Here is a 57,551-nt window from a genome sequence, read left to right on the forward strand (position 1 = left end):
GCGGACGTGACGACGAACACCGACTACCCGTGCGACCACGACCCGACCCCGTGCCCGGGACCGATCATGCGGTGGACGATCCACGTCACGGTGACGGCCTGACGCGTCGGGACGGCAGGGCCGTCGACGTTGGCCCTGAACGGCCGACCGGCTCCGGCGATCCGCTCGGGCCATGGGCTGACGCGCACACATACGGGCAGATCAGCTGCCGAGGCTGCTGACGAGCGACACCGGCGGTGCGGGCGGACGTGTTGCGGCGCGGGCGGAGGCGATGGGTACGGGGCCGCAACGCCGATGGCGATCGTGGATCGGATCAGTCTGGCGGCACTGCGACGGGTGGCCGTCGGTGAGCTGGTCAGGGTAGGCGTCGGCGCACGGCCGTAAGTGTGACAATCGACCCCTGAACAGCGTGAATACGGTTCGGGTTCTGCCACATCCGGTCCACACCGAGACGGATACCCAAACGGAGGGGCAGACGCACCCCCGACGGACCAGCATCGTCTCTAGGTATGACCCGGTGCCGGCGATGTCAGAGGACGTGGTTGGGTGGTCGCCGACTACAGCGCCCTTGACGGGCGGATCTCTTGCGACGGGGCCGAGGATTCGTTTTCAGTATGGCTGGCGCCGAGGCCCGGCCGGCGCAGCGCGCGGTTGAGGCGACGGCGCCGCTCGGCTGCGCTCGGCTGAGGCTGCCCGGTCGCTATGGGCGACAGCATTGCTTGTACCGGCGCCCTGATCCGCATCAGCAACCTGGGCAGTAACGTGCGGCCAGCGGGTTACAAGCGCGTGGTACTACGGCTCGGGCCAGAAGACAGACGTCACAGCCGTCGTGTGGTCGTACTGATCGTCCGATCCGGCGGGCGACCACGTGTGTGTGTGTTCATGATCGATCAGGCGAGGAGGTAGGTGGAGTCGTCGAACTCGGCGGTCACGTTGAGTCGCACGCCGAGGGCTTCGACGTTGGCGCGGAGGACGGAGATCGAGACGGTGTCGAGGTTGCCGCGCTCGACGCGGGGCTCGGTCGCAGTCTGCGAGGCGCGCCCTCATGTTTCGGCGCCTGCGGTACTCACCTGGCCATCGTGGTCGACACCGCCCCGGCCATCGGCATACGTGTGCCGTTCTGTCCTTCGGTGGACTCGCCGGAACGCCGCCAGCAGCCCCTTTACGCTGGCCTGATCGAAATCATGCAAACTGATCGACAGAAGCCATTGATTTGATCTTCAGTCTCCAGATAATAAGAACGATCAATCAAGGTCGCTTCCTTTCGCCAGAGCCGGATCGATGTCACCCGGCCGCAAGGCCAAAGATCAAGTCCGCCAACGGCTCGACGCATTGTCGACATTCACCCGTTTGGGTGAGTGTGCTCCCATGGACGATGCTTGGCGCGAACGGGTGTGTCCGGTTGCGGCGCTATAAGACCATCGTAGGCACCGGAGTGACGGCTTGCTATTCCCGGAAGTGTTTTTGGCGGCGGGCAAGGCAGCGATAACTGCTGCGGCTAAGGCTCTGGCCGGACCCATGGCTCGCAATGCATCCACTCTGCGGCAACGAATGCGCATCGCTGACGAGGCCATGACCATGTTGACCTCAGGCGTCGCCGTTGCTAACCAGCCCTTGCGCCGGCTGTCGGAGGCGCCGTTCGTCGACAGCCTTTCGCCAGAGCAGGTCAAGAGTTTTCTCGACTTCGTCGAGTCCGCTCAATTCGAGAATGTCGTGCGGCAGGCGACTATCGCCTATCGCGACTACGAAACTCGATTCGCCCTGCGTGCACAGTTGCACCATGGGCTGCGGCATCGGGGTGGCTTCAAAGAATCCGAACTGTACATGGCCACCGACACCCTCGAAGAACTGATGAACACCGCGGTGGACACCGTGCGCAGGCTATCGCCCACGGGCTCTGCCTTCGAGACCGGACGGGATGTAGCGGCTGCGGCGAGCGTCGCTGCGGCTGCTGTACGGAACGGCGAGCTCCTTGCGCGCATCGCCACGATCGCCGGCATCAACGAATTCGGCAACCGTCTGCGGAGCGCAGCACGGTTCGGACACGAAAAGCTTGAGGTTGCCGCGAGTAGCGCGCGCCGACGGGTCGACTACTCACAACTCTATGTCGATCCTCGTCTGCGGCCTTCCGCGTCGCTACCTCCGCTGATCACCGCGGATCCGTCATTCACCGTCACGCTCGCGGATTTGCTTGATGGTGACCGTCGATGCGTCGTGCTCGGTGATCCGGGCGCCGGTAAGTCGACGCTATCAGCGAAACTGACGCATGACCTGGCGGCCGACCGCTTGGACGGACTAGAAGGCCAGATACCTGTTCTGCTCCGGGTTCGCGAACACACGCGTTCGCTGCGAGCCGAGCATCATCCACTCCTGCACTATCTGGAGGCGTCGTGCCGTCGGCCACACAACACCATTCCACCCCCCGATGCCCTCGAATACTTCCTGCTCAATGGGCAGGCAACAGTGATCATCGACGGGATCGACGAACTCGGCGACACCGCTGACCGGCGGTCCTTTCTAGACCTCGTCGAGGGATTCATTCACCTATTCCCGCTGGCCCGCGTCGTTGTCACCTCGCGCACAGTCGGCTACACCGACGCCGCGCTCGATATCGAGCTGTTCCCTATCTTCCAGTTGCAGCCATTCGATCAAGACCAAGTCCGTCAGTACGCGGACAACTGGTTCAAGATCGACGAGGCTGAGGGGTCGGACGGCCGCGGCGGCCTAGTCGAGGCATTCATGCACGAGAGCGAACCAGCCGCCGACCTGCGGTCGAACGCCTTGTTGTTGTCGCTGTTGTGTTCGCTTTATTCGGCGCGCCGGTCCATCCCTAACAACCGTCCCGAGATTTACAATCGATGTGCCAACTTGCTCTTCGAGACCTGGGATCGTCAGCGCGGAATCGAGGTGCTGCATCGGTATGAGGCCTCAATTCGTCCAGCCGTGCAGAAGATGGCGCTGCACCTGTTCACAGACAGTCGTGCCCGACAGGCACTGCCACGGAGCGAGTGGGCTCGGTTCCTCGCCGATTACCTCCACGCGCGTCGCTTCAGCGATATGAACGACGCTGAAGCCGCCGCTTCTGATTTTCTGGAATTCTGCGCCGGACGCGCTTGGGTCATTACTGATGTGGCATCCGACCAGTTTGAGCCGCACTACGGTTTCGTCCATCGCACCTTCCTTGAGTACTTCGCCGCCGCTCAGCTCGTCAAGGAGCGCCCGCGACCAGCTGCCGTCCTCGACAAGATCGCCCCTTATCTTGGAGAGGGCTCGTGGAGGGTTACCGCGCAACTGGCCGTGCAGATCCTCAACGAAACATTTGAAGACGGCGCCGACGAACTGCTGAAAATCATGCTCATCGCGATGGGAACCTCTGCCCATTACGCGAAGGCGCCACAGGCCTACCTGAATTTCATGGCCGAGTTGCTCGAAATTGTTGCGCCGTACAGCGATACAGTCGAAGTCATCGTCGACCGCATCGTCTTGGCAGCTTGTCATGTGCCGCAACGGTCGAGACTGACCGTGCCGGAACTGCTGGGCACCTCAGACGATGTGCCAACCCGGCTCGCTGGACGTACCGACGAGGCGCTTGTCTCGCTGATCAACGTCACGTCGCCGGACAACATGGAGCGGATCGCCGACGCCATATCCGATCGCGTACGGGAATATGCGGCCTCCATGCCGATCGACTCCTCGGCCGGCTTGCTTTACACCGTATTGAGCGCCGGTCACTTCGCTACTTCAGAGGTAGGTGATCGAGTCGCGAAACAGCTAGCCCTCCTCGAAACACCGCCCGCTGCGGCGCGATGGCAACAGCTAGCCAACCTCCCGACCGTGGAGGATCTTGAAGCCCGGGGTTTCCACCTCCTCTTTCAACGAGCGCTATGTCTAGGCCGTTACCTTCCGACCCCCCTCAACGCCATGATTGGCAATTATCTCGCGCTGCCCGAATCATCAGCTCAACGGGCAACCGAACTTCGCCGTATCGACTCGACTTTGGCTAGCTACTTGCCGTTCCTCGAGCCCAGTCAGTCGGAACGGCTCACGTTGAGTCTTGAGCCTGCCGAAGTGCCCGACGACACGTGGGTATGGCTAGTCCAGCAACCAGGCATGCTCTCGCAGAAGGCTCGACAGTCGCTGGCGATTCTGCTGTGGGGCCGGCCCACGCTGTAGCTTCCGACAGCCGCCCCGAGACGCCGTTACCCCGCGAGGCCGTGCTCTGCTGCTGGCGCACACAGGCGAGTCGGCAGGTCAACGATGGCTGTCGTCATCCAGCTCGGCGACGGCGGGTCTGTTGATCATGAGTGGTGTTCAGAGGCGTCGACAGTGCCGTGGGCGGTGGAGGCTCACGTGCGGCCAACCTGGCATCTCATAGTTGATCGGTCATGGATTGGAGCCCGTCCGCTTCGCTCCGCTAGCTGCGAGGCGACCCCGTTAGCCGAGCTCAATGTCTCCCCGAACGGGCCAATCGTCTGGGCAATGGGTCGCCGACGACGGCAATTGAGCGGTTCGCATGGTGCAACGTCCGGTCCAGCCGAGGTACGCGCTCGCGAACACCTCGTCAGTCGGATCCGGTTCGCTGGAGGGCCGGTAGGCGCGGCGGGTGTCGCCGCGTCCACCCGGATGGCTTCGTCGCGGAGCACCGGAACACCGCGACAGTCTTCTAGCGCGGGCATGTGAGGTGGTGGTCGGAACCACTCACTGCTCGCTGGAGGAGGTGGATGTCGTTCCGGCGAAGGTCCTACCCGCCGGTCAGCTCGGCGATCCGGTTCCAGGCCGGCGAGACGGCACCCACCGAGGCGGCGATCAACTTCGCTAGCTGCGCGTCCTCGGCCGACGGTGGATCTGCTGGGGCTGGTCGGTTGGCCATCCACCGCACCATCCGCTCTGCCAGCGCGGGCAGCCGGGAGTCGGTTGGTGGCAAGTCGAAGGCCTCGTCGTACTCCAGATAGATCGCCTGGAATTCGTGAGACGTGATCGCCTCTTGTTTGTCGGCGACCCAGCCGGCCGCCAACCGCGGTGCCACCGACCGCAGCAGGATCCAGCCGTCGCGTTCCATCCGGATCAGGCGTTGGCTGATCCCGAGCCGCTGCAGCTCGTCGAGGTAGTCGGAGACCTCGGCCGAGACGAACAGCCGGTCGCCGACGTTGAGCTGGGCAAGCCGTTCCCGAGTGCGGAGGAGCTCCTCGGCCCGGTCCCGCAACTGACGGTCGATCTCGATGATCGCGGCCGAGAATCGGTCGGGTTCGGCGGCGAGCAGCTCGTCGATGCGGGCCAGTGGCACGCCCGCCTCAGCCAGCGTCTTGATCTTGACCAGGTCGACGGCGTGCCGGGCGGTGTAGCGCCGATAGCCGGACGCGTCGCGCGGCGGCTCGGCGAGCAGCCCGCGTTGGTGGTAGTGGCGCACGGCCTTGATCGTGACGCCGGCGTAATCGGCGAGCTGGCCGATGGTAATCACTGTTCCGCTCCTCTCGACGAGCTCGCCGTCTCCGGGTCGAGTATGGTCGCTCGATCAAGCCGAGGGCATCCGCGTGGCGGCCCGGCCGGCGAGGTCGAGGCCAACGACCGCACCGCGCTCGTCCCGGGCGAAGAAGCCGCGCTGCCCCGTCAGCCCGCCCTCGGTGATGATGTAGCCGTCGTCGGGCAGGAGACCCATCGCCGCCGGCGGGTAGTCCGGCGGCATCTCGGTGTCGGCCGCCGCCCGGATCTCCGGTTTGATCCCGACCGTGAGCCTCATCGCCACCTCGTCGGCCTCGACGACAAGGATCATGGCATCGCTCTGGTACTGGCCGGCGACTTCCCGGGCCCGGGCCGGATCGTGCGGCAGCGGCTCGGGATCGCGGTCCACCACGCCGAGATAATGCGCGAGCGCCCATCGGACGACGGTCTGATTGAAGGGAATTCCGCCCGGCGCCGCGTTGGTCAAGGAAACAACGGCAAAATTCCTTTCCGGTACGATCAGCAGCTCGGCAAACTGGCCGTGAGCGGATCCGCCGTGCCCGATGGTGCGCACCCCGTCGACGTCACGCAGGAACCAGCAGATGCCGAACGCGTTGCCGAGCGTGCTGCCCCGCAGTTCTACGGTGGACGTTCGCATGCCGTACAGCGTCTCGTTCGGCAGAACCGAGGCGTCGCCGTCGAGGTGGAACCGGGCCCACCGGATCTGGTCGGCCACCGACGACATCAGGCCGCCGCCAGGATTGTTGGCGCGCCACCGCCTCCAGCCCGACGCCACCGCCGGGTTGCCGTCGTCGCCGGGGTTGTGGCCGACCGCGAACCGCCGGGTCAGCACATCCCCCGGATGGAAGAAGCTTTCCGCCAACCCAAGCGGCATGAGGAGCAACTCGGCAACCGCCCGCTCGTAGGTGAGGCCGGTGACCTTCTCGATGACCCGGCCGGCGAGGTTGTACCCCGCCTGGCTGTACGAGGCGCGGACGCCCGGCGGCGCGATGAGCTTCAGTCCCGCCAGCTGCGCCGCGTGGGCGGCCAGCGCGTCATCTCCGTCGCCGGTGTCGACGAGCACCGCCCAGTCCAGCCCCGACGTGTGGTTGAGCAGTTGCCCCACCGTGACCTCGGCTGCGGCCCGCTCGTCGGCCAGCACCAGCTCCGGAACGTATCGACGCACCGGCGCGTCGAGTTCGACCCGCCCCTCGGCGACAAGGCACATCAGCGCGGTCGCGGTGTACGTCTTGGTGATCGAACCGAGTTCGAACAAGGTGTCCGCGGTGACCGGCAGCGGGTTGTCGACGCTCGTCACGCCATGGCAGGCGTATGCCTCCTGGCCGTTGGCCCACACCCCGACCGCCACGCCGGGGATGCCGAACTCGGGGCTGGTCGCCGTGACGAATGTGGCCAGGTCATTGTCGTTTCCGTTTGCGTTCATTCCCCCATGCTCGAACCCCGCCCCTGGGTCAAGGTCAACCCTTCCGGCCAAACTCTTGTGACCTGGATCGGCCCGGTGCTGAACCGCCCCGGTTTGGTAGCCGGCGTTTCGGCTGAAACCCTCTCGGCGCCGGCAACCGGACCCCACGTCATGGGTGGTGGCGCTGGGCGGTCGGGTCGCGCCTGGCGTCTGAAGGCGGTCAGGCTTGGACGTCCAGAGATTCGATGGCCTGGCCGGTGATCGTGGCGATGAGATCAAAATCCTTGTCGACGGCGAGGACGACGAGCCCGGCCTTCTCGGCCGTGGCCGCGATCAGCAGATCAGGAATTGACGGTCCACGGTGCTGGCCGCGGTCGGCCAGGAGCATCTGCACCTCGGATGCTCGGTCCTCGATGGCCGGTGTGAGGTACTCGATCGGCATCAGCGCCAGCGGCGGTGATGCGAACTGCCGGCGTCCCGCTTCTCCCGAGCGTGCTGAGAACCCGAGTTCGAGCCGAGTGATCGTGGAGAGCCGGACCAGGCCACGGCTGATTCGTGAGTTCCACTGGTCCCGGTTCGCTGCTTGACCGAGCTGGAGCCGAACGTACGCGGACTTGTCGATCAGCCAGTTCGTCACCGCCACGCCTGCTCCATCACCGATGGGTCTGCGAGGTCTGCGAAGACTTCTGCGGAGCGCTGCCAATCCTCGGCCGTGACCGTCTGGTCGCCGGTGAGATTGCTACCTTCCTCGAACTTGCGGCGCAGGTATTCGTTTCGTGACAAGCCGAGATTGGCGGCAGCTGCATCGATGCGGTCGACGGCCTGCTGGCTCAGGTCACGGATGAGGATGTTGGGCACGGTGCACCTCCGAGCGAGAGTGATATCACGATATCACGTTCGGCGTCGGGGCGCCCCCAGGCTTTGTGCCGTGGGTAGCAGGGTAAGCGGGGCACCGCGCGGCGTCGGAGGTCAGAGGACCACCACGGATCGGGTCAGGTGCGCCGGGACGTCCGCGTCCCGGCCGCCGGCCGCCGCCCAGGCGACAGCGTGGCGCTGGACGGCGATCAGTTCGGCCTGCGGGTCGCGGCTGGCCTCGCGTACGGTGGCGCCGGTGGCCTCGATGGCCTCGGCCTGCACCGGGGTCAGCGGGGTGAGCGCCCACACGAGGGTGCCCGGGCCGGCCACGCTGATCGGGCCGTGGCGATACTCACCGGTCGCGTAGGCCTCGGCCCACATTCCGACCGACTCCCGGCACTTCAGCGCCGCCTCCTGGGCCAGGGCGGCCGCCCAGCCGGTGCCGAGCACCACCAGCTGGCGGGGCACCGGGGTGGTGGTCGGTTCGGCGAGCGCGGAACGCGCCTGTTCGACCAGACCGGCCACGTCCGGCCCGGTCGCGCCGAGGTGGGTGCGGAGCAGGGTGAGCAGAGTGGTCGGGAACCGGGTCTGCACGACGCTGCGCTCGTCGGCGTACGACAGGTCGACGATGTCGGTGGCGAGCGCGCCCACCGGCGTACCCAGCTCGCCGAGCACCGCGGTGACCGGCGTGCCGGCCGGCAGCACCTCGAGGGCTTGCACGACCTCGGTCGTCGTGCCGGAGCGGCTGATCGCCACCACCCGGTCGTAGTCGCGCAGCACGGGTGGCAGCTCCGAGGCGATCTGCGCGTCGGTGACGCCCAGGCCGGACTGTTCGCGCAACCAGGCGTACGCCCCGGCGACGTAGTAGGAGGTCCCGCAGCCGAGCACCAGCACCCGCTCGCCAGCCGCGGGCAGCCCGGCCGTACGACCGGCACCCTGCTCGTGGGCGCGGGTCCAGCAGTCGGGCTGGCTGGCGATCTCCTGGGAAGTGATCCGTCCGAGGGTGAGGGAAGTGTCGGTCACGATGACTGATCCTTCTGTCGGTCTGGGAAGGCGGGCCGGGTGTTACTTGACGCTTCCGCTGAGGAGCCCGTTGACGATGAACCGATTGAGGGCCACCGCGATCACGGCCGGCACGGCCAGGGCGAGTACGCCGGCCGCGTTGAGCAGCCCGAACGGCACGGTGTGACGGCCCTGCAGCGCGGCGATGGCGACGGTGAGCGGCTGGGTCGACAGGTCGCTGGAGAGCACCAGCGGGAACAGGAACTGGGCCCACGCGAACAGGAAGGTGATGATGGCCGTGGACACGATGCCCGGCCACGCCAGTGGCAGCACGATGCGCCACAGGATCTGCATCCGGCTCGCGCCGTCGACCTGACCGGCTTCCTCGATCGCGATCGGCAGGCTGGTCATGTAGCTGTGCAGGATCCAGGTGGCCAGCGGCAGGAAGCCGGAAACATAAACCAACACAATTCCGGTGTACGTGTTGACCAGGCCGAACAGGCTCATGATCCGGTACAGCGGGATGAGCGTGGTGTAGGCGGGGAAGGCCATGGTGGCAAGGACCGCGTAGAACAGCAGGTTCCGGCCCCGGAAGCGCATCCGGGCGAACGCGTACGCGGCGAGGGTGGCCAGCACCACGGTGACGATCGTGGCGGCCGTGCACTCGACGACGATGTTGATCGAGGAGCGGCGGATGGTGTCCGGGATCTCGCCGGCCCCGCTCAGCAGCGCGTGGTAGTTGCTCAGCGTCGGGCTGGGCGGCAGATAGTGCGCGGGCTTCGCGCTGATCTGCGCGTCGGTCTGCAGGCTGGTGTTCAGCGTCCAGTACAGCGGCACCAGCGACCACAGCACGATGAAGAGGATTCCGAGAGTCCGGACCCAGGGACGGCGTCGAGGCATCAGAACTCCACCTGCCGGTAGACCAGCTTCACGACTCCGAGCGAGAGGATCAGTGTGGCGACGGTGATCAGCAGCGAGAGCGCGTAGCCCTCACCGAAGTCCAGGTTCTGGAAGCTGATGAAGTAGGTCTGCATGGTCAGCGACGCCCCGGTGTCGGCCGAGCCGTTGAGCACGTACGGCTGGTCGAACACGTTCAGCGTGGCGATCACCGCCTGCACCATGGCGATCGCGATGCCGGGCCGGGCCAGGGGCAGAGTGATCCGCCGCAGTGCCTGCCAAGGCGTGCAGCCGTCGAGCACCGCCGCCTCGTAGAGCTCGCTCGGGATGTTCTGCAGCGAGGCCAGGATCAGCAGCGTGGACAGCGGGGTCATCTGCCAGACCTGCACCAGTTCGATGGCGAGGATGGTCAGGAACCGGTGCTGGCCGAGGAACACCTGGTAGTGCGAGATCAGGTGGGTCGAGGTGAGCACGCTGTTGAGCAATCCGATGTTGGCGTCCCAGATGCCCGTCCAGACGAGACCCTCGACCACGCCGGGCAGCGCCCACGGCAGGATCAGCACGGCGATCAGGATCGACCGGCCGCGGAACGGCCGCTGCAGGGTCACCGCCATGACGATGCCGAGGACCGTCGACAGCAGGACGCCGATCACCACGTACAGTCCGGTGTTGACCAGGCTCGACCGGATCGCGCCGTCGGCGAACAGGTCCCGGAAGTTGGCCAGGCCGTTGAACCTGGTCGGCGGGTCGAGCTCGTCGACCCGGAAGAACGACTGGACGATCGTCACTCCGGCCGGCACCAGGGCCAGCGCGAGGATGAACAGGGCCAGGGGTGTGACCAGGGCGTACGGCAGCAGGTCGAAACGCCGCCCGCGAGGCCCGGCCCGGCCGGGCCCCGCGGTGCCGGTCGGCGGCACGTCGTGCCGCCGGCCGCTGTGAGTACCGACCGTCATCAGCTCGACAGCTTGTTCGCGGTGCCGGCCATCGCCTTGATCGCGTCATCGACGCTCATCGAGCCGGTCGCCGCGGCGTGCAGGCTGGTGTAGACCGACTTGGAGAACTCCGGGTACCACGAGGGCGCGCCCTGCGGGAACACCGGCTTGGCACTGTTCTTGAGCAGGTCGGCCAACTGCTGGCCGCCGATCAGCTTGCCCTTCTCGGTCAGCTCGGTCATGCCGGCCAGGCGCGACGGCAGGAAGTAGCCGGGCATCACCTTGTCCGGCCCGCTCGCCCCGGCGAAGTCGGCCTGGTTCTGCGCGTTGGTGAACCAGTCGATGAACTTCGCCGCGGCGGCCGGGTACTTGGCCTGGCGCGGTATGCCGATGCCGTCCGGGTTGCTCATGTTCGGACCGGCTCCGCCGACCCCCGGGGTCGACAGGTAGGCGACCTGGTCGACCACCGTGGACGAGGCCGGCACGCTGTACAGGCTGCCGACGTTGCCCGAGTAGTCGGCGAAGGTGCTGGCCACCACGCCCTTGGCCATCAGGGTCTGCTGGCCCTGACTGTCGGCCACGTTGATGTTGCCGGGCGGCACCAGGCCCTGCTTGATCGCGTCGACCATCCACTGCGCGGCCCGGTAGCCGGGCGAGTCAGGCGTGGCGAACTGCGGCTTGCCCGAGCCGTCGAGGATCGTCCCGCCGAACGCCGCGGTGGTCTGGTACCAGTACGTCGACAGGCCCTCGGCCGCGGCGAACGGGATGTTGAGCGGGTACTGCGCCACGTTCTTGGACTTGATCTGCTTCAGGTCGGCGGTGTACTCGTCGATCGTGGTCGGCATCGTGCTGATGCCGGCCTTCGTGAACAGCTTCTTGTTCACGGTGGTGACCAGGAACGACGCGTCGTACGGGATGCCGACGACGTGGCCGTTGGAGCTGAACGAGGTCAGCTGCGGCATCTCGGCGGCCAGCGCCTTGGTGTCCAGGTAGTTCTCCATCGGGTAGAACCAATTGAGCTTGCCCAGCTGACCGACCCGCGACCAGTCCACGTCGGTGGCGTCGGCGAAGTAGGTCTTCGCGGTGGCCGCCGCAGCGATCTTGGTTTGCAGGCTGTCCCAGTCGGTGTTGGTCCACTTGACCGTGATGCCGGTGCTCTTGGTGAAGGCGTCGATCGAAGCCTGCGGCGGAGGCTCGGTGGCGAGGGCGACGGTGATCGTCACGCCGGTGGTCTTGTCGGAGCCGCCGCTGCCGCTCTTGCCGCCGCCGCAGCCGGTCGCCACGGCGCCCACGAGCACCAGGGCGCCGGCCAGGTAAACAGTTCGGGAGTATCGAAACGCGGTCATCACGGTCAGCCCTTCTCGTAACTGACAGCGCGGTCCCTTTGCGCACTCCGATGCACATCTGCGCAGTTCCGGGGCCGCAGTGGGACGACTATTGCACCGCCTGCGCATACGGTCAATCGAAAGTTGCGCGATCATTGCGTAATGCGCAGTCTTTCTCGGATTCACTGCGCGAATCGCGCAACAGTTTTGAGCGAAGGCGCAGATCGGCCGTTTCGAGTTGCGCGACCGGGGTGTTATTTTCTCCGGCATGCAACGCAAGCAGCGCCTGCGCGAGATGGTGGCGGCGATCGTCGAGCGGGGCGGCCTCGACGTCGAGGCTCTGGCCGACCTCTTCTCCGTCTCGCCCGCCACCGTCCGCCGCGACCTTGAGCTCCTCGAGAAGCAGCGGCTGGTCAGCCGCACCCGGGGCGGCGCGACCACGCACGCCTCGTTCAACGACCTGCCGCTGTCCTACAAGACCGAGCAGGACACCGGTGAGAAGCGGCGGATCGCCCGGCAGGCGCTGCGTTTCCTGGAGGGCGCCCGGGTCATCGGCACCACGGGCGGCACCACGGTGTCGGAGTTCGCCCGCCTGCTGATGGACCGGGACGGGCTGACCATCGTCACCAACGCCCTCAACGTGGCCACCTACCTGGTCGCCAACCCGCGACTGCGGGTGTTCTCGGCCGGTGGCGAGGTGCGCAGCAGCAGCCAGGAGGCGGTCGGGCCGAGCGCGGAGAGGTTCATGGCCGACTACAACATCGACGTCGCCTTCATCGGCGTCGACGGCGTCGACGCCGCGGCCGGCTGCACCAACTACGACCCGGTCGGCTGCCGGGTCAATGCCGTGCTCCGGGAGCAGGCCCGGGTCAGCGTGGTGCTGGCCGACGCCACCAAGATCGGCCGGGTGGCGCTCGCTCAGGTGTGCAAGATGTCCGATGTGGACGTGCTGGTCACCGACGACCGGGCGAGCGGCAGCGCCCTCGACGCGATCCTGGCCCAGGGCTGCCAGGTGCTCACCGTCTGAGCGGCGATTGCGCGTTCACTGCTCGAAGTTTGCGCATTGTCACGGTTGCGCCTTCGCACCGGTGGCAGCGCCGATCGCGACGACGGGGTTGGTCAGCGTCCCGAGTGCCGGGGACGTGATCTCGATCGTGTCGCCGGGTCGCACGGTGAAATCGGCGTCCGGCACGACGCCGGTGCCGGTCAACAGGATCACACCGGCCGGAAAGCTCAGCGCCCGGAACAACCAGCCGGCCAGGTCCTCGAAGCCGCGGGCCATCGCCGACGTCGAGGTCGTTCCGGCGTAGGCCTCGCGGCCCTCGCGCAGCACCCGCAACCCGATCGGGAACGGACCCGGGTCGACCGCCCAACTCGGCACGATCGCCGGTCCCACCGCGCAGGAGCGGTCGTAGATCTTCGCCTGCGGCAGGTAGAGCGGGTTCTCACCCTCGATCGATCGGCTGCTCATGTCGTTGGCCAGTGTGTAGCCGAACACCTCGCCGGTCGCGTTGAGCACCAGGCCGATCTCGGCCTCGGGTACATCCCAGCCGGAGTCGGCGCGGATCCCGACGGCGTCGCGGTCGCCGACAACCCGCCACGGGCTGGACTTGAAGAAGATTTCGGGGCGGTCGCTGTCGTAGACATGGTCGTAGAGGGCGCCGTGCCCGGATTCCTCCTTTCGTCCGTCGCGGCTGCGCAGGTAGGTCACCCCGGCCGCCCACACCTCCTGCTGGTCAACGGGTGGCAGCGTCTCCTCGCCGGGCATGTCGCCGCCGGCCTCGCGGGCAGCGGCCTCGACCACCGCCCGGGCCTGGCCGAGCGGCACGGCGAGCAGGTCGGCGAGAGTGCCGTCGAGCTCACCCCATTCGCCGTCGTGGCAGACCGCCCAGCGTGACGTGCTACCGGCCCGCAGGTGGTGAAGGGAGATCGGCATCTGACCATCCTAAGTCTGGGGAACTGTGGCTGTTTCTGATCTGTCGAGACCGCCGCTACCCTGTTCAGGTGCTGTTCCGTGGAGATCGCTGACACGGCCCGGCATTTCGAAGGGACTCATCGACATGCCCCGTGTGGTACCGGCGGTCATCCGCGCACTCGACATCCTGGAACTGTTTCTGGAGCGTCCTCAGCTGTCGGCCCGTGAGGTGGCCGAGCGGCTCGACCTGCCCCGCACCACCGTCCACGAGCTGCTGGTCACGCTCGTGGCCCGCTCGTACCTGATCTCCGTCCCCGGCCAGCCGGTGCAGTATCGGCTCGGTATGCCCCTGTTCCTGCTCGGCGCCGCGTTCGCGGGTCGGCTCGACCTGGTCCGCGAGGCGCAGAGCGTCGCGCGGGACGTGGCCGCCGCGTGCGACGAGGCGGTCCACGTGGCCGTGCTCGACGGCGCCGACGTCGTCTACCTCGTCAAGGTCGACAGTACGCACCCCGTCCGGATGGTCTCCGGGGTCGGGCTGCGGCTGCCGGCCCACTGCACGGCGGTCGGCAAGATCCTGCTGTCGAGCCTCGATCCGGCGAGCCTGGACGCCGTCCTGACGAAGGGCGCCCTGCCGGGCATGACGCCGGAAAGCATCACCGACCCGGACTTCTTGCGAGCACATCTCGAAGGCGTCCGGGCCGAGGGCGTCGCGGTCGACATCGGCGAGTCCGACAGCGCCATGCGCTGCGTCGCCGCGGCGATCCGAGACCATTCGGGCGCGACCATCGCCGCCATGAGCATCTCGGCGCCGATCATCCGCTGGACGTCGCCGGCGCCGGCGGAGTGGACCAAGCTCGTCCGCGAGGGCGCGGCGTCGCTGTCCGCCCGGATGGGCTACTCGGCGCAGCCACTGTAAGCGGACATCAGATCGAAACATTGACACCTTTCGAGGTAGTCCTCTACCGTCGCGTCCAACCACAATACGGTATATCGAACTGAGTTCGAGATTTCGAACGGCTCGCGCCGCTCCCCCGGCCCGATTGCCGATCACATCGCCACTGCAGGGCAACCCAGCGCGCGAAAACACGCCCCATGTCGGACCGAAATCATGGGGTTTCAGCTATTTCAGCGAGCGGATCGGCGGTAACGAAGGAGGGGGAATGGCTATGAAGGAAAACCTGTCCTGGTCCCGGCGCGAAATTCTGGGGATGGGGGTGGGGGTGCTCGGCGCAGCCGGTCTGGCCGCGTGCGGGGGCACCTCCGATCCGGCCCCCAAGGCGCAGGCGGAGGTTCCGCAGGAACTGGTCGATGCCGCGTCGTCGATGAAGGGCTCCTCGATGGGGGTGCTGTCGCAGAAGCTGTACTCGACGGCCGCCAACGAGCAGCTCGACGGGGCGATCGCGAAGTTCGCCGGCGCCACCGGGACGAAGATCGAGAACAGCCTGGTCCAGGCCGACGCCGGCGACGTGGTGGCCAAGATCGACGCCGAGGTCAAGGGCGGCGTGGCGCGCGACCTGGCGTTCATGACCGACTCGCGGTTCGTCGCGCAGTTCCACGCGCTGGGCGATCTGGAGGACGTGACGGACGTCGTCACGGCGCTGACGGCCAAGTACGGCGAGCCCTGCGCCGAGGCCAAGAACTTCTGCGTCTTCGACGGTAAGTGGTTCGCGATCCCGTACCACTTCATCGGGATCGGGTCGTTCCTGCGCAAGGACTGGATGCGGGAGAAGGGCATCTCGCCCAAGGACGTCTACACCTGGGAGGAACTCCGGGATCTGTGCCTGGCGATCTCCGATCCGGGCAAGCGCCGGTTCGGCTGGGGCATGACGCTGAACCGGTCCGGTGACGGCAACGGCATGATCGAGGCTTTGATCAACTCCTACGGCGGGGCGATCGCCTCCAACGACGGCCGGAAGGTCACGTTCGACTCCTCCGAGACGGTGCAGGCGGTGACCTTCCTGGGCGACATCTACACCAACCCCAAGTACAAGCCGATGTTGCCGCCGGGCGTGGCCAGCTGGACCGACACCAGCAACAACGAGAACTGGCTCGCCGGAATCCTCGGCTACACCCGCAACAGCTTCAGCGTCTACGCGGACTCCAAGACCAAGAAGAATCCCGTGTACGGCAACACCCACGTGTTCTCCGACTGCATCGGGCCGGCGACCGACAAGTCCCTGCTGCTCGGCCAGTCCCAGGGCTTCGTCGTCTTCAAGGGCGCCAAGAACCCAGCGCTCGCCAAGCTCCTGGCGCAGTACCTGGTCAGTGCGCCCGCGCTGATCGGGGTGTCGAAGGAGGCGCCCGGCCTGGTGATGCCCGCCTGGGAGAAGGTCTGGGACGCCGACCCGTTCTTCACCAGCGGCGACCCGGCGTTCCCCATGGTGCGCAACATGTCCCAGCAGTCGCTGCCGCTGTCCACCAAGAACGGCCTTGCCTTCCCGCAAAAGGCCAGCGCCGGCCAGCAGGCCGTCGTCGCTGCCTACGTCCTCACCGACATGATGCAGCAGGTCGCGCAGGGAACCGCGGCCGCTCAGGCCGTGCGGGCGGCCCACGCCAAGATGGTGCAGATCTTCGCTCAGCAGGGGCTGCCGCAGTGAGGTCGGTCCGATCAGCGCCGGCCCCGGTGACACGGCCATCCTCGCCACCGGGGCCCGGCTCCCTCACCAAGACCCAGCGGCGGCTGGGCCGGGACTGGCGGCTGGCCGCACTGTTCCTGGCGCCGACGGCCGTGCTGGTCGGTGGGCTCGTGCTCGTGCCGATCGCCCGGTCGATCGTCACCAGCACCACCGAGCGGCACGGACAGGACAACGTGTTCGTCGGTCTGGACAACTACCTGGCCCTCGCCGGCGACGAGCAATTCCGCACGGGCGTGGTGAACTCGTTCGTCTTCACCGCGTACGCCGAAATCTTCAAGGTGGTGCTGGGGCTGGCCGCGGCCCTGCTGCTGCACCGCCGGCGGCGTGGGCGGGCGCTGGTGACCGGGCTCCTGCTGATGCCGTGGGTGGTGCCGACGGTGGTGACGGCGTTCAGCTGGCGCTCGCTGCTCGACCCGATCTTCGGCAGCGTCAACGCCCTGCTCACCGCGTCGGGGATCGGGCCGCTGCTGGCCTCCGCCCACCTGGTCGACAGCTGGCCGGCGGGCTGGCTGTCCGACGCGTCGCTGGCCATGCCGTCGGTGATCCTGGTGAACGTGTGGAAAGGGGTGCCGTTCTTCACCGTCTGCTTCCTCGCCGGCCTGAAGGCCATCCCGGCCGACCAGTACGAGGCGGCGACCATCGACGGCACCTCGGCGTGGCAGCGGTTCGTCCACGTGACGCTGCCCGGGCTGCGCCATGTGATCACCGTGACCGTCACGCTGTCATCGATCTGGACGTTCAACAACTTCGACCTCATCTGGCTGCTGACGCAGGGCGGCCCGGGCAACGTGACCGCGCCGTACGTGCTCGTCGCCTATTCGAAGGCGATCCTGCAGCTGCAGTACGGCGCCGGGGCGGCGGTCACGCTCGTCATGCTCCCGATCATCGCCGCGCTGGTGTTCTTCCTGGTCCGGACGTTGCGCGCGGACACCGGAAACAGGCCCCCGCCCCGATGGACCGGCCGGTCGCGCACGGCGCTGCCGTGGGTGCTCGCCGCGGTGTTCACCGGCGTGCTGGCCTGGGCGTCGCCCCACATCTTCTGGAAGGCGGCAGTGGTCCTCGGCGTGATCCTGCTGATCGCGGCCGCGGCCGGCCGGGTGGTCTCGGCGCTGGAGGCCCGGGGAGGCCGGCGCGCGTCGTCCCGGGTGTCGGGCGTGGGGTCCGGGGTCGCGCTGGCCGGGCTGCTGGCCTTCGCACTGGGCCCGCTGTACTGGATCGCCGTCACGGCCTTCAAGTCCGAGGGCCAGGTCGTCACGCGCGAACACGACCTGTGGCCGACGCCGTGGACCTTGGAGCAGTTCGGCGCCCTGTTCACCAACCAGCCGTTCGGCCGCTGGTATCTCAACACCGTGCTGGTGTCCGCGGCGTCGACCGCGGTGGCTCTGGCCTGCGCGGCCCTGGGCGGATACGCGCTGGCCCGGCTGCGGTTCCGCGGGACGCAGGGATTCACCGTCACGGTGCTGCTCACCTACGTGATGCCGGGTGCGCTGCTGTTCATCCCGCTCTACCAGCTGCTCATCGGGGTGCGGCTCACCGACTCGATGTGGTCGCTGGTGCTGACGTACCCGACCTTCACCCTTCCGTTCGCCACCTGGCTGCTGGCGGGATATTTCGCGTCGATCCCGGCCGAGCTGGAGGAGGCCGCACTGGTCGACGGTTGCACCCGCGTCCAGGCGTTCCGCCGAGTGGTGCTGCCGCTTGCCAAGCCTGGTTTGCTGGCGGTCGCGCTGTTCACTCTGACCAATGCCTGGAACGAGTTCCTCTTCGCCTTCGTGTTCATCACGAAGGACGAGTACAAGACTCTCCCGGTGGGGATGCAGTCGATGATCGCCGGGGACGTCGTGCCGCAGGGACAGCTCGCCGCGGCATCGCTGCTCGTCAGCATCCCCGTTGTGGTCATGTACGCCTTCGGACAACGCTTCCTGTCCGAGGGGCTCACCGCGGGCGCGGTGAAGGGCTGACCGGAAGAACACCGTTGGTACTAGGACTGGGTGCGGCTCCACTGCTGGTTGGTGCCGTTGTTGCAGGTGTACTGCTGGATGTCGGCGCCGTCGGCGGTGTTGGCGTTGACCACGTCGAGGCATTTGCCGCTGTGGCGGGCCTTCAGCGTGTTGTAGCCGCCGGTCGCGGTCCACTGCCACTGCTGGTTGGAGCCGCTGCCGCAGGTGTACTGGATGATGTTCGCACCGTCCGCTGTGGACGCCGAGGACACGTCCAGGCACTTGCCGCTGTTCTGGTTGACGATCCGGAAGTACCCGCTGCCCGCGTCCTGGAACTCCCACTTCTGGTTGCCACCGCCGTTCCAGGCGTACTGCTTGATCTCGGTGTTGTTGGCGGTGGAGGCGCCGACCGCGTCCATGACCTTGCCGCTGTTGCGGTTGGTGATGCGGTAGTAGGTCGCCGCGTTTCCGCTGACGGTTCCGGCCGCGGCGTCGATCGTGACGCTCGGGTACCAGGAGAGGCTCATGGTCGTCGCCGAGGGAAAGGCGATCGGCAACCAGACGTACGAGGAGTTGTTGACCGGCCCGCCCGACGCGCCGGCCCAGCGGTCGCCCAGGTACAGGTAACTCGTGGTCGATGTGCCCTGAACGGGCAGGACGTAGGCGGGTTGCGAGCCGAAGGTGGTCGAGTCGCCCACGTTCGACCATCCGGTCCACGGGCCGGAGACGCTCGACGCGGTGGCGTACTGGGCCTGATTCGGGTTCCAGCCGGTGGCGGCCGAGGTGAGCATGAAGTACGTGCTGCCCCGCTTGAACAGGGCCGGCGCCTCGCGGTGCGCGTCGTTCCAGAAGTTGCCGACCACGCTCGCGATGCCGCGGAAGTCCGCGGTGAGCCGGTAGATCATCAGGTCGTAGTTCTCGTCCGCCGCCGAGACCATGTACGCGGTGCCGTTGTCGTTGAACAGCGTGATGTCGCGGGACATGTAGCTGCCCGAGGGGCGAAAACTTCCTTGATAGGTGTACGCCCCATCGACCGTCGACGAATACGCTACGGCGGCCCGCGCCTCGCTGTAGTCGGAGCCGTTCTCCTTGTGCATCCACATCACGTACTGGCCCGTGCTCGCGTTGTAGATGACCTTCGGCCGCTCGATGTTGGCGCCCTGCAGCTCGGCGGCCGAGGACGGCGTCAGCACGTTGTTACGGAATTCCCACGTACGCAGGTCGGTGGATCGATAGACCGAGACGGCCTTGAACGTGTCGTCGGCGTTCCGGTTCTCGCCGAACCAGTAGTAATAGGAGCCCACCTTCAGCACTCCCCCGCCGTGCGCGTGGACGACCGCGCCCGACGTGTCGGTGAACTGCGTGCCGTTGACCACGGTGACGGCCGCCGCCCGGGCCGGGGTAGCGGCCAGCGCCACCATCGCCAGGACGAGCGCGACCACGACTCCCTTACGCATAGGCCGTTGGTAGCCGACCGAACGGTCGCGGCGCCACGATCCGGTCGGGATCGTCCACGAACGAAACCATCCGAACATCGTTGACGATCGATATCGTGGCGCACTACGTTCACCAAGACGAAACAATCACGGCGCTCCTCCCGCCGGTCTGGAGTGCCGGTGACCGACGAACGCCTCTTCCAGGTGCAGCGGCACGAGCGGCTGCTCACGGAGTTGCACCAGCGCGGCGCCGTGCGGGTCCGGGAGCTCGCCCGCGACCTCGGCGTCAGCGAGCTCACCATCCGCCGCGACATCACCGCCCTCGCCGCCCGCAACCTGGTCACCCGCGTGCACGGCGGCGCCACCCTGCCGCTGCGCTCCCGCCCCGCCGGCCGCCCGCGCGCCGCCACCGTCACCGGCTTCGCGATCGGGATGGTCGTGCCGTCGCTCGACTTCTCCTGGCCGCCGGTGGTGGCCGGGGCGCGGGCCGCGGCCGCCGCGCTCGGCGTGACCATTCAGCTGCGCGGCTCGAGCCACGACCCGGACGAGGACCGGCGGCAGATCGGCCGGCTCGTCGAGGCCGGCGAGGTGCGCGGCCTGCTGCTCGCGCCCAGCCTCGACGACGACGACATCGTCGACTGGATCGGCCGGCTGCCGGTGCCGTGCGTCCTGGTCGAGCGGCAGCCGCGCCGCTGGACCGCCGCCGCCCGCAAGGTCGAGTGGGTGCGCAGCGACCACGCGCTCGGTCTCGAGATCGCCGTGCACCACCTGCGCGAGCACGGGCACCGGCGGATCGGCCTGCTGCTGTCGCCGGCCAGTCCCACCTCGGTCTACCTGCGGCATCCCGACCTTCCGCCGCCGATCCTGCTCGACGACAACCCGTCCTACGACGACGTCCTCTCCCGCTGCCGCCGGCAGGGCGTCACCGCGCTCATCGTGCACAGCGACCCCCAGGCGATAGCGATCGCGCAGGCCTGCGCGGACCGAGGCTTACGCATTCCGGAGGACATCGCTCTCATCTCGTACGACGACGAGGTCGCGCACCTGGCCGAGCCGCCGCTCACCGCCGTGCGGCCGCCCGCGAACCACGTCGGGCGGCTCGCCGTGGAGCTGATCGTCTCCCGGCTGCTGGGCGGCTCCCTGCGGCCCGCGCGCGGTGTCCTCGTCGCGCCCGAGCTCGTCGTCCGTCAGTCCTCGCCGTTCCACGTTCGGGTGTGAACGTTTCTGACCGTCTCGCTTCGCATCGTGGCGCGGCGAGTCCCCGAGTCCCTGAGATGAGTGCCATGAAGAAAGCTCTGCCGATCCTGGCGCTTCTGGCCGCGGTGCTGGCCGTGCCGGCCGCCGCAAGCCCCGCGGCCGCCGCCACCTCCGGCTTCCGCGGCGTGAACTGGGCCGACCAGCGCGACAACTTCGTCGACGACACCCTCGTGCTCGGCGGGCTGAGCACCGGCGACAGCTACGCCACCACGCAGGCCAAGGCGAACGGGATCCTCACCGGCTTCCAGAACAACCTGGGGGCGAACACGGTGCGGATGCCGGTGAACTATCCGACCGTCTCCGGTTCGTACTGGAACTCGTACACCGGGGCGATCGACGCGGCCACCGGCAAGGGGATGAAGGTGATCCTCAGCTACTGGGAGGCGGCGAGCTCCCGCAACGGGACCGTCGACAACCTCACGCAGTTCTGGTCGATGTGGCAGACGATCGTCACGAAGTACTCGGGAAACGCCGGCGTCTACTTCGAGCCGATGAACGAGCCGTACGGCTACAGCGACGGCGACTGGAAGAACCTGGCCGCCCAGTGGCTGTCCACCTACTCGTCGGTGCCGCGGGGCCGGGTCATCATCTCCGGCGCCGGTTACAACCAGCGGCTCACCACAATCGGGTCGGACTCCCGCTTCGACGGGACGCTCATCTCCCGCCACACCTACCAGTTCTTCGACTCCGGCCGTACGACGGAGGACTCCTGGCGCGAATCCCTGCGCACGAGCGTCGGGGCGTACGCGTCGAGGGTTTTGATCACCGAATTCGGCGCGCCGATGACCGACGGGCGCAACTACGACGTGCCCTCGGCGAGCGACAGCTTCGTCGCCTTCATCCGCGGAACCGCCGCCGAGGCACGCGCCGAGGGGCTGGGCACGGTGTACTGGCCGGGCGTGCGGATCGGCGACCACTACCGGCTGCAGGAGATCGGCGGCAGCGGCACGAACCTGACCCTCTCGACGACGAACGCGTCCGGTCGCGACCAGCTGCGCTACTCGTGGGGCCTGGACGGCGGCGGCAACGCGGCGCTCGCGCACTACCGGGTCACCAACCGCAACAGCGGGCGGGTCATGGACGTGGTCGGCGCATCGCTGTCAGACAGCACCGAGGTCAAGCAGTACGCCTGGAACGGCGGACTCAACCAGCGGTGGGCATTTGAGGACCTCGGCAACGGCTACCTGCGCATTGTCAACCAAAACAGCGGCAAGTGCCTGGATGTCGCCTCGGCCTCGACGGCGGACGGCGCCAACATCATCCAGTACGCCTGCGGCAGCGGCACCAACCAGCAGTGGCAGTGGACCGCGACCGGCAGCTACAACACGCTGAAGGCCCGCCACAGCGGCAAGTGCCTCGACGTGACCGGCGCCTCGACGGCGGACGGCGGCGACATCGAGCAGTACACCTGCACCAACGGCACCAACCAGCAGTGGACCCGCACCGCCTCGTGAGCGACCGCCTTCCGCCGGGCCTCGCTCCACCATCTGCATGACCGACGATCAAGGCAAACGACCGCCACCCCGGCCTGCGGTCGTACATAACCCGGAAGGGGTCCTCCGGGCAGAGCCGAGGTGGCTACGGCCGGTCGATGACGTCCGCATGGCGACCCGACACGATGGCGGCACACGCCACGAACACCGGGAGACCAGGATGCCGAAGGCCGCACGCATGCCGACAGCGGTGTTCCTGACCGCCCTCGACCTCGAACACACCGCGGTGGCCGAGCACTTGTCAGCACCGATCACGGAACGACTCGAACGCGGTCTCATCTTCGACGTCGGCACGTTCGAGGGGCGCGTGTCGTGGCGGGTGGCGGTGGCCCAGGCCGGACCCGGGAACTCGATGGCCGGGGTGCTGCTCGAACGGGCCGTGTCGGCCCTCGCACCCGAGACCGCGATGTTCGTGGGTATCGCGGGTGGACGCAAGGACGTCCGGCACGGGGACGTGGTCGCCGCCGACGCGGTCTACGACTACGAGTCCGGCAAGGACGGCGACGGCGCCTACCTCCCGCGGATCAAGACGTCGGCGCCGTCGTTCGCCCTCGTCCAGCGGGCCCAGGCGGTCGCGCGTCGCGCTCGCTGGCAGGAACGGATCAAGCCCGCGCCGCCGGTCCAGGCCCCGGCCGCCTTCGTCAAGCCGATCGCAGCGGGCGGAAAGGTGGTCGCACACGATCGATCGGCCACCGGGCGGCTGCTGTCCACCTACTGCGGTGACGCACTCGCGGTCGACATGGAAAGCCACGGGTTCCTGCGCGGGGCGTACGCGAATGAGGGTCTTGAAACGCTCGTCGTGCGCGGAATCTCCGATCTGCTCAGCGACAAGACGGCGGCGAACGACGAGCAATGGCAGGTGGCTGCGGCACGCAATGCCGCCGCGTTCGCTTTCGAGGTGCTCGCCATGGCCGACCCGCGGGCGGGCGCCCCCGCAGAGATCCCGGGTACGCGGTGGTTCCAGCGCAATCACGCAACCGGCGGGGGGACCGTCTACGCGAATCAGGGCGGCAACCAGTACATCTACCTTCAGGCGAGGGGTGAGGAGCGCGATGAATCCGTCTAACCCCATCAACCCGAACAACTCGGTGCAGCAGAACTTCGCCCAGCACGGGGGAAACGTCTTTGCGAACCAGGGCCCCGGGAATCAGATCATCAACAACACGACTCAGCAGGCCAAGCGGCGCACGGGATTCGACACCAAGGCGCTGCTCGTGATCCTCGTGCTCGACGTGGCCTTCTTCTTCTACGGCATGACGGCGTACACGGGCCGGAACACCACCGCGGACACCTGGCGCGCCGGCATCTTCATCCTGCTTCTGATCCTGACCGTGAGCCTCGTCCGCCGGTGGCTGCGCCGGAGGGTCTGAGAGGAACAATTCGATGTCACTGGGGCGCCGTCAGGTAGCGCTGGATCGTCGGGCCCACCCAGGCGGCGGCCTCCTCGGCCGGCATCTCTACGACCGGGGGCAGCCGCAGCACGAAACGGCACAGGGCCAGGCCGAGCATCTGGGTCGCGACCAGGCCGGCGCGGCGGGGGGCGTCGGCCGGGTCGGGGCACGCGGCGGCGACCACCGGCAGCAGCTGGACGCCGAACAGGTCGCGCATCCGGGCGGCGGCGGCCTCGTTGGTGGCGGCGGCGCGCAGCAGGGCGGTCAGGGTGTCGTCGCCCTCCCAGCGATTGAGGAAGTGCCGGGCCAGGCCGGCGCCGAGCTGGTCGGGTGGGATGGCGGAGACGTCGGGGAGTTGCAGGTCGAACTCGGCCGCCGCGGCGAACAGCTTCTCCTTGTTGCCGTAGTAGCGCATCACCATCGACGGGTCGATGTCGGCGTCGGCCGCTATCGCGCGGATCGTGGCCCGCTCGTATCCGTCGCTGGCGAACCGTTCCCGGGCCGCCACCAGGATCGCGGCGCGGGTCGCGTCCGATCGCCGTTCCGCCATGCTCAGGCTCCCTTTCGCCGATCCGGCTGGACCGTCTCGCCCGGCTGGATCGCCTTGTCACGCTCGATTGTGTTGCCGCGGTCGATCGCCTTGCCGCGCTCGATTGTCTTCTCGCGCTCGATCGGTTTGTCCCGCTGGATCGTAGACAGCTCGGAGAGATTCATCGCTAGGCCACGGCGGACGGCCGGGACTCGCCCCACGATCGGCAGCACGGTGTTACGCAGCGCGATCAGCGGGCGGCTGCGAAGCGTGGCGACCCGGGTCATACGGTCGGTGAGCGCGACCACGCCCGCGGCGACCGGCCGGCGGCGGGCCTCGTACTCGTCGAGGTCGGTGGCCTCGGCCAGCACCCGGGCGAGTTCGAGGGCGTCCTGGATGCCGGTGTTCATCCCCTGACCGCCGGCCGGGCTGTGCACGTGCGCCGCGTCCCCGGCCAGGAAGATCCGGCCGGCGCGGTAGTGATCGGCGAGCCGGTGGTGCACCCGGAACCGCGAGCTCCACACGATCTCACGCACCCGGGCCGGCGAGCGTCGTGGCCCGCGCGCGTCGAGAATCGCCTGCACATCGGCCGCCGACGGGTGCTCGGGCGCCTCGTCGAGGGTGGCCACGATCCGATGCCGCCCGCCCGGGAGCGGCGCGACGACGACCAACCCGGCCGGCGAGAAGTGCAGCGTCACCTCGTCGTCCGGCAAGGGCCAGTCCATTCGCACGTCGGCAAGGACAAACGATTCGGCGTACGCGTCACCGGTGAAACCGATCCCGCTGAGCTCACGCACCGTGCTGTGCATGCCGTCGGCGCCGACCAGATAGCGCGCCCGGATGGTCTCGCCACCACGAAGCGTGGCGGTCACCCCGTCGTCGTCCGGCCGGACGCCGACCAGCTCTGCCTGCCGGCGGACCGAGCCACCGAGCTGCTCCAGGCGATCGGACAGGATCAGCTCCGTCTCGTTCTGCGGCAACATCAGCGTGTACGGGTATCGCGTCGGCAGCCGCCCGAAGTCCACCGTGAGCAGGGCCCGATCCCCGTCCCGCACGGTGAACCGCGGCACGACGATCCCCCTCTTCACCAGCTCGCCCGACACCTGCAACTCGTCGAGCACCTCCAGCGTCCGCGCGTGGATGACGGCGGCCCGCGACGTGTTCGCCCCCGCCGCCTGCCGGTCCACGATCACCGCGTCGACGCCGCGCTGCTTCAGCGCGGCCCCCAGCGCCAGTCCGACCGGCCCCGCTCCGGCAACCAGAACCTCGGTGTCCCACATGACTCCTCCTCAGAAATGCCAACAACCGTTGGCACGAAGATAGTCGATGCCAACACCTGTTGGCAAACGTGCGTTGGCCCACACCCGTTGGCACGCTGAGCGAGCTACCGCACGTCGAGATAACGCATCGGGCGAGACACTTACGGGGCGCCAGCCGACGTCGAGCACGGTCGCTCGAAGCGATCGAATCGCCGGCAACGGGCACGAGCGATCCGCCACGCGCACGAACGAGCGTGATGTGCGCGAGCATCCGCGGACCCGCGGCCGTCAGGGCCCAAACGTGGCCGCCAAGCCGGAAGCAGCCGAGGACGCCGGCGCACATCCATCAGGGGCACGTGGCCGCCAAACCGGAAGCAGCCGAGGACGCCGGCGCGCGGCCATCGGGGGGCACCTGGTCGCCAATCCGGAAGCAGCCGAGGACGCCCGCGCGGCCATCAGGGGCACGTGGCGGCCAAGCCGGAGGCAGCCAGGGGCGCGGGCGCGGCGGCTAGGAGCGACAGCGGCTACCCAAGCGAACCGGCGACCCGAGCGGGAGCGGTGGGCACCGCGGCGCAGGTGGCAGCGGTGGCCGGAGCGGGAGCGGGGTCAGGTCAGGCGGCTGGGGGCCCACAGGCGATCGGCTTCGCCGGCCTCGATGCTGCCGCGGTAGACGTCGATCTTGTGGTCGATGAGCTTCAGGTTTTCCTGGATCTCGGCGAGCCGGGCCAGGACCGCGGTGCGGTGGGTCTCCATGAGGGCCAGCCGCTCGTGCTCGTTGCCGGGGCCGGCCGCGACCAGCTCGGCGTACCGGCGAATCGATTTGATCGGCATGCCGGTCGCGCGCAGCTTGGTGCAGACGACGACCCACTTCAGGTCGAGGTCGTGGTATCGGCGCTGGCCGCCGCCGGTGCGGTCGACGGGAGTGACCACCAGGCCGGCGCGCTCGTAGTACCGCAGGGTGTGCACGCTCACGCCGGTGCGCTGAGCGGCCTCGGCGATGCTCAGACCGGCGATCGGCTGCTTGACTTCGAGCACACTCTAGATTTTAGCGTCACGCCATGAGTGATCTGACGAGGCGGCGCCGGTTTCTGGTGCTCGCGATCTGCTGCAGCAGCATGGTGGTCGTCGTCATGGACATCTCGATCGTCAACGTCGCGCTGCCGTCGATCGGCCGGGACCTGCACGCCGGCGTCTCCGGACTGCAGTGGACCGTCGATGCGTACACCCTGGTCCTGGGCAGTTTTCTGCTGATGGCGGGATCGACGGCCGACCGGGTCGGGCGACGGCGGATCTTCCGGCTGGGGCTGGCCGCGTTCGGGCTCGGTTCGCTCGCCTGCAGCCTGGCGCCGGGCATCGGCTGGCTGATCGCGGCGCGGGCCGTGCAGGCGGTCGGCGGCACGATGCTCAACCCGGTGGCGATGGCGATCATCGCGTCGACCTTCACCGTCCGGGCGGAGCGGGCGCGGGCGATCGGCGTGTTCGGCGCGGTCTCCGGCCTCGCGCTCGGGCTGGGACCGGTTCTCGGCGGCGCGCTGGTCGACGCGTACGGCTGGAGGTCGATCTTCTGGGTAAACATCCCGATCGTGCTGGCCGCGATCGTCGGCACCGCCCTGGTCGTGCCCGAGTCGCGTGCCGAGCGGCCGCGCCGGTTCGATCCGGTCGGTCAGGTCCTGGTGCTGCTCGTGCTGGGCAGCGTGGTCTTCGCGATCATCGAGTCGGAGCGACTCGGCTGGACCTCGCCGCCGATGGTCGCCCTCTACGCCGTGGCCACGGCCGGAGTTCTGGGCATTTTCTGGTACGAGCCGCGGCGCGCGGACCCGCTGCTGGAGCTGCGCCTGTTCCGGAGCGTGCCGTTCAGCGCGGCGATCCTGACCGCTCTGATCGCCCTGTGCGGCTTCGGGGCGTTTCTGTTCGTCACGACCCTTTACCTGCAGGATGTGCGCGGAATGGAGCCGTTGGCGGCGGGCCTGTGCCTGCTGCCGGTCGGCGCGCTCATCGTGCTGCTCTCCCCGCTCACCGGCCGGATCGTGGGCGAGCGCGGCCCACGCCTGCCGCTCGTGTTCTCCGGCCTGGCCCTGGCCCTGGGCGGGCTGGCGTCGCTGCGGCTGGGCCCGACCACGGCGCTGCCCACGGTGATCGGCGTCTACCTGCTGTTCGGCGCGGCCCAGGGCACAGTCAACCCGCCGATCAGCAACGCGGCCGTCTCCGGGATGCCGCTGTCGATGGCCGGCGTGGCCGCGTCCCTCGCCTCGGCCGGGCGCCAGGTCGGCACCACGCTGGGCGTCGCGATCTCCGGAACCATGGTCGGATCGGCCGTCGCCCGCGGCGGGACGGCGTTCACCGGCGCCGCGCACCACGTCTGGTGGCTGGTGACCGCGCTCGGCCTCGGCGTCGCCGCCCTCGGGCTGCTGAGCACCGCCCGGAGCGCCGCGACTCCCCCGCCGGCGGCGACGATCGGCGGAGAGCGCATCGATGATCGAGAGCCTACGATGCGCGCATGACCGGCGATCGGGTACGGGCCTGGGGCTGGGCGGGGTTCGTCGCGCAGGTGGCCTTCGTCGCGAGCTGGCTGCTCGCCGCGGCCTGGCAGGGCAAGCGATACGACCCGATCGCACACACCATCAGCGACATGTACGCGGTCACCGCGCCCGGCGGCCTGTTCCTGGTCGTCGTGCTCACCCTGTGTGGCCTGGCGACCGCGCTGTTCGCCCTGCTGGCGGTGCGACCGGTGCTGCGGCCCGGCGGCCGGCGCGCGACCGTCGGAGCGATCCTGCTCGCGCTGTCGATCTACGGCCTGGGTGATCTGCTCAGCCCGTTCGAGCGGGAAGCCTGCCGGCTGGCCGACCCGGGCTGCGCGAGCGCCGATCAGTCGGCCAACCTCGGCGGCAAGCTCGACTCGGGGCTCAGCACGATCGGCATCTTCCTGTTCCTGGCGGCCGTCTTCGTGCTGGCGTCGGCCATGAAGCGCACGCCGGGCTGGTCCGGCTGGGTCTGGCCGGCCCGGTGGGCGGGCATCGTCTTCGCCGTGCTGCTCGTCGTGCTCGTCGTGGCCGAAGGCGCCGACCTGGGCGGCCTGCTGGAGCGCCTGCTGGCCGCCTTCGGCTCGTTCGCCATCGCCGCCCTCGCCTGGCGGATCGCCCGGCAGCCCGGCGCCGGCCGCCCCACGCCGGCCGAACCTGCCGGCGCGCCGCCCGGCGAGAGCTGAGCCGGCCGGCCGGGGTGTCACGCGTCGCAGTGCTCGAACTGGCTGTCGTACGTCGCGTCCTCGATCGATCCGCCCCACTTCACGCACACGCCGGCCGCTTTGGCGCGAACCGGCCCGGCGTAGTACTCGAAGCTGCCGCTGTCGGTCACCCGGGCGGCGCCCTGCACCTCGAGGTACGCCGACGCGGACGTGGCCTTCCCGACCCCGGCCGTCTTGAGGGTCACCGTGCAGTTCTTCCCGGTCGAGGCGTTGTAGAGTAGGTAGACGTGGCCGAGCAGGGTGCCGTCCGCGCCCCTGAGCTCCGCCTGATCGATCACCGAGGAGTCGCTGCCGCAGACCGCCTTCGGCGTGTACTTGTTCGTGGCCGCGGCCGAGGACGGGGTGGAGCTGGGCTCGGCCGTCGGGTCGTCGGTGGGGTCGACGACCACCGGCGCGGTCGACGTGGGCGTGGCGGCCGGGTGCGACCGGTTGCCGCCCTTCTTGCTGGTGGGTGCGGCGCCGGGGCGGGCCTTCGCACCGCCGTCGGGACCGTTGCCCGCCGGCCCGGCGACTCCGAGGTCGGGGCCGGACGCCTGCGCCTGATCCGACGGCGGCCGCAGGGCGACGATGATGCCGATTCCGACCGCGGCGACGAGGGCCCCGGCGGCGATGGCCGCGACCGTGGTGTTGCGACGGCGGTTGCGGCTCTCCCCCGACGGCCGGTACCCGCCGGCCGGGGTCACCGGCGGCGGAGGCGAGACCGGCCGCGACGAGACCGGCCGCGACGAGACCGGCACGGCGGCGGGAGCGAACACGGGCGCCGACGACGGCGAGACGGACCGCGACGGGGAAGGCGGCGAGGGGAAAGGCGCCGGGGCGGAACGCACCGGTCCACCGAAGCGCGGCACCGCACGCGCCGCCGCCGCGAGCTCGGCCGCGCTCACGAACCGGCGCGCCGGGTCCTTGGCGAGCGCCCGCATCACGACCGCAGCCGCCTGCGGCGGCACCTCGACCGGCAGCGTCGGCGGATCCCCCATGACCAGCTGCGTCAGCACCTGCAGCGGGTTCTCCCCGACATACGGCGGGCGCCCCGCGACGCAGCAGTACGCGACGGCGCCCAGCGCGTACACGTCGGTGGCGGCCGAGACCGGCTTGCCCTCGGCCTGCTCGGGCGCCATGTAGTGCGCCGACCCGAGAACCACGTTCGTGCTGGTCAGGCCCTCCATCGCGGTCGAGCGCGCCACACCGAAGTCGACCACCACGATCGCCCCGCCGGGGCGTACGAGAAGATTGGCGGGTTTGACGTCGCGGTGCACGATCCCGGCCTCGTGCGCGACCTGAAGGGCGTCGGCGGCCTGGGCCACGATCGCCATGGTCTCGGCCACGCCGAGCCGGCCGGCCGCCTCGATCCGCTTGGACAGCGGCGTGCCCTCGATGAACTCCATGACGAGGTAGTCGAGCCGCCCGCCGTCGACGACCGCGTTCTCGCCGTAGTCGTAGACCTGGACGATCCCCGGGTGCCGCAGCGCCGCCATCACCCGCGCCTCGCGGCGGAACCGCGCGATGAACTCCCCGTCGGCCATCAGCGTCGGCAGCAGCACCTTGATCGCCACGCCCCGCCGCAGCAGCAGGTCGTCGCCGCGCCAGACCTCACCCATCCCGCCGGCCGCGATCCGTTCGGTGAGCCTGTAGCGGTCGCTCAGCACGACTCCGGGGGTTAGCACCCGGCCATGCTACTGGCCGGGGTCGAGCAGCCCCCGGGCCAAGCGCCCGGCGTTCAGCGCGTGGACCGCCTCGGCCGTTCCGCGTCGGGCAGCGGCTCGAATTCCGGCCGATCGGGCTGGTACGGCGCGCAGCGGGACCAGGCCAGCGCCCGCAGCTCGACGAAGCCCTCGTCGTCCGGCCGCGGCCAGATCAGGTCGGTGTCGCGCAGCACGTCGGCCATCTCGGCGAGCACGTCCTCGACCGGCGCCTCGGTGAGCGGCATCGGCGGCTCGCCCGGCTCGCGGAGCTCCTCCCAGGATTCCGCCGCGCCCGCCCGGAGCAGGGCCAGCCTGTCGATCATCCGGCCGGAGACGGTGACGACCTCCGCGGTCAGCGTGTGCGCGGTGGACGCGTCGTCGGGGGCCGCGTACTCGACGAACAACACCCGTTCGCTGTCCCGGACGTCGACCGCCCGCCAGGCCCGGACGGCGGTGAAGCCCGGCGTCTCGCGCCACGGCGGCGACGGCTGCGACTCGGCCAGCAGCTTGATCGTCCCGTCGAGCAGCGCGTGTTCGCTCGCCGGCGCGACCCGTCGCAGGGCGGCCACCGCGGCCAGCCCGGCCGGTGACGGCCGGTTCGACGCCCGGCCGGCCACCTCGAGGCACAGCAGGCGCAGCGCGTCCCGATCGCCGAGGCGGGCGTCCCGCCAGGCCCGGCCGAGCCAGCCGGAGGCCCACCGCTCGACCGCGAGCACGTCGCCCCACTGCGGCAACGCGGCGCTGTCGCGCAGCACGCGGTCGGACAGCCGCAGTTGCCGCACGGTGCCGCCGGACCGGGCCTTCGATCGGCCACGCCCGCTGGGCCGGCCACGACTTTTCGGACTCACCGTGACACCCCACCACAAACCGACCGGCCGATCCAGCACCGCCGGTCAGTACGTCGCCCGGCCCCCGCTGATGTCATAGACCGCGCCGGTGGAGAACGTCATCCGATCGGAGCTGAGCCAGGCGATCAGTTCCGCCACCTCCGACGGCCGGCCGACCCGGCGCATCGGGATGAGGCTGGTGATGTGGGCGAGCGCCTCGGGACCGGTGTCCGCGTTCATCGGGGTCTCGATGACCGCGGGGGCGACCGCGTTCGCGAGGACGCCGGTGGTGGCGAGCTCCTTGCCGAGCGATTTGGTCAGCGCGATGACCGCCGCCTTCGAGGCCGAGTACGGCGCCATGTTCGGGTTGCCGTCCTTGCCGGCCATGCTGGCCATGTTGACGATCCGGCCCCAGCCGCGCTCGATCATGCCCGGGATGAACGCCCGGCAGGTGTTGACGGTGCCGTACACGTTGACGGCGAAGACGCGTTCCCAGCCGTCGATCGGAATCTTCCACAGCGGAGCGTTCGCGCCCACGATGCCCGCCGAATTGATCAGAATGTCCACGTCACCGATCCCGGCCGCCGCCGCCTGCACCGCCGACGGATCGGTCACGTCCACGACCAGATCCGCCTCGGGCGCCAGGTCCAGGGTCAGAACCTTCACCCCGTCGAGCGCGAGCCGTTCGGCCACGGCGGCGCCGATCCCGCTCATGCCCCCGGTCACGACCGCCGTGCGCGCCATCAGTGCGACTCCCGCGACACGGTCCAGCCGCTGGAGCCGACCAGGAAGTCCAGGTCGGCGCCCGTGTTGGCCTGGCCGACCGTGTCCACGTACAGCTTCTCCCAGCCCCGGGTGGGCGTCGCGTAGGCGGCGACGGCCGCGGGCTCGGGTGGCCGCGCCGCGAGCTCCTCGTCCGGTATGTCGACGTCGAGTCGTCGCTTCGCGACATCCAGCACGATGATGTCGCCCGTGCGGACCTTGGCCAGCGGTCCGCCGGCGGCGGCCTCCGGCGAGACATGCAAAACCACGGTTCCGTACGCCGTCCCGCTCATCCGGCCGTCGCAGACGCGCACCATGTCCCGTACGCCCTGAGCCAGAAGCTTGGCCGGAAGCGGCATGTTCGACACCTCGGGCATGCCCGGATAGCCCTTGGGCCCGCAGCCGCGAAGGATCAGCACCGAGTCGGCGGTCACCTCGAGGTCCGGGTCGTCGAGCCGCGCGTGCAGGTCCTCGATCGAGTCGAAGACGACCGCCGGCCCGCGATGGGACAGCAGCGCCGGGGTCGCCGCGGCCGGTTTGATGACCGCCCCGTCCGGCGCCAGGTTCCCGTAGAGCACTGCTATCCCGGCCTCGGGCTGCAGCGGCGTCTCGCGGGCGCGGATGACCTCCCGGTCGTAGACCTCGGCGTCGTCCAGATAGGACACCAGCGGCCGCCCGGTCACGGTGATCGCGTCCGGGTCGAGCAGGTCGCGCACCTCGCGCAGCACCGCGTGCAGCCCGCCGGCCCGGTACAGGTCGTCCATCAAGAAGCGTCCAGCGGGCTGCAGATCGACCAGAAGTGGCACACCCGATCCGATCCGGTCGAAATCGTCCTGCGAAAGCGAAACCCCGAGCCGCCCGGCGATCGCGAGCAGGTGGACGACCGCGTTCGTCGACCCGCCGAGCGCGGCCAGCGCGACGATCGCGTTGAGGAACGAGGCCCGGGTCATCACGTCGCTCGGCCGCCGCGCCTCGTCGACGAGCGAGACCGACAGCACCCCGGTCGCGTGCGCGGCCTCGAGCAGGCGGCTGTCGGGGGCAGGGGTCCCGGCGATGCCCGGCAGCGTCATGCCGAGCGCCTCGGCCAGCAGACCCATCGTCGAGGCGGTGCCCATCGTGTTGCAGTGCCCGCGACTGCGGATCATCGAGGACTCGGAGCGCTGGAACTCGGCCGCGCTCATCGTGCCGGCGCGCACCTCCTCGGAGAGCTGCCAGACGCCGGTGCCGCAGCCCAGCGGCACGCCCCGGAAGGTGCCGGTCAGCATCGGGCCGCCCGGCACGACGACCGCCGGGATGTCGACCGAGGCGGCGGCCATCAGCAGCGCCGGGATCGTCTTGTCGCAGCCGCCGAGCAGCACGACACCGTCGATCGGGTTCGCTCGCAGCATCTCCTCGATGGCCATCGCGGCCATGTTGCGCCACAGCATCGCGGTCGGCTTCACCTGCGTCTCGCCCAGCGACACCACGGGCAGGTTGAGCGCGATGCCCCCGGCCTCGTGGATGCCGTCGGCGACGCTGCGGGACACCTCGTTGAGATGCGCGTTGCAGGGGGTCAGGTCGGACGCCGTGTTGGCCATCGCGATGTGTGGCCGGCCGTCGAACGCGTCGGCGGGTAACCCGCGTCGCATCCAGGCCCGGTGGATGTAGCTGTTCCGGTCATCGCCGCCGTACCACTCCGCGCTGCGTCGCATTTCCTCACCGTAAACCTTTCAACTTGGCGGAACAACGGTCTAACATCCGGAACGTGACCGACCTGTCCGAGCGCCTCGTGGGTGCCGACCGGGTGCTCGCCGTGCTGGCCGAGCTGGCCCGTCACCCCGAGGGCATCGGCCTCGACGACATGGCCCGGGCGATGGCGAGCCCGAAACCGACGGTGCACCGCGCGCTCGCCGCGTTGCGCCGGGCCGGCTTCGCCGCTCAGGACGGGCCCGGCCGGTACGTGCTCGGCGACGAGTTCCTCCGCCTCGCGTTCGCCCATCACGAGGCCCGCCCCGATCATCTCCGGGTGCAGCCCGTTCTGCGGCGGCTTTGCGACCGATACGGCGAGACCGTGCACTACGCGACGCTCGACGGCCGCTGGGTGGTCTACCGCTCGAAACTCGATCCGCCCTCGGGCGCGATCCGGCTCAGCTCGGTCGTCGGCGGGCGCAACCCGGCGCACACCACCGCGGTCGGCAAGCTGCTGCTCTCCTACGTGCTGCACACCGAGCCCGAGGTGCGCGACTGGATCGGGGACGAACCGCTGAGCACGCCGACCGACCGCTCGATCGGCACCCCCGACCGGCTGCACGCCGAGCTCGTGCGCACCCGCGAGCGCGGCTACGGCGTCGACGACCAGGAGAACGAGCCGGGCGTCGCCTGCCTGGCGGTGCCGGCCTTCCTGACCTCGCCGAGCGTGCCGAGCGGGGCGATCAGCATCAGCGGCCTCGCCTATCGCACCCCGATCCAGACGCTGGTCGACGACCTGCCCGCGATCCGCTCGATCGTGGCCGGCGGTGAGGGGTCGTGACGGAGGCCTTCATCGCCACGCCGGTGAGCCCCGACGCGTACCGCCTGGGCGAGGGACCGGTCTGGGACCCGCGCCGGCAGCGCCTGCTGTGGGTCGACATCCTCGCGGGAAAGGTCTTCGCGGCCTGTCGCTCGCCGACGAGACCGGCTCGACGACCGAGGTGCTGGCCCGGTACGAGGACGGCGGGCTCACCTGGCTCGACGAGGACCTCACGCTCTCCAACGGGCTGGCCTGGAGCCCCGACGGCGGCCGCCTCTACAGCATCGACTCGGAGCCCGGCGTGGTGCACGTGCGCGACTACCCGAGCGGGCCGCGCCGGGACCTCTTCAAGGTCGCGGACGGGCTGCCCGACGGCATGTGCGTCGATCGTGACGGCAACCTCTGGATCGCCGTCTGGGGCCGCGGGCGGGTCGAGTGCAGGACGCCCGGGGGCGAGCTGCTCGCCGTGGTCGAGGTGGACGCGCCGCACACCACCAGCGTGGCGTTCGCCGGTCCCGGCCTCGACGTCCTGGTCATCACGTCGGCGACGGCCGGACTCGATCCGGTCCCGGTCAACTCCGGTCGCCTCTTCACCTGCCGGGTGAACGCGACCGGCCTTCCCCTGCCGTACTGGAATCCCGCCCTCTGACATCGGAGACCTCGTGTATCTCATGCGTGTCGGCGCCCCCGGCGCCGAAAAGCCCGTCGTGCGCGTCGACGACGACCGCTACGTGGACGTGTCCGACCTCGTCACCGACTTCGACGAGGCGTTCTTCGGCGGCGGCGGGCTGCGCCTGCTCGCCGGGCCGGTCGCCGAGCGGATCGCGGCCGGCGAGACCGAGCCGTTCGGCGGCCGGCGGATCGGGGCGCCGATCGCGCGGCCGCACCAGATCCTGTGCATCGGCCTCAACTACCGCGACCACGCCGCCGAGACCGGCCAGGCCGTGCCCGACGAGCCGATCCTGTTCACGAAGTCGCCGAACACGCTGGTCGGGCCCGACGACGACATCCGCATCCCGCGCGGCTCCACCAAGACGGACTGGGAGGTGGAGCTGGGCATCGTCATCGGCAGCCGGACGTCCTATCTGGACTCGGTCGAGGACGCGGCGGCGGCCATCGCCGGGTACGTGCTGGTCAACGACGTGAGCGAGCGGGCGTTCCAGATCGAGCGCGGCGGCCAGTGGTCCAAGGGCAAGTCGGCCGAGACGTTCAACCCGGCCGGGCCGTGGCTGGCCACCCCCGACGAGGTCCCCGACGTGCTCGGCCTGGACATGTGGCTGGATGTGAACGGGGTACGCCGGCAGACCGGCAACACCCGGACGATGGTCTTCGACCCGTACTTCATCGTGCACTACCTGAGTCAGTTCATGGTTCTCGAGCCCGGCGATCTGATCAACACGGGCACCCCGCCCGGCGTCGGCATGGGCCACAACCCGCAGATCTGGCTCCAGCCCGGCGATGTGGTCGAGCTCGGCATCGACGGGCTGGGCAGCGGCCGGCAGCGGGTCGTAGGGCCACGCTGATGCGCGCCCTCGTCTTCACCGGCCCGGGCCGGGCCGAGGTGCGGACGGTCGACCCGCCGCGGGCCGAGAAGGGGCAGGTCGTCGTGGACGTCGAGCGGGTCGGCATCTGCGGCACCGACATGGAGCTGTTCAGCGGCGAGATGAGCTACTTCGGCACGGGCGGCTCGTCCTATCCGCTGCGGCCCGGCCACGAGTGGTGCGGGGTCGTCTCGGCGGCCGGCGACGGGGTGGACGAGGGCTGGCTCGGCCGGCGGGTCACCGGCGACACGATGATCGGCTGCGGCGAGTGCGCCCGCTGCCGTGCGGGGCGGCACTGGGTCTGCGCGTCGCGGCACGAGCTCGGCATCACCGACGGCCTGCCGGGCGCGATGGCCGAGCAGGTCGCGGTGCCCGCGGCGTACCTGCACCCGTTGCCCGACGCGGTGGACGCGACGCTGGGCGCGCTGGTCGAGCCGGGCGGGAACGCGCTGCGCTGCGTCGACGCGGCGCGACTGGCCTCCGGCGAGCGGCTGCTCGTGCTCGGCACCGGCACCATCGGGCTGCTGGTGGCCCTTTTCGCGCGGGCACGCGGCATTCGGGTGCACCTGATCGCCCGTTCGGCGAACGACCTGGCGCTGCCCCGGAGTCTGGGCTTCACCGACGCCTGGACGCGCGAGACGCTGCCCTCGCTGCCGTGGGACGGGATCGTCGACGCGACGACGGGCGAGGACATGCCCGCTCTCGCCCTGGATCTGGTCGAGCCCGGTCGCCGCGTCGTCTACATCGGACTGTCGGTGCCGCCGAGCCGCATCGACACCCGCGACCTGGTCCTCAAGGACGTCACCGCCGTCGGCATCCTCGGCGCGTCCGCCGGGCTGGCCGGGGCCATCGAGGCGTACGCGGACGGCTCGGTCGACCCCCGTCCGCTGGTCGTCGCGACCGTGAGCCTCGACGAGATGGCCCGCGTGCTCGCCGGCCACCGCCCGCGCGGCCCGGGGCCGAAGATCCACGTGGATCCGCGGCTATGAGGGCCCTTTCCGAGGCGGCGCCGGGCGCCGTGCACACCCGGGCCACCGATCGGCTCGGCATGGCGCACGACGCCTCGCACTACCTGCTCACGCCGCAAGCCGTGCTCACGCCGCGCGACACTGCCCAGGTCGCCGCGCTCATGCGGGCCGCCGACGGGCTCGGCCTCGGCGTGACGTTCCGCTCCGGCGGCACCAGCCTCAGTGGCCAGGCCGGCACCGACGCGCTGCTCATGGACACCCGCCGGCACTTCCGCGACATCGAGGTGCTCGACGGGGGGCTGCGCGTGCGGGTGCAGCCGGGTGCGGTGCTACGGCAGGTCAACGCGCGCCTCGCCCCGTACGGACGGCGGCTCGGTCCCGACCCGGCGAGCGAGGCGGCCTGCACGATCGGCGGCGTGATCGCCGACAACTCCAGCGGCATGACCTGCGGCACCCACGCGAACAGCTACCAGACCCTCGACTCGCTGACGCTCGTGCTGCCGAGCGGGACCATTGTGGACACCGGCGAGCCCGACGCCGACGCCCGCCTCCGCGAGGCGGAGCCCGCACTGACCGAGAGCCTGCTGCGGCTGCGCGACCGGTTGCGGTCCAATCCCGATTCCGTACGCCGTATCCGCGCGCAATTCGCCATGAAGAACACCATGGGCTACGGCCTGAACAGCTTCCTCGACCACTCGACGCCGGCCGGGATCCTGGCCCATCTGGTCGTCGGCAGCGAGGGAACGCTCGGCTTCGTGGCCTCGGCCGTGTTCCGCACCGTGCCCGTCCACCCGCACGCCGCCACCGGCCTGCTCGTCTTCCCCACCCTGCACGCCGCGATGGCCGCGATGCCCGCGCTCGTGGCCCAGGAGCCGGCCGCGGTCGAGCTGCTCGACGCCGGATCGCTCCTCGTAGCCCAGGCCGATCCGGAGGCCGGCGAGATCCTGCGCTCGCTCGCCGTCGACCGGCACGCCGCATTGCTCGTCGAGTGGCAGCAGGAGGATCCCGAATCCCTGGGGCAAAGGGAGCACGCGGCGCGACGGCTCATCGGCGAGCTCGACCTCGCCGTCCCCGCTCGGCTCGGCCGCGATGCGGCCGGCCGTGCCGCGCTCTGGCACATCCGCAAGGGGCTCTACGCGACCGTGGCCGGCGCCCGCCCGCCCGGCACGGTGGCGCTGCTCGAGGACGTCGCCGTTCCGGTGCCGGTGCTCGCCGGCCTCTGCGACGACCTGCACTCGCTGTTCGATCGGCACGGTTATGAGCGAAGCGTCATCTTCGGCCACGCCAAGGACGGCAACCTGCACTTCATGCTCCCCTGCCGCTTCGACACGGACGACGACGTGCGCCGGTACGCCGACTTCACCGAGGACATGGTCGAGGCCGTGCTCGGGCGCGGCGGCACGCTCAAGGCCGAGCACGGCACCGGCCGGGTCATGGCGCCGTTCGTCCGCCGCCAGTACGGCGACGAGCTGTACGACGTGATGGTCGAGGTGAAACGGGCCTGCGACCCGGGTGGCGTGCTGAATCCGGGCGTGCTGCTCACCGACGATCCCTCCGCGCACCTGCGGCACCTCAAGCCGGTCGTCAGCGTGGAGCCCGAGGTCGACCGGTGTGTCGAGTGCGGCTACTGCGAGCCGGTCTGCCCGAGCCGCGACCTCACCACGACGCCACGGCAGCGGATCGTGCTGCGCCGGGAGATGGCGACCGCCCGCGCCGCCGGGGATCTCGCGCTGGCCCGTGAGCTCGAGCGGGAGTTCCAGTACGACGCGGTGGACACGTGCGCGGTCGACGGCATGTGCGCCACGGCGTGCCCGCTGCACATCAACACCGGCGACCTCACCAAACGGCTGCGCGCCTCGGCGCACGGGCCGGTGGCGCGGCAGGTCTGGAAGAGCGCCGCCCGGCACTGGGACGGTGCCACCCGGGTCCTGGGCCGGGGGCTCGACGTCGCGCCGGTGGCACCGTCGCTTGTGGAGGCGGTCACGCGCGCTCCGGGCGTACCGCAATGGAAGCGGGACCTGCCGACCGGCGGAACCCGCCGCCGGGCCTCGACGCCGGCGCAAGCCGATGCGGTCTATCTGCCGTCGTGCCTGAACACCCTGTTCGCACCGGCCGGGGCCGGTGTGCTGACCGCCGTGCGGAATCTGGCCGCCCGAGCCGGCATCCGCCTGCTTGTTCCGGAGGATGCCGGGTCGCTCTGCTGCGGCACGCCCTGGTCCTCGAAGGGCCTCACCGACGGGTACGCGGTGATGCGCGACCGGGTGCGATCGGCGCTCGCCGGCACCACGCTGCCCGTGATCAGCGATGCCGCGTCCTGCACGGAGGGATTCGCCCGGGAGCTGGACGGGCACGAGGTGGTCGACGCGATCACCTTCGTCGACGCCCACGTCCTGCCCCGCCTACGCGTCGACCGGAAACTGCCCTCGCTCGCGCTGCACCCCACCTGCTCGTCCACCCGGCTCGGCCTGGACGACGCGATCGGCCGGATCGCGAACGCCATCGCCGATCGGGTGGTGATCCCCGACGGCTGGCAGTGCTGCGCGTTCGCCGGCGATCGCGGGCTCCTGCGACCGGAGCTGACGGCTTCCGCGACTGCCGCCGAAGCCGCCCAGGTGAAAGCCGGGGACTTCGCCGCGCACGCCTCGGTCAACCGCACCTGCGAGATCGGCCTGACCCGCGCCACCGGCCACACCTACCACCACTTGCTGGAACTTCTCGACACCGCCACCTCGGAGGGCTGACACATGTCCGAACTCGCCGGTCTCACCGCGATCGTCACCGGAGGCGCCTCGGGCATCGGCCTCGCCACCGCCACCCTGCTGGCCGCGCGCGGCGCCCGGGTCGCCTGCCTCGACCTCAACCCGTCCGTCGCCGAGCCGCTGCTGGGCTTCAAGGCCGACGTGACCGACGACGCGTCGATCCGCGCCGGCGTGACCGCGGCGGCCGAGGCCCTCGGTGGTATCGACATCGTCGTCAACAACGCCGGGATCGGCGCCCAGGGCTCGGTCGAGGACAACGACGACGCCGAGTGGGCGCACGTGTTCGACGTGAACGTGCAGGGCATGGTCCGCACGACCCGGGCCGCCCTCCCGTTCCTGCGCCGCTCCGCGCACGCCGCGATCGTCAACGTCTCCTCGATCGCCGCGACGGCCGGCCTTCCGCAGCGCGCGCTGTACTCGGCCACGAAGGGCGCGGTTCTGTCGCTGACGCTCGCCATGGCCGCGGACCATCTGCGCGAGGGCATCCGCGTCAACTGCGTCAACCCGGGCACCGCGGACACGCCGTGGGTCGGCCGCCTTCTCGCCAAGGCGGCCGACCCGGAGGCCGAGCGCGCCGCGCTGGAGGCCCGCCAGCCCACCGGCCGCCTCGTGAGCGCCGACGAGGTGGCGGCGGCCATCGCCTACCTGGCCGGGCCGCTCGCCTCGGCCACCACCGGCACGTCTCTCGCCGTCGACGGCGGCATGCAGGGCCTGCGCCCCCGCAAATGACGCGCCCGGCCGGCGCGCGTAGCGCCCGGCGCACGAAGGAAAAGGCGCAACGCTCAAACCGTCCTTGTCACACTTTCCGACCCCGTCCGCCGAGGGTGGTTGCTGCGCGGAGTTGCCGATCGACCGTAGGGTGACCATCGACGCGGAGGGGGCTTCGGATGACGCTGGTGACGTCGCGGCGGGTGACAGAGGGCGACCGGCGATGGCTCGAGCGGGCCGTGGCGCTCGCCTGGCAGGCCCGGGAGCGTGGCGATCATCCGTTCGGAGCACTGCTCGTCCTGCCCGGCGGCGGCCTGCTGGAGGCGCTCAACAGCGTGGTGACCGGGGCCGACCCGACCGGGCACGCCGAGACCAACCTGGTGCGGCTGGCCGGCAAGGCCGACCGGGCGAGCCTGAGCGGCAGCGTGCTCTACACCAGCACCGAGCCGTGCGCGATGTGCGCCGGCGCGATCTACTGGTCCGGCATCGGCCGGGTGGTGTTCGCGCTGTCCGAGGAGGGACTGGCCGGCATGGTCGAGGAAGAGGAGGGCGTGCCGCCGCTACGCCTGCCGAGTCGCGAGGTGTTCGCCCGCGGCGGCCGCTCGATCGTCGTGGACGGGCCGGTCGGGCTGGTCAGCGCAACCGCCGTACACGAAGGATTCTGGGCTTGAAGTGATCACGCGCCGGTCCGGTCTCCCAGCGGCCGCCGGCCGGCGAAGCCCAGATCGGCCCGGTGGTACCAGGTCAGCTCGGCGTCCCCCTCGAGCCAGCACAGCAGCACCGGCACCTCGCCGAGATCGCCCAGCACGAGGTCGGCCGGGAAGTCGACCAGCAGCGGCGCCACGCCCTTCAGCTCGGCCCCGGTCTCCTGGATCGCGGTCATCAGCTCGTTGAGCCGCGCCTCGGCCGCCTTGCGCTCCGGCAGCCCGCCCAGCGTGGTCGGCAGACCGCCCGGAGTCAGCGCGGCCGAGATCTCCACCAGGTCGGCCCGCACCACGATCAGCTCGTCGATGACCGGCCGCAGCTTGGCCAGCTCGATCCGTGCCTGGTCGACCGTGAAGAGCCCCATGGGGATCAAGTCTGTCATCCCATAACTCAGATCTTGCCGCGACCGGTCGAAGCGGAAGATGGGGGTGATCGCGTTGGGGGCGATCGGTGACTGGCTGCGCGACCGGCGGTTGCGCACGAAGGTGGGCGCGGCGCTGGCGGTCGTGGCGCTCGCCGCGATCATCGTGGGTGTGGTCGGCGTGCTCGGGCTGCGCGGCGTCGCGAACGAGGCCGACGACATCTCGGAGAACAACCTGGCCAGCACCGTGCAGCTGGCGAAGGTGCGGCAGGCCATCGCCGAGACCGCGATCCACCTGCTCAACCACAACGCGGCGCCGGGTGACACCGAGCGGGACGCGGCCGAGCGCGCACTGGACGCCGACGACAAGGCGTTCGAGGCGGCGGTCGCGAATTACGTCGCCGGCAGCTACGCGGGCGACCCGGGCCAGCTCGAGGCGCTGACCACGGCCTGGGTCTCCTATCAGGCGGTACGGGACGAGAAGCTGCTCCCGCTCAGCCGGGCCGACGACGACGACACGTTCGAAACCGTCAACGCGAGCCAGGCGCAGCCGCTGTACGAGCAGGCGGCCCAGGCGATCACCGCGATGGCCGCCGACGAGACCGCTGACGCCGAGAAGGCCGCCGCCGAGGTCGAGCGCACCTACACCCGGGAGCGCACGCTCGTGCTGACCGTGCTCGGCGCCGGCCTGCTGCTGGCGGTGCTGGCCGGCGCGGCCGTGGTGCGCGGCGTGGTGCGGCCGCTGGGCCGGGTCTCCCAGGTGCTGCACGCGGTGGCCGAGGGCGACCTCACCCGTACGGTGGGATTGGCGACCCGCGACGAGATCGGCGTGATGGCCACCGACGTCGACCGGGCCGTCACCAGCATGCGGGACACGGTCGAGGTCCTGACCCGCTCCTCGGCCACTCTCGGCGAGGCCGCCGGCCGGCTCGACGCGAGCACGTCGGTCGTCGAGCGCTCGGCCCGGCAGGTGCGCGACGGCTCGGGCCGGGTCTCCGGCGACACCCGCGACGTCGCCGACAGCATGACCGAGGCGGCGGCCGGCAGCGACGAGATGACCGCGACGATCCAGGAGATCGCGCGCAGCGCCTCCGAGGTCGCCGCCGTCGCCACCGAGGCCAGCGACACCGCGCAGCGCACCGGGGCGCAGGTCGCCCGCCTCGCCCAGTCGTCGGCCGAGATCTCGAACGTGGTCAGCCTGATCACCGCGATCGCGAACCAGACCAACCTGCTGGCGCTGAACGCGACGATCGAGGCGGCGCGGGCCGGCGAGACCGGCAAGGGCTTCGCGGTGGTCGCCGGCGAGGTCAAGGAGCTGGCGATGGAGACGGCGAAGGCCACCGAGGCGATCGTCGAACAGGTGGCGGCGATCCAGACCGACACCGCGCAGACGCGGGAGACGATCGACGAGATCATCGCGGTCATCGAGCGGATCCGGGAGCACCAGGACACCATCGCCGCAGCGGTCGAGGAACAGAGCGCCACCAGCGACGTACTGCGGGGCAGCGTCAGCCACGCGGCGACCGGGGCGACGAGCATCGCGGCGACGATGGGCGAGTTCGCGGACGCGGCGACGGCCACGGTCACGGCAGTCGACGACAGCCAGCGCTCGATCGCGGACCTCACCGAGATGAGCCGCGAACTGACCCGAGTAATCGGTGGATTCCGGATCTAAAGGATTTAAGGGAAGGATCCGCCTTCGCGGTGGGCGCGGCTCATCCGTTCAGAGGGATCGCTTTGACAGTTTCACGACGTACAGTCCTGTCCTGAACGGTCCTTAACACCGATCGGGCCGACCATGGGTCCGAGGAGGAGGGCGTCGGATGGCCAGCAGGGACACGCGGCAGCAATTCGACGACATTGTCGAGCGCTTGACCGCGGACTATCCGTCCTTGGCACGAACCGGCTTGCCGCCGTGGCCGCGCCCGGTCCTCATCACCGTCCTGATAGCCGGCGGCCTGGTGTGGGCGTTCCTGTCGATCGCCATGGTCGCCTGGGGCCTATGGGGCGTGCTGCTCACGTGCGCGACCGTTCTCGCCACCGCCGCGGCGCTGACCGTGCGCACCTACCGGTGGCGCGCCGGCCGCTGAGCCGGGTGGTGAGCCCGGTAGTGCGCCGGCCGCCGAGGCCGGCCGGGCGTACACCTCGAGTTCCGTCGTGCACAGATCCGCCGGGGCGAACCCGCGGAAGCCGGCGTGCAGCGGGAAGCCGGCCTCCAGCGCGGCCCGCGACGGCTCGTCGACCGTGCGCTCGCAGCGTTCGATGTGGAAGCCGGCGTCGGTGAACGCCCGCTCCAGCTGCGACGCGCGCAGCCGGTTGCAGTACGAGAACTCGTTGCCGCCCAGCCGCCGCCACTCGCGCGGCGAGAAACGCAGGAAGTTGATCCGGGTGATCGCCGGATCCTGATGGGCGAAGTGGTCGCCGGGGTCGATCAGGTGCGCGGCGAAACCGTCCGGGCCGAGCAGCCGGCGGGCCTCGGCGAGCAGGCCGCGCAGGGCGTCCGGGGTGACGTGCTCGAGCACGGTCATCGAGAAGCTGAGATCGAAGCTGCCGTCCGCGTCGGGCATCCGGGACACGTCGCCGGGCGCGTGGTACCGGATGTTCAGCCGGCGGAGGATCTCGGGCACCGGTCGGCCGAGCAGTCCCCGCAGCTCCATCAGGCGGTCGTCGAGGATCAGGCCGTCGTAGAGCGGGACGAGCCGGTCATCGGTGGCGAGCCGGCGCAGCATCGCACCGGTCAGCGCGGCGTTGAGCCGCCGGTGGAGGTCGACGGTGACCACCTCAGCCGCGCCGAGCAGCCAGAACGCCACCGGCGCGACCGGCAGGTGGCCGGTGCCGATCTCGAGGCAGCGCGTGCCCGGCAGCGTGAAGCCCAGCCCGGTGAGCCGGCGCATCATGGCGGCATGCTGCGGCAGCCGCCGGAACGGGTCGTCCGAGAGACGCCCGAACCGGCGCTGGATCTGCTGGTACAGCGCTCCCCCGCCGGGCGTGAGAGCGCAAACCTTCTGGATGACCGCTTTCTGCCGCCACCGCATCCACCAACCATATCCGATTTATCGCGATAAGGTGCTACGTCCAGACGGGCCGGGTCGGCGCGGGCAGACCGGTCTCCTCCTCGCAGCGGGCCAGGATCTCGTCCAGCGACGGTCCCATGTCGAAGACGGGCAGCTCGGCCGGCCGCGCGGTGCGCATCTCGGCACGCAGAGCATCGGTAGCCGCGAGATCCACATCCCCGGATTCCGGCACGACCACCCCGTACCGCCGAGCGCCGGAGGCGGTGACCAGCCCGCGCCGGACCTCCTTGGCGACCAGCGACGGGTCCCGCTCCAGCGGATCACCCCACCCGCCGCCGCCCCACGTGACGAAGTGCAGCACGTCGCCGGGTCGCACCGGCACGTCGTGACATTTGCTGGGCAGCATCTCCCGCTCCCCCGACGCCCGGTCGATCCATTTCCGGCCGCGGGCGCCCGGTGCGCCCCCATTGACCCCCCACGGGTACGTCAGCCATCGGTCGTCGTGAATGGCGATCGTGCCCGGCTCGAGGAAGTGGTAGGCCACGTCGACGCCGTTACCGCCGCGATGCAGGCCCGCCCCGCCGGTGTCGGCGACCGTCTCCCATTTCTCGATCCGCAGCGGGTAGTAGGACTCGAGGAACTCGCACGGGATGTTCACGAAGCTGGGCCACAGCGAATGCCCGTCCGGCCCGTCGCCGAGCGGCCGCCCCGGGATCCCGCCGAAGCCGATCGAGTAGAGCTGGAACCATTCCCCCTTGCGATCGCCGCCGGAGTAGTTCCCGGAGTACATGAAGTGCGGCGACGAGGAGAAGCCGGCCGCGTTCAGCAGCGCCGGGTTGGTCTGCCCGAGCAGGCCGCCGAACAGGTCGAAGACCCGGCCGATGCCGTGGTTGCGGGCATTGAGAGCCGCCGGATGTCTCGGCTTCCAATACGAGCCGTCGGGGATCGTCACGTCGACGAGCGGATAGAAGCCGTCGTTCCAGAGGATCTGCGGATCGGCCACGGTGATCATGTAGATGCCGAAGAACATCCGGGCCAGGTTCTCGTTGAGGTAGTAGTTCACCGGCCCGATCGCCTGCGGGGACGAACCGCTGAAATCCAGGTGCACCTTGTCGCCGGTTCGGGTCAAGGACAATTTCAGCTCGTACGGCCCGAAGCCCACCCCGTCGTCGCAGATGTAATCGGTGAACGACAGCGTGCGGCCCTCCTCGAAGACGACGTGCAGCAGCGTCTTCATCGCGTCGTAGTTCCGTTGCAGCAGCGCGTCCAGCGCCGACAGATACGTCGCGACGCCGAACCGGGCGCACATCTCGGTGACCCGGCGGGCGGCCGTGCGGCAGGCGGCGACCAGACCGTTCAGATCCGCCCGGTTCCAGTCGGGAACGCGCACCTGGTTCAGGATGATGCGCAACGCGTCCTCGTTGAGCCGGCCGGCGTCGTACAGCTTGAAGGGCGGGATGACCACGCCCTCCTCGTAGATGGTCTTCGCGTCGGTCGGCATGGACGACGGCGTCTTGCCGCCCACGTCGGACATGTGACCGAACATCGACGCCCAGCCCACGACCCGGCCGTCGACGTAGATCGGCATGACCACGAGCCAGTCGTTGGCGTGGCTGATCGCGGCGCCGCACGCGTACGGATCGGAGGTGAGCAGAACGTCGCCCTCGCCGATGTCGCCGGCGAAACCGGCCAGGAAGTCGGGGATGGACAGGCCGAACTGGCCGACCACCATCTTGCCGCCCGGGTCGGCGATCAGCGGGAACTCGTCGTGCTGCTCCCGGATGCCGGGCGAGAGCGCGGTGCGGAACAGCACCTCGTCCATCTCGTAGCGGGCGTTGCGCAGGCCGTTCTCGACCAGGTCGAGGGTGACCGGATCGACCTCGACGGGCTCGATCGGCGCGGTGTTCGGCTCCACGATGGTCGCCATGGTCAGGCCTCCTCGGCGGTCGGACGGATCAGCAGGCTTCCGCTGGGATCGGTGGTGGCGGCGTGGCCGGGGAGGATGAGGGTCGTGGAGTCCATCTCGGTGACGATGGCGGGGCCGGGGATGACGTCGCCGGCCCGCAGCTTGAGACGGTCGTAGAGGGCCGCGTCGACGAAGCCGCCGTCGACGTAGACCGGGGTGGTGCCGGTGCGGGCAGAGGCCGGGTCGCCGTCGCCCTTCTCCAGGTGGATCGGGGTGACGGTCGGTTTGGCGCCGGTGACGGTGGCCCGCGCGTTGACCAGTTCGTGGTCGACGGTCAGGTTGAAGGAGAAGAGCCGCTCGTGCTCGGCGTCGAACTTCGCCGCCAGCCCGGCCGGGCCGTCGTCGAGGTCGAAGGTGACCGGGAGCTCGTTGCCCTGCCCGACAAATCTGACGTCGGCGGAATAGGCGATTTTCTCCGCCGCGACCCCCTGCGCCGCGAGTCGCGCGGACGCCGATTCCGACAGATCCCGGAATACCGCGGCAAGTTCCTCGGCGGACAAATCACCCAACTTCCGCAGCACCGTACGCGCCGACTCGTCCCGCGCCGAGGTCGTGGCATCGCCGAGAGCACACAGGACACCCGGCGACGGCGGGACGATCACCGGCCACGCCCCGGTCAGCCGGCCCAGCGCGTTGGCGTGCAGCGGCCCGGCCCCGCCGAAGGCGACCAGCGCGAAGTCCCGCGGGTCGAAGCCCTGCTGCACGCTGACCAGCCGCAGCCCGCCGAGCATGTTCTCGTTGACGATGTCGATGATCCCGGCCGCGGCCTGCTCGACACTGGCCAGGCCCATGGCGTCCGCGACGGTCTGCACCGCCGCCCGCGCCGCCGCCCGGTCGAGCGTGATCTCCCCACCGGCCAGGGCGGCCGGCAGATAGCCGAGCACGACGTTCGCGTCGGTCACGGTCGGCGCGTCTCCGCCCTTCCCGTACGCGGCCGGACCCGGCTCGGCGCCCGCCGACTGGGGCCCGACCCGCAGCGCCCTGGTCAGCCCGGGAACGTGGGCTATCGAGCCGCCGCCCGCCCCCACCGTGCGTACGTCCACCGCTGAAGCACGAACCGTGAGGTCACCCACCTTGGTCTCGCGGCCGATGCGCGCCTGCGCGCTCTGCACCAGCGCCACGTCGGTGGAGGTGCCGCCCATGTCGAAGGTGAGCAGCTCGGTGTGGCCGGACTGCTCGGCCACCCAGACCGCGCCGGTGACGCCGCCCGCCGGGCCGGACAGCAGCATGGTGACCGGCGCCGCGATCGCCGCTCCGGCCGACGAGAGACCGCCGTCGGAGCGCAGGATCGACAGCTCGGCCGGCACGCCCTCATCGGCGAGCTTCGTCCGCAGATTGGCGACATAGCGGGCGACCTGGGGCTGGACATAGCCGTTCGCGACCGTGGTCAGCGCCCGCTCGTACTCCCGCATCTCGGGCAGCACGACGCTGGAGAGCGAGATCTCGATTCCGGGCAGCTCCTCCGCGGCGATCTCCGCGATGCGCCGCTCGTGGGCGTCGTTGGCGAACGCGTTGATCAGCGACACCGCGAGCGCCTCGACCCCGTTCTCGCGCAGCTTCCGCAGTTCCGACCTGACCGCGTCCTCGTCGAGCGGCCTGATCACCGTCCCGTCGCTGCCGATCCGCTCGGGGACCTCGACCGTGTTCTCCAGCGCCGCCAGCGGCTCGGGCTTGGGCCAGATGATCCAGCCGGCCAGGCCGCCGGGGACGAACGATCGGGCGATCTGCAGCACCTGCCGGAAGCCCTGGGTGGTGACCAGGCCGACCGTGGCGCCCTTGCCCTCGAGGATCGCGTTCGTGGCGACCGTGGTGCCGTGCAGCACGTGGGCGACCGCGGACCGGTCGATGCCGGCCTCCGCGCACACCTTGTCGATGCCGTGCAGCACACCCACTGACTGATCGCTCGGCGTCGAGGCGGTCTTGGCCCGCCACGTCGAACCCGTTTCCTCGTCGACCAGCAGCACGTCGGTAAACGTGCCGCCCACATCCACGCCGAGTCGATAGGACATGCTTCTCCTTAGATGATCTTGTGCTGGCGCAGGCGCGCGCGCTCCGTTTCGCCGAGGCCGATCAGGCCGCCGTAGATCTCGTCGTTGTGCTCGCCCAGGGCCGGCCCGGCGCTCCGCACGCTGCCGGGCGTCTCGGACAATTTGGGCGTCGCGTTCTGCATCGGGATCGAGCCGAAGTCGGGGTGCGGGACGCTGACGATCGCCTCCCGCGCCGCGAAGTGCGGGTCGGCGAACATGTCCTTGGCCCGGAAGATCCGTCCGGCCGGGACGCCGGCCTCGTGCAGCTTCCCGAGCAGCTCATCGGCGTTTTTCGTGGCGGTCCACTTGGCGATCAGCCCGTCGAGCTCCTCCATCGCCGCTCCCCGCGCCGAATGAGTAGCATATTTCGGATTTGTCGCCAATTCCGGGCTATCCATCGCGACGCTCAAGCGGCCGAACACCGAGTCCTGGTTCGCGGCGATCAGGATCAGATCGCCGTCACCGGTCGGGTAGACGTTGGAAGGGGACACATTGGGCAGCACCGCCCCGGTCCGCTCCCGCTGATACCCCGCCACGGCCCACTCCGGCAGCAGCGACTCCATCATCGCCAGCACCGCCTCGTAGATCGCCGAGTCGACGACCTGCCCCCGCCCGGTCCGCTCGCGATGGTGGATCGCCACGAGCGTGCCGAGGCAGGCATACGTCGCGGCGAGCGAATCGCCGAGCGAGATGCCGGCTCGCACCGGAGCCCGGTCGGGGTCCCCCATCACGTACCGGATGCCGCCCATGGCCTCGCCGATCGAGCCGAAACCGGCACGGCTGGAGTAGGGCCCGGTCTGCCCATAGCCGGTCACGCGGGTCACCACCAGGCCAGGATTGGTCTCCCAGAGCGTCGCCGGCGCCATGCCCCAGCGCTCGAGGGTGCCCGGCCGGAAGTTCTCCACCACGATGTCGGCCGTGTCGATCAGCTTGCGGACCAGCGCCTGACCCTCCGGCTGCCGCAGGTCGCAGGTCACCGATTTCTTGTTGCGGGCCACCACCGGCCACCACAGCGACTTGCCGTGCGGCTTCTCCCGGCCCCACTCGCGCATCGGGTCGCCGCGGCCCGGGTCCTCCACCTTGATCACCTCGGCGCCGAAGTCTCCGAGCAGCTGGCCGCAGAACGGCCCCGCCAGCAGCTGGCCGAACTCGACGACCCGCAGGTCGCTCAGCGGCAGCGTCATGACCGTCCCCCGATCATCGTGGCGCGGGCGTTGTGCAGGTGGGCTCGCATGATCGCCTCGGCCCAGTCGCCGTCGCCGGCCCGCGCCGCCGCCACCATCTCGACGTGGTGGTGCAGGCTGCGCCGGAGCGCGTCGGGCGTGTAGTCGTGGAAGTTCTGGTGGACCACGGCCGCGTGGGTGACGCCCCGCAGCGCGCCGGCCAGCGGCGGGGAGCCGGCCGCGTCGATGAACAGGCCGTGGAAGCGCCGATTCAGCTCGACGATCTTCGTGAGGTCCTGCGCGCGCCCCGGCTTGCCGGCCCGCATCATCTCGGCCGCCAGACGGTCGAGCTCGGCCAGCTGCTCCTCACTCAGGTGCGGAACCGCCTGGCGTACGGCATAGGGCTCGAGCCGCAGCCGGAGCTCGAAGATCTCCCGCAGCTGCTCGGTGCTCCAGGTCGCGACGCGGGCGCCGCGGTTGGGCTGCAGCTCGACCAGGCCCTCCGCCGCCAGGCGCGACAGAGCCTCCCGGATCGGCGTGCGGCTCACCGACAGCCGACCGGCCAGTTCGGCCTCGCCCAGCCTCGTCCCCGACGCGATCGCCCCCGAGAGAATCTCTTCCCGCAGTGATTGCGCCGCCTGCTCCGCCGCTGGTCGCACCTGACCTCCTCGTCGATTGCATGCAATCCTCGCCAGTCAGCGGCCCTTTTTGCAAGATTCTTGCGCCGATTGCATGCAATCTGTTTCTGTCATACGGCCTGGCTAACCTTCCCCCATGCCGTACGAGGTGACGCCTTCCTCAACCGCAGCGGAAACAGCCACCGGCTCCTCGTCCACGCCGGCTTCCCGTTCCCCCACGCCCGCTGCCGCGGCTTCCGCTCCGATCGCTTCCTCACCCTCGTTCGTCTTCCCGCCGGCTTGGTACCGATATCGCCATCCGCGGCGGGGCAGCGTCGGGGTCGCGGCGTTCACCCCCGATCGCAGGGCACGCCAGATCGCCGACGACGAGGTCGCCCGGGTTCCGCACCAGGTCGAGCTGATCCTGGCGGCGACGGGCACCGATCCGGAGCTGCGTCGTGCCGGTCTCGCCTGGCTGGCGGGCGACGGCGACGCCCCGGCCGCCGGTGCCGCCGCGGTGGCGCTCGCGGCCGCCCTCGGCAAGTGGAGCGAGCTGCACAAACTGGCCGCCTTCGCCGATCGGTGGATCGCCGCGCGAGGGCTGCCGTTCGCGGTCGAGGCCGCCGTCGAGGCGATGGCCATGCGGGTCGCCGAGGACGGCCCGTTCGTCCCCACCGGCCGGCGCTACCGCGTCGAGCGGATGGCCCCCGCCGACACCCGCGGCGGCGGCCAGATCGACAACCAGTTGCTGATCCTGTTCCGCGTGCGCGAGGCGCTGGCCGCCGCCTCCCCCGACGACTACGCCGCGGCGGTCATCGCGCTCGACGGCTACCGCTCCGGCACCCTGTACGCCCGGGTGGCCACCACCCTGCTGGCGCCCGACCAGGCCGAGTGGGTCGAAGAAGACATCGCCCAGACCGTGGCGACGAACGAGCGCTACCTCGCCCTGGCCCTGCTCACCGCGGCCGGCACACCCGCCCAGCTGAACGCGCTCGTCCCCCTGGTCAGCAGCTGGACGGTCGTGGGCACGTTCCCGCTGATCGCCACCCTCGCCGACGGTCTCGGCGCGGCCTGTGTCCCCGCGCTGCTCCACTGGTTCGACACGGCCCCCGGCGCCGACGGCCAGAAACGCCTCCTCTCCGCGATAGCCGCCCTCCCCAGCGACGAGGCAATGGCCGGCCTCATCGCCCGCGCCGACGCGAAATACGTGACCCCCGCCCTGCTGGAGGCAGCCTACCGCTTCCCCGCGCGTGCCCTGCGCCTGCTCGCCGAGGCGGCCGCCGCCCACCCCACGCCCGCTCAACCCGCGCCCGCGCTCGCCCAGCCCGCAGCCACCCAGCGCGCGGTCGCCGACCTGCTGCGCGGTCACCTGGCCACCCACCCCGGCCTCGCCGCCCAGGTCCTCCCCCGGCTCACCCCCGAGGCGGCCGCCCAGGTCGAGGCGGTCACCGAGGCAGCCGCCGCCATCACGATCGCCCCCGCCGAGGCGATACCACCCCTGCTGGCATCCCCGCCCTGGCTGCACCGCCCCAAACCGCCGAAACCGGTCGTCGTTCCCGGCCTGACCAGCACCGACCGGGCCACGATCGCCTGGCTGCCCGGCGAGCGGGAGGAATGGCTCGACACCGAGATCCCCCACTATGGCCACCGCCGGGACTGGCCGGCCCTGGCCCTGCGCATCGCCACCGGCCGGGCGAGCTGGTATGAGCCGTACCAGTTCTTCGCCGAGGCCCCCGAGGTAGTCGCCCGCCCGGTCCTCGCCCGGTGGAAGCCGAGCGACACCTACGACGCGGGCTCCTGGACCCGCGTGATCGCGGCCCGCTTCGAGCTGGACGCGCTGCCGCCCCTGCTCGCCATCGCCGGTTCCGCCGCCGCGGCCGTGGCGCCGGCCCTCCTGCCGTACTCGTCCCCCGAGATCGCCCTGCACATGGCCGACTGGCTGGCCCGACTCAAGAGCGTCCGCCGGACCGCACTGACGTGGCTGCTGCGCCACCCGGCCGAGGCCACCCGCGCGCTGGTGCCGCCCGCCCTCGGCAAGGCCGGCCCCGCCCGCCGCCAGGCCGAGCGGGCGCTGCTGGCCCTGCACACCAACGGCCACACCGAGGCGGTCCGTGCCGCCGCCCGGTCCCACGGCGTCGACGCCGAAGCCGCCATCGACACCCTGCTGGCCACCGACCCGCTGGCCGTGCTGCCCGCCCGCATCCCGGCGAACCCGCCCTGGGCGGTCCCGGCCCTGCTGCCCCCGATCGCGCTGCGCGACGGCGTGGGCGCGCTGCCACCCGAAGCGGTCGCCCATGTGGTCACCATGCTGGCGCTGTCCCGCCCCGACGACCCCTATGCGGGCGTCGAGGTCGTACGGCAGGCATGCGATCCGGCGTCGCTGGCCGAGTTCGGCTGGGCGCTCTTCCAGCGCTGGCTGTCCTCGGGCGCCGACCCGAAGGAGAACTGGGCGCTGGACGCCCTCGGCCTGATCGGCGACGATCGGACCGTCCGCCGGCTGACCCCGCAGATCGTGGCCTGGCCCCGCGAGGGTGCCCAGGCCAGGGCCGCCACCGGCGTCCAGGTGCTGGCCGCGATCGGCTCCGACGTCGCCCTCATGCACCTGCACGGCATAGCCGAGCGGGCCCGGCTCGGCGGGCTCAAGAAGGCCGCCCAGCGGAAGATGGACGAGGTCGCGGCCGGCCTGGGCCTCACCGCCGACCAGCTCGCCGACCGCCTGGTGCCTGGCCTGGGCCTCGAACCCGACGGCAGCATGCGCCTCGACTACGGCCCGCGCCAGTTCGTGGTCGGCTTCGACAAGCAGTTGCGCCCCTTCGCCGCCGACGCCACCGGCAACCGCCTCAAGGCCCTGCCCAAGCCCGGCGTCCGCGACGACCCCGAGCGAGCCCCCGCCGCGTACCGGGAATTCACCACCCTGAAAAAGGACGTCCGCACGGTAGCCGCCGACCAGATCCGCCGCCTGGAACGAGCCATGGTCACCGGCCGCCGCTGGCCGTCCGACGAGTTCCGCCGACTGTTCGTCGAGCACCCGCTGCTCCGCCACATAGTCCGCCGCCTGGTCTGGGCCGTCTACGACGAGTCGGGCGCGCTGCCGCGCGCCTTCCGGCTGGCCGACGAGAGGCCGCCGGCCCACGGCGGCGGCCGCCTCTTCGCCACCGTGGACGACGACGAAGCCACGCTGGCCGGCGACGCGACAGTCGGCGTCGCCCACCCCCTGCACCTGGGCGACTCGCTACCCGCCTGGTCCAAGCTCTTCGCCGCCCGCGAGATCCTTCAGCCCTTCCCTCAGCTGGCTCGCCAGACGTTCGCCCTGACCCCCGATGAGGCAGCGTCGAGCACGCTCGACCGCTTCCGAGGCCAGATCGTGCCCACCACCAGCCTGCTGGGCCTGGAGCGACGAGGCTGGCGCCGCGAAGATCCCCAAGACGGCGGCCTGCAGGAGCATCTGAGCCTGCCCCTGGGTCCCAAACTGGAGCTGGCGATAGAGCTGGAGCCCGGCATAGTCCCCGGCATGCCCGCCCACGAGCCCGAGCAAAAGCTCATGGCCGTCTTCCTGCACAACGGCACCGGCACCACCCGGGCACAACCCCGAGCGGTCGCGCCTCCCCCTGAGCCGCCTGGACCCGGTCACCGCCTCCGAAGTCCTCCGCGACCTCACCGAAATCACCGCCGCCGCCTGAGAGCACGCGGCGCGGGTGGTCCCCCGAGTGTCGATGGGTAGCTGCGGAGAGGCGGTCGCAGCGGCCGTGGGAGAGGACCGCCGCTGCCCGATAGCGCGTGGTGCCGTGGTCCCCGAAGGTCAGTGGGTGACTGCGGCAAGGCGGTCGCGGGAGAGGACCGCCGCCGCCTGAGAGCACGTGGCGCGGGTCGTCCCGAGTGTCAGCGGGTGACTGCGGCGAGGCGGTCGCGGCGGTTGTGGGAGAGGCCGGTGTGGTGCCCGTCGCCGGGGTGGGTGGCGGGGTCGACGTGGATGGTGACGCTGGTCAGGCGAGGGACGTGGTGGGTCAGCTGATGTTCGGCGTCGGCGGCTATCTCATGGGCGGCCAGCAGGGTGAGCCGTGAGTCGACTACGACCGTGGCCTCGGCGTGGAGGCGGTGCCCGATCCAGCGCAGACGCAGGCCGGCCACGTCGCGGACACCGGGGATGTCGCGGAGCGTCCGCTCGGCCCGGTCGACCAGCGCGGGTTCGACGCGGTCCATGAGCCGGCGGTAGATCTCGCGAGCGGCGTCCTTGAGCACGAACGCGATGGCGACCGTGATGGCCAGCCCCACCACCGGGTCGGCCCACGACCAGCCCAGCCCGGCCCCGGCCGCCGCGAGCACAACGGCAAGCGAGGTGAAGCCGTCGGTGCGAGCGTGCAGGCCGTCGGCCACCAGCGCAGCCGACCCGATACGCCGCCCCACGGAGATGCGATAACGCGCGACAACCTCATTCCCCACAAACCCGATCACCCCCGCGGCCGCAACCCACGCCAGGTGAGCCATCGGCCGCGGATGCACCAGACGGTCGGCCGCGAACCAGGCCGAGGCGACCGAAGACCCCGCGATGACCAGCACAATCACGATGCCGGCCAGGTCCTCGGCCCGGCCGAACCCATAGGTATACGCCCGAGTCGCAGCGCGTCGCCCAAGCCAGAACGCGATCCCCAGCGGAACAGCGGTAAGCGCATCCGCCACGTTGTGCAGCGTGTCGCCGAGCAGCGCCACCGACCCCGACAGCACCACAACCAAGGCCTGCAGCACCGCCGTGACGCCCAGCCCCGCCAGCGAAATCCACAAGGCCCGCATGCCCTCGCGCGAAGCCTCCATGGCCGAGTCGACCTTGTCCGCGCTGTCATGCGAATGCGGCGCGATCAGGTGCCGAAGCCACCCAACCCGCCCGCGCCCGTGCCGCTCGCCGTGGCCGTGATCCCCGCCGCGGCCATGGCCGTGGCCGTGACCCTCGCCGTAACCGTCGCCGTCGGCGTGGGCATCGTCGTGATCGTGGGCGTGGCCCTCGCTGTGATCGTGATCGTCGTGATGGTGCTGGTGCTGAGGCATGGCGCGGCCCATCTGCTCGTGAGGGGTCGCGGCCAGCCTACGCTCGAAGGTAGTCGTGCGACAACCCGGCAATTGCCAACGACCTGCAGAAACAACAACCCTGCGACACGCAATGGCACGGCCAGGCGATGGGCGACCGGCCCGCGATCCCGGCCGGATGGACCGGAGCAATGCGGGCGTGCGTCGGGGACGTGCCGCGATCGGAATTGGATTCCGACCGTCTGCGGCCACCAGGATCGATGGTATGACCGATGTGATCGTGGTGGGTGGCGGCGTGATTGGACTGACCACCGCCGTCCGGCTGCAGCAGCGCGGGGCGGACGTCCGGGTGTGGACTGCGCGCGAGCCGGCCGAGACGGTGTCGAGCATGGCGGCGGCGGTCTGGTACCCGACCCGGACCGACTTCGACCCGCGCGTGCTGCGCTGGGCGGCCGACACCTACACGGAGTTCGTGCGCCAGATCGAGTCGGGCGTGCCGGGGACACTCCTGCGCCGCACCCGCACGCTGCTGCGCCACCGCATCGCATCGCCTCCGTGGTGGGCGCCGGCCGCCCGGCACTTCGAACTGCGGGACGGGCACGGCCCGTACGCGAACGAATTGGTCTTTGATGCTCCGCTGGCGGAAATGAGCGCCTATCTGGAATGGCTGCGCGGGCAGGTCAAGCAGGTCGAGCGTCGCCGTATCCACAGTCTGGACGAAGTAGAAGCGCCGGTTGTGGTCAACGCGACCGGGCTCGCCGCGGGGCGCCTGTGTGCGGACCCGAATGTCCGGCCGGCCTGTGGACACGTCGTGATTGTGGAAAACCCCGGGCTGGACGAGTCGGTGCGGGATGAGGAAGACCCGGCCGGCGTCACCTATGTGCATCCGCGACGTGCCGATGTGGTGCTGGGTGGAACGTTCCAGGTGGGCTCCTACAACACCGGGCCCGACCCGGCCGAGTCCGCGGCGATCGTCGCGCGCTGCACGGCCCTGGTGCCCGAGCTGGCCGGCGCGAGGGTCCTCGCCGATCGGAAGGGACTGCGCCCGCTACGGGACGGCGGCCCCCGCGTCGAGCGAGTGGACAAACCGGATGGCCGCCGCGTTATCCACAGCTACGGCCACGGCGGCGCCGGAATGACCCTTTCCTGGGGATGCGCCGACGAGGTGGCAGAACTGGCACTGGACTGACCGGCGCGAGGCCGCGCACGAGACCGGCCCAAGGCCGGGCACGAGACCCGCGCGAAGCCAGGCACGAAACCCGCACACGAGACCCGCGCGAAGCCAGGCACGAGACCCGCGCACGAGACCCGCGCGAGGCCAGGCACGAGCCCGGCGCCGCCGAGGCCGCGAGGCGAGACAGGTGGCGGAGGCGGCAGGTGGCGGACTCACAGGCAGGCGAGGCTGGCGCCGGACGGACCGGGCGCGCGAGGATCGGGCGATGACCGGCATCCAGATCGACGAGATGGACGGCGTCGCGATCGTGCGGCTCGCGCACGGCAAGGTCAACGCGCTCGACCTCGAGCTCCTCGAGGAGATCACCGAGGTCTTCACCAGCATGACCGCGGACGCCGTCGTGCTCACCGGCGCCGGCCGCGCCTTCTCGGCCGGCGTCGACCTGTGGCGGATCCTCGACGGCGGCGCCGACTACGTACGGGCGTTCCTCCCGGCCCTGGACGCGGCCTTCCTCGCGATCTTCGGGCTCGGGCGGCCGACGGTCGCGGCGATCAACGGCCACGCCATCGCGGGCGGGGCGATCCTGGCCGCGGCCTGCGACCACCGCATCATGGCCGACGGGCCGGCGACGATCGGCGTCACGGAACTCCTGGTCGGCGTGCCGTTCCCGCCCACCGCGCTGGAGATCCTCGGGCACGCGTTCGGCGAGCCGGCCGCCCGCCGCGCGGTGCTCACCGGGCACACCCTGACGCCGGCCGAGGCCCGGACGGCCGGCCACGTCGACGAGGTGACCGAAG

Annotated in this window: 48 protein-coding genes (1 of these 48 running past the window's edge); 24 read left to right on the forward strand and 24 right to left on the reverse strand. The window is 70.2% G+C overall.

What is annotated here, in order from left to right; genetic code table 11:
• Positions 1-1,079: 1,079 nt before the first annotated feature.
• Together A3CQ_RS60365 and A3CQ_RS0100010 are read left to right on the forward strand one after the other, a co-directional pair.
• A complete protein-coding gene (locus A3CQ_RS60365) occupies positions 1,080-1,217 on the forward strand; it encodes a hypothetical protein (RefSeq protein ID WP_157295094.1) in 138 nt (45 codons plus the stop codon).
• Positions 1,218-1,551: 334 nt separating this feature from the next.
• A complete protein-coding gene (locus A3CQ_RS0100010; protein WP_020508848.1) occupies positions 1,552-4,173 on the forward strand; it encodes an NACHT domain-containing protein in 2,622 nt (873 codons plus the stop codon).
• A gap of 568 nt (positions 4,174-4,741) precedes the next feature.
• Here the strand turns inward: A3CQ_RS0100010 and A3CQ_RS0100015 are convergent.
• From A3CQ_RS0100015 to A3CQ_RS0100050, 8 genes are all read right to left on the reverse strand, one after another.
• Positions 4,742-5,458 (reverse strand): MerR family transcriptional regulator, encoded by a 717-nt coding sequence (locus tag A3CQ_RS0100015; RefSeq protein ID WP_020508849.1) that lies wholly within the window; start codon positions 5,456-5,458, stop codon positions 4,742-4,744.
• 54 nt (positions 5,459-5,512) lie between these two features.
• The gene (locus A3CQ_RS0100020; protein WP_020508850.1) at positions 5,513-6,883 is read right to left on the reverse strand and encodes a serine hydrolase domain-containing protein; all 1,371 of its coding nucleotides are present in this window, start codon (positions 6,881-6,883) and stop codon (positions 5,513-5,515) included.
• 199 nt (positions 6,884-7,082) lie between these two features.
• Entirely contained in the window at positions 7,083-7,505 is a 423-nt protein-coding gene (locus tag A3CQ_RS0100025; RefSeq protein ID WP_020508851.1) for a PIN domain nuclease, read from the reverse strand.
• The gene (gene vapB / locus A3CQ_RS0100030; RefSeq protein ID WP_020508852.1) at positions 7,496-7,720 is read right to left on the reverse strand and encodes a type II toxin-antitoxin system VapB family antitoxin; all 225 of its coding nucleotides are present in this window, start codon (positions 7,718-7,720) and stop codon (positions 7,496-7,498) included. The genes A3CQ_RS0100025 and vapB overlap by 10 nt, the downstream gene beginning before the upstream one ends.
• A 111-nt stretch (positions 7,721-7,831) precedes the next feature.
• Complete coding sequence (locus A3CQ_RS0100035; RefSeq protein ID WP_020508853.1) at positions 7,832-8,740, reverse strand: SIS domain-containing protein; 909 nt, start codon at positions 8,738-8,740, stop codon at positions 7,832-7,834.
• Positions 8,741-8,782: 42 nt separating this feature from the next.
• Positions 8,783-9,619 carry a carbohydrate ABC transporter permease gene (locus A3CQ_RS0100040; RefSeq protein ID WP_020508854.1) on the reverse strand — a complete coding sequence of 279 codons (837 nt, stop codon included), beginning with the start codon at positions 9,617-9,619 and terminating at the stop codon, positions 8,783-8,785.
• Positions 9,619-10,569, reverse strand: a complete 951-nt coding sequence (locus A3CQ_RS50825) for a carbohydrate ABC transporter permease (RefSeq protein ID WP_020508855.1) — start codon at positions 10,567-10,569, stop codon at positions 9,619-9,621. Before A3CQ_RS50825 ends, A3CQ_RS0100040 begins: the two co-directional genes overlap by 1 nt.
• Positions 10,569-11,894: an extracellular solute-binding protein gene (locus tag A3CQ_RS0100050; protein WP_020508856.1), complete on the reverse strand. Its 1,326-nt coding sequence runs from the start codon at positions 11,892-11,894 to the stop codon at positions 10,569-10,571. The genes A3CQ_RS50825 and A3CQ_RS0100050 overlap by 1 nt, the downstream gene beginning before the upstream one ends.
• Positions 11,895-12,141: 247 nt before the next feature.
• Here A3CQ_RS0100050 and A3CQ_RS0100055 point away from each other — a divergent pair, with 247 nt between their 5' ends.
• The gene (locus A3CQ_RS0100055) at positions 12,142-12,900 is read left to right on the forward strand and encodes a DeoR/GlpR family DNA-binding transcription regulator (RefSeq protein ID WP_020508857.1); all 759 of its coding nucleotides are present in this window, start codon (positions 12,142-12,144) and stop codon (positions 12,898-12,900) included.
• Positions 12,901-12,939: 39 nt separating this feature from the next.
• On the opposite strand, the gene A3CQ_RS0100060 is transcribed toward A3CQ_RS0100055, so the two are convergent.
• Entirely contained in the window at positions 12,940-13,809 is an 870-nt protein-coding gene (locus tag A3CQ_RS0100060) for a fumarylacetoacetate hydrolase family protein (protein ID WP_020508858.1), read from the reverse strand.
• 124 nt (positions 13,810-13,933) lie between these two features.
• On the opposite strand from A3CQ_RS0100060, the gene A3CQ_RS0100065 reads away from it, so the two are divergent.
• From A3CQ_RS0100065 to A3CQ_RS0100075, 3 genes are all read left to right on the forward strand, one after another.
• On the forward strand, positions 13,934-14,704 hold the full coding sequence (locus tag A3CQ_RS0100065; protein ID WP_026205133.1) for an IclR family transcriptional regulator: 771 nt from the start codon (positions 13,934-13,936) through the stop codon (positions 14,702-14,704).
• A gap of 244 nt (positions 14,705-14,948) precedes the next feature.
• A complete protein-coding gene (locus A3CQ_RS0100070) occupies positions 14,949-16,385 on the forward strand; it encodes an extracellular solute-binding protein (RefSeq protein ID WP_245576957.1) in 1,437 nt (478 codons plus the stop codon).
• Positions 16,386-16,411: 26 nt separating this feature from the next.
• On the forward strand, positions 16,412-18,385 hold the full coding sequence (locus A3CQ_RS0100075) for an ABC transporter permease (RefSeq protein ID WP_020508861.1): 1,974 nt from the start codon (positions 16,412-16,414) through the stop codon (positions 18,383-18,385).
• A 20-nt stretch (positions 18,386-18,405) separates the two neighbouring features.
• Here the strand turns inward: A3CQ_RS0100075 and A3CQ_RS0100080 are convergent, their stop codons facing one another.
• Positions 18,406-19,821 carry an RICIN domain-containing protein gene (locus A3CQ_RS0100080; protein WP_026205136.1) on the reverse strand — a complete coding sequence of 472 codons (1,416 nt, stop codon included), beginning with the start codon at positions 19,819-19,821 and terminating at the stop codon, positions 18,406-18,408.
• A gap of 159 nt (positions 19,822-19,980) precedes the next feature.
• Here A3CQ_RS0100080 and A3CQ_RS0100085 point away from each other — a divergent pair, with 159 nt between their 5' ends.
• From A3CQ_RS0100085 to A3CQ_RS0100100, 4 genes are all read left to right on the forward strand, one after another.
• Positions 19,981-21,018 (forward strand): LacI family DNA-binding transcriptional regulator, encoded by a 1,038-nt coding sequence (locus A3CQ_RS0100085; RefSeq protein WP_051115147.1) that lies wholly within the window; start codon positions 19,981-19,983, stop codon positions 21,016-21,018.
• A gap of 65 nt (positions 21,019-21,083) precedes the next feature.
• Complete coding sequence (locus A3CQ_RS62415) at positions 21,084-22,511, forward strand: RICIN domain-containing protein (protein WP_020508864.1); 1,428 nt, start codon at positions 21,084-21,086, stop codon at positions 22,509-22,511.
• 217 nt (positions 22,512-22,728) lie between these two features.
• Positions 22,729-23,616 carry a 5'-methylthioadenosine/S-adenosylhomocysteine nucleosidase family protein gene (locus tag A3CQ_RS0100095; RefSeq protein WP_157295097.1) on the forward strand — a complete coding sequence of 296 codons (888 nt, stop codon included), beginning with the start codon at positions 22,729-22,731 and terminating at the stop codon, positions 23,614-23,616.
• Positions 23,603-23,920 carry a hypothetical protein gene (locus A3CQ_RS0100100; protein WP_026205138.1) on the forward strand — a complete coding sequence of 106 codons (318 nt, stop codon included), beginning with the start codon at positions 23,603-23,605 and terminating at the stop codon, positions 23,918-23,920. The genes A3CQ_RS0100095 and A3CQ_RS0100100 overlap by 14 nt, the downstream gene beginning before the upstream one ends.
• Before the next feature lie 16 nt (positions 23,921-23,936).
• On the opposite strand, the gene A3CQ_RS0100105 is transcribed toward A3CQ_RS0100100, so the two are convergent.
• The 3 genes from A3CQ_RS0100105 to A3CQ_RS0100115 form a co-directional block, all read right to left on the reverse strand.
• Complete coding sequence (locus A3CQ_RS0100105) at positions 23,937-24,491, reverse strand: TetR/AcrR family transcriptional regulator (RefSeq protein WP_020508867.1); 555 nt, start codon at positions 24,489-24,491, stop codon at positions 23,937-23,939.
• Between the two features lie 2 nt (positions 24,492-24,493).
• On the reverse strand, positions 24,494-25,750 hold the full coding sequence (locus A3CQ_RS0100110) for an FAD-dependent oxidoreductase (protein ID WP_020508868.1): 1,257 nt from the start codon (positions 25,748-25,750) through the stop codon (positions 24,494-24,496).
• Positions 25,751-26,335: 585 nt separating this feature from the next.
• A complete protein-coding gene (locus tag A3CQ_RS0100115; protein WP_020508869.1) occupies positions 26,336-26,764 on the reverse strand; it encodes a MerR family transcriptional regulator in 429 nt (142 codons plus the stop codon).
• A 23-nt stretch (positions 26,765-26,787) separates the two neighbouring features.
• On the opposite strand from A3CQ_RS0100115, the gene A3CQ_RS50830 reads away from it, so the two are divergent.
• Positions 26,788-28,230: an MFS transporter gene (locus tag A3CQ_RS50830; RefSeq protein WP_084698852.1), complete on the forward strand. Its 1,443-nt coding sequence runs from the start codon at positions 26,788-26,790 to the stop codon at positions 28,228-28,230.
• Positions 28,227-28,934 carry a DUF998 domain-containing protein gene (locus A3CQ_RS0100125; RefSeq protein WP_020508871.1) on the forward strand — a complete coding sequence of 236 codons (708 nt, stop codon included), beginning with the start codon at positions 28,227-28,229 and terminating at the stop codon, positions 28,932-28,934. Before A3CQ_RS50830 ends, A3CQ_RS0100125 begins: the two co-directional genes overlap by 4 nt.
• A gap of 17 nt (positions 28,935-28,951) precedes the next feature.
• Here A3CQ_RS0100125 and A3CQ_RS50835 read toward each other — a convergent pair whose 3' ends face one another.
• The 4 genes from A3CQ_RS50835 to A3CQ_RS0100145 are packed head-to-tail and all read right to left on the reverse strand — an operon-like array spanning position 28,952 to position 33,935.
• Positions 28,952-30,637: a serine/threonine-protein kinase gene (locus A3CQ_RS50835; protein WP_157295098.1), complete on the reverse strand. Its 1,686-nt coding sequence runs from the start codon at positions 30,635-30,637 to the stop codon at positions 28,952-28,954.
• A 53-nt stretch (positions 30,638-30,690) separates the two neighbouring features.
• Positions 30,691-31,503: a hypothetical protein gene (locus A3CQ_RS50840; protein WP_157295100.1), complete on the reverse strand. Its 813-nt coding sequence runs from the start codon at positions 31,501-31,503 to the stop codon at positions 30,691-30,693.
• Positions 31,504-31,548: 45 nt separating this feature from the next.
• Positions 31,549-32,226 (reverse strand): SDR family NAD(P)-dependent oxidoreductase, encoded by a 678-nt coding sequence (locus A3CQ_RS0100140; protein ID WP_020508873.1) that lies wholly within the window; start codon positions 32,224-32,226, stop codon positions 31,549-31,551.
• Positions 32,226-33,935 carry an IlvD/Edd family dehydratase gene (locus tag A3CQ_RS0100145; RefSeq protein ID WP_020508874.1) on the reverse strand — a complete coding sequence of 570 codons (1,710 nt, stop codon included), beginning with the start codon at positions 33,933-33,935 and terminating at the stop codon, positions 32,226-32,228. Before A3CQ_RS0100145 ends, A3CQ_RS0100140 begins: the two co-directional genes overlap by 1 nt.
• 53 nt (positions 33,936-33,988) lie before the next feature.
• Here A3CQ_RS0100145 and A3CQ_RS0100150 point away from each other — a divergent pair, with 53 nt between their 5' ends.
• From A3CQ_RS0100150 to A3CQ_RS0100180, 7 genes are all read left to right on the forward strand, one after another.
• Positions 33,989-34,753 carry an IclR family transcriptional regulator gene (locus A3CQ_RS0100150; protein ID WP_020508875.1) on the forward strand — a complete coding sequence of 255 codons (765 nt, stop codon included), beginning with the start codon at positions 33,989-33,991 and terminating at the stop codon, positions 34,751-34,753.
• Between the two features lie 88 nt (positions 34,754-34,841).
• The gene (locus tag A3CQ_RS50845) at positions 34,842-35,381 is read left to right on the forward strand and encodes an SMP-30/gluconolactonase/LRE family protein (protein ID WP_020508876.1); all 540 of its coding nucleotides are present in this window, start codon (positions 34,842-34,844) and stop codon (positions 35,379-35,381) included.
• A gap of 22 nt (positions 35,382-35,403) precedes the next feature.
• A complete protein-coding gene (locus tag A3CQ_RS0100160; protein WP_342663643.1) occupies positions 35,404-36,255 on the forward strand; it encodes a fumarylacetoacetate hydrolase family protein in 852 nt (283 codons plus the stop codon).
• A complete protein-coding gene (locus tag A3CQ_RS0100165; RefSeq protein ID WP_020508878.1) occupies positions 36,255-37,262 on the forward strand; it encodes a zinc-dependent alcohol dehydrogenase in 1,008 nt (335 codons plus the stop codon). Before A3CQ_RS0100160 ends, A3CQ_RS0100165 begins: the two co-directional genes overlap by 1 nt.
• Entirely contained in the window at positions 37,259-39,982 is a 2,724-nt protein-coding gene (locus tag A3CQ_RS0100170; RefSeq protein ID WP_020508879.1) for an FAD-binding and (Fe-S)-binding domain-containing protein, read from the forward strand. The genes A3CQ_RS0100165 and A3CQ_RS0100170 overlap by 4 nt, the downstream gene beginning before the upstream one ends.
• A gap of 3 nt (positions 39,983-39,985) precedes the next feature.
• Positions 39,986-40,729: an SDR family NAD(P)-dependent oxidoreductase gene (locus A3CQ_RS0100175; RefSeq protein ID WP_020508880.1), complete on the forward strand. Its 744-nt coding sequence runs from the start codon at positions 39,986-39,988 to the stop codon at positions 40,727-40,729.
• Between the two features lie 158 nt (positions 40,730-40,887).
• Positions 40,888-41,379 (forward strand): nucleoside deaminase, encoded by a 492-nt coding sequence (locus A3CQ_RS0100180; RefSeq protein ID WP_020508881.1) that lies wholly within the window; start codon positions 40,888-40,890, stop codon positions 41,377-41,379.
• Positions 41,380-41,384: 5 nt separating this feature from the next.
• Here the strand turns inward: A3CQ_RS0100180 and A3CQ_RS0100185 are convergent, their stop codons facing one another.
• On the reverse strand, positions 41,385-41,777 hold the full coding sequence (locus A3CQ_RS0100185; protein ID WP_026205140.1) for a DUF2203 domain-containing protein: 393 nt from the start codon (positions 41,775-41,777) through the stop codon (positions 41,385-41,387).
• Between the two features lie 64 nt (positions 41,778-41,841).
• Here A3CQ_RS0100185 and A3CQ_RS0100190 point away from each other — a divergent pair, with 64 nt between their 5' ends.
• Positions 41,842-43,449 (forward strand): methyl-accepting chemotaxis protein, encoded by a 1,608-nt coding sequence (locus A3CQ_RS0100190; RefSeq protein ID WP_169516236.1) that lies wholly within the window; start codon positions 41,842-41,844, stop codon positions 43,447-43,449.
• Between the two features lie 148 nt (positions 43,450-43,597).
• The gene (locus A3CQ_RS58600) at positions 43,598-43,864 is read left to right on the forward strand and encodes a hypothetical protein (RefSeq protein ID WP_084698853.1); all 267 of its coding nucleotides are present in this window, start codon (positions 43,598-43,600) and stop codon (positions 43,862-43,864) included.
• Here A3CQ_RS58600 and A3CQ_RS0100195 read toward each other — a convergent pair.
• Genes A3CQ_RS0100195 through A3CQ_RS0100215 form a run of 5 tightly spaced genes read right to left on the reverse strand, consistent with a single transcriptional unit; the run spans position 43,775 to position 50,603 of the window.
• The gene (locus A3CQ_RS0100195) at positions 43,775-44,809 is read right to left on the reverse strand and encodes a class I SAM-dependent methyltransferase (protein ID WP_020508884.1); all 1,035 of its coding nucleotides are present in this window, start codon (positions 44,807-44,809) and stop codon (positions 43,775-43,777) included. The genes A3CQ_RS58600 and A3CQ_RS0100195 overlap by 90 nt on opposite strands.
• A gap of 34 nt (positions 44,810-44,843) precedes the next feature.
• A complete protein-coding gene (locus A3CQ_RS0100200) occupies positions 44,844-46,715 on the reverse strand; it encodes a hydantoinase B/oxoprolinase family protein (protein ID WP_020508885.1) in 1,872 nt (623 codons plus the stop codon).
• A gap of 2 nt (positions 46,716-46,717) precedes the next feature.
• Positions 46,718-48,763, reverse strand: a complete 2,046-nt coding sequence (locus A3CQ_RS0100205; RefSeq protein WP_040431211.1) for a hydantoinase/oxoprolinase family protein — start codon at positions 48,761-48,763, stop codon at positions 46,718-46,720.
• Between the two features lie 8 nt (positions 48,764-48,771).
• Positions 48,772-49,965, reverse strand: coding sequence for a CaiB/BaiF CoA transferase family protein (locus A3CQ_RS0100210; protein WP_020508887.1), 1,194 nt, complete (start codon positions 49,963-49,965; stop codon positions 48,772-48,774).
• Entirely contained in the window at positions 49,962-50,603 is a 642-nt protein-coding gene (locus A3CQ_RS0100215; protein WP_020508888.1) for a GntR family transcriptional regulator, read from the reverse strand. The genes A3CQ_RS0100210 and A3CQ_RS0100215 overlap by 4 nt, the downstream gene beginning before the upstream one ends.
• 115 nt (positions 50,604-50,718) lie before the next feature.
• Between A3CQ_RS0100215 and A3CQ_RS50850 the strand changes: the two genes are divergently transcribed.
• Positions 50,719-54,282, forward strand: a complete 3,564-nt coding sequence (locus A3CQ_RS50850; protein ID WP_051115111.1) for a DUF4132 domain-containing protein — start codon at positions 50,719-50,721, stop codon at positions 54,280-54,282.
• Positions 54,283-54,440: 158 nt separating this feature from the next.
• Here A3CQ_RS50850 and A3CQ_RS0100225 read toward each other — a convergent pair whose 3' ends face one another.
• The gene (locus A3CQ_RS0100225; RefSeq protein ID WP_211216425.1) at positions 54,441-55,370 is read right to left on the reverse strand and encodes a cation diffusion facilitator family transporter; all 930 of its coding nucleotides are present in this window, start codon (positions 55,368-55,370) and stop codon (positions 54,441-54,443) included.
• Positions 55,371-55,845: 475 nt separating this feature from the next.
• On the opposite strand from A3CQ_RS0100225, the gene A3CQ_RS0100230 reads away from it, so the two are divergent.
• Together A3CQ_RS0100230 and A3CQ_RS0100235 are read left to right on the forward strand one after the other, a co-directional pair.
• The gene (locus A3CQ_RS0100230; protein ID WP_020508890.1) at positions 55,846-56,769 is read left to right on the forward strand and encodes an FAD-dependent oxidoreductase; all 924 of its coding nucleotides are present in this window, start codon (positions 55,846-55,848) and stop codon (positions 56,767-56,769) included.
• Positions 56,770-57,019: 250 nt separating this feature from the next.
• A protein-coding gene (locus A3CQ_RS0100235) for an enoyl-CoA hydratase/isomerase family protein (RefSeq protein WP_020508891.1) crosses the window boundary here: on the forward strand, positions 57,020-57,551 show its 5' portion. It continues 224 nt past the right edge of the window; only the first 532 of its 756 coding nucleotides appear in the window; its start codon is at positions 57,020-57,022; its stop codon lies off the right edge, out of view.

The sequence above is a fragment of the Paractinoplanes globisporus DSM 43857 genome, assembly GCF_000379645.1.
In the GTDB taxonomy this organism is placed as follows: Bacteria; Actinomycetota; Actinomycetes; order Mycobacteriales; family Micromonosporaceae; genus Actinoplanes; species Actinoplanes globisporus.

Bases quoted from the DNA above. Each gene is read 5' to 3' on its own strand.
- A3CQ_RS0100055 (WP_020508857.1), top strand. From the start codon at position 12,142: ATGCAACGCAAGCAGCGCCTGCGCGAGATGGTGGCGGCGATCGTCGAG.
- A3CQ_RS0100105 (WP_020508867.1), bottom strand. From the start codon at position 24,491: ATGGCGGAACGGCGATCGGACGCGACCCGCGCCGCGATCCTGGTGGCG.
- A3CQ_RS0100165 (WP_020508878.1), top strand. From the start codon at position 36,255: ATGCGCGCCCTCGTCTTCACCGGCCCGGGCCGGGCCGAGGTGCGGACG.
- A3CQ_RS0100100 (WP_026205138.1), top strand. From the start codon at position 23,603: ATGAATCCGTCTAACCCCATCAACCCGAACAACTCGGTGCAGCAGAAC.
- A3CQ_RS0100050 (WP_020508856.1), bottom strand. From the start codon at position 11,894: ATGACCGCGTTTCGATACTCCCGAACTGTTTACCTGGCCGGCGCCCTG.
- A3CQ_RS58600 (WP_084698853.1), top strand. From the start codon at position 43,598: ATGGCCAGCAGGGACACGCGGCAGCAATTCGACGACATTGTCGAGCGC.
- A3CQ_RS0100080 (WP_026205136.1), bottom strand. From the start codon at position 19,821: ATGCGTAAGGGAGTCGTGGTCGCGCTCGTCCTGGCGATGGTGGCGCTG.
- A3CQ_RS0100070 (WP_245576957.1), top strand. From the start codon at position 14,949: ATGGCTATGAAGGAAAACCTGTCCTGGTCCCGGCGCGAAATTCTGGGG.
- A3CQ_RS0100170 (WP_020508879.1), top strand. From the start codon at position 37,259: ATGAGGGCCCTTTCCGAGGCGGCGCCGGGCGCCGTGCACACCCGGGCC.
- A3CQ_RS0100200 (WP_020508885.1), bottom strand. From the start codon at position 46,715: ATGGCGACCATCGTGGAGCCGAACACCGCGCCGATCGAGCCCGTCGAG.
- A3CQ_RS0100210 (WP_020508887.1), bottom strand. From the start codon at position 49,965: ATGACGCTGCCGCTGAGCGACCTGCGGGTCGTCGAGTTCGGCCAGCTG.
- A3CQ_RS62415 (WP_020508864.1), top strand. From the start codon at position 21,084: ATGAAGAAAGCTCTGCCGATCCTGGCGCTTCTGGCCGCGGTGCTGGCC.
- A3CQ_RS50825 (WP_020508855.1), bottom strand. From the start codon at position 10,569: ATGACGGTCGGTACTCACAGCGGCCGGCGGCACGACGTGCCGCCGACC.
- A3CQ_RS0100095 (WP_157295097.1), top strand. From the start codon at position 22,729: ATGCCGACAGCGGTGTTCCTGACCGCCCTCGACCTCGAACACACCGCG.
- A3CQ_RS50850 (WP_051115111.1), top strand. From the start codon at position 50,719: ATGCCGTACGAGGTGACGCCTTCCTCAACCGCAGCGGAAACAGCCACC.
- A3CQ_RS0100160 (WP_342663643.1), top strand. From the start codon at position 35,404: ATGCGTGTCGGCGCCCCCGGCGCCGAAAAGCCCGTCGTGCGCGTCGAC.
- A3CQ_RS0100175 (WP_020508880.1), top strand. From the start codon at position 39,986: ATGTCCGAACTCGCCGGTCTCACCGCGATCGTCACCGGAGGCGCCTCG.
- A3CQ_RS0100010 (WP_020508848.1), top strand. From the start codon at position 1,552: ATGCGCATCGCTGACGAGGCCATGACCATGTTGACCTCAGGCGTCGCC.
- A3CQ_RS0100195 (WP_020508884.1), bottom strand. From the start codon at position 44,809: ATGCGGTGGCGGCAGAAAGCGGTCATCCAGAAGGTTTGCGCTCTCACG.
- A3CQ_RS0100180 (WP_020508881.1), top strand. From the start codon at position 40,888: ATGACGCTGGTGACGTCGCGGCGGGTGACAGAGGGCGACCGGCGATGG.
- A3CQ_RS0100205 (WP_040431211.1), bottom strand. From the start codon at position 48,763: ATGTCCTATCGACTCGGCGTGGATGTGGGCGGCACGTTTACCGACGTG.
- A3CQ_RS0100185 (WP_026205140.1), bottom strand. From the start codon at position 41,777: ATGGGGCTCTTCACGGTCGACCAGGCACGGATCGAGCTGGCCAAGCTG.
- A3CQ_RS0100065 (WP_026205133.1), top strand. From the start codon at position 13,934: ATGCCCCGTGTGGTACCGGCGGTCATCCGCGCACTCGACATCCTGGAA.
- A3CQ_RS0100225 (WP_211216425.1), bottom strand. From the start codon at position 55,370: ATGGAGGCTTCGCGCGAGGGCATGCGGGCCTTGTGGATTTCGCTGGCG.
- A3CQ_RS0100020 (WP_020508850.1), bottom strand. From the start codon at position 6,883: ATGAACGCAAACGGAAACGACAATGACCTGGCCACATTCGTCACGGCG.
- A3CQ_RS0100125 (WP_020508871.1), top strand. From the start codon at position 28,227: ATGACCGGCGATCGGGTACGGGCCTGGGGCTGGGCGGGGTTCGTCGCG.
- A3CQ_RS0100060 (WP_020508858.1), bottom strand. From the start codon at position 13,809: ATGCCGATCTCCCTTCACCACCTGCGGGCCGGTAGCACGTCACGCTGG.
- A3CQ_RS0100230 (WP_020508890.1), top strand. From the start codon at position 55,846: ATGACCGATGTGATCGTGGTGGGTGGCGGCGTGATTGGACTGACCACC.
- A3CQ_RS0100140 (WP_020508873.1), bottom strand. From the start codon at position 32,226: ATGGCGCGCACGGCGGTCGTGACCGGGGGCATGAGCGGGATCGGCGCC.
- A3CQ_RS0100040 (WP_020508854.1), bottom strand. From the start codon at position 9,619: ATGCCTCGACGCCGTCCCTGGGTCCGGACTCTCGGAATCCTCTTCATC.
- A3CQ_RS0100145 (WP_020508874.1), bottom strand. From the start codon at position 33,935: ATGCGACGCAGCGCGGAGTGGTACGGCGGCGATGACCGGAACAGCTAC.
- A3CQ_RS0100110 (WP_020508868.1), bottom strand. From the start codon at position 25,750: ATGTGGGACACCGAGGTTCTGGTTGCCGGAGCGGGGCCGGTCGGACTG.
- A3CQ_RS50830 (WP_084698852.1), top strand. From the start codon at position 26,788: ATGAGTGATCTGACGAGGCGGCGCCGGTTTCTGGTGCTCGCGATCTGC.